Genomic DNA, 57,209 nt, shown 5'->3' with positions numbered 1-57,209 from the left:
CGGTTGACCTCCTCGCTCAGCGCGAGCGCGCGCTCGGCCGCGGCCTTGAACGCCTTGTCGCGCGGCTTCCCGCCGAGCAGCGCCACCTCGGCGAGCGGCTTCTTGGCGTCCTTGCCGTTGGCCGACGAGCGGTAGGCGTCGAACGAGTAGGCGCCGAGGAGCGCGCCCTCGGCGATCGCCTCGGCGTCCTCGACGGCCTCGACGGGCAGGGCGAAGGCGGCCTTCTTCGCGCCGTTGAGGGTCCGGGCGGCGACGCCGGCGGCGCGGCGCAGCGCCTCGGCGGCGTACCCCTCGTCTTCGGCCGGTGCGGCACCCAGGCCGACGGCCAGGATCACCGGCGTCTTCATGCCGGCGGGCGCGGGCAGCTTGGTGGCCTCACCTTCGGCACCGGAGGCGCCCAGGGTCTCCAGGACGGCGGCGAGCCTTCCGTCGAACGCCGAGTCGACGGCCTCGGCGCCCGGCGCTACGACGAGCCCCTTACCGCCCTTGGCGACGCCGACCACGAGGGCGTCGGCGCGCAGCGTCGCCGCGCCGGCAGTGCTGAGAGTGAGAGCAGTCACGGTGGTGAATTCTCGCTTCCGTTGAGTTTGTGGCGGTCTGTGCGGTCGGAGGGGTGGCCGACCGCGCCCCGCCGCATCGTAATTCGGCCCGAGTAGCGCCGAGAACGAGCCTACGCGCGGTCCAGGGGTTCGCTCACGCCGCCGGTGGTTCACTCATCCGTGGCGTCTCCTTCATGTTCACCCCGCAGGCTCCGAAGGCTCGGTCACACTCGCCTCATTCGCGCAAGGGCGGCGGTGGCCCCTTTGCATCATCTCCACAGGTCCTCCGTGTGCCGACGGCGTTCGGGGCCTGCCGAGGGGGGACATCAGGGATGTACGCACACCGGTTCAGTACGGCCAGGACGCTGGGGGCGTTCATGGCCGCCGCGCTCCTCGCGACCGGCACCCCGGCCTCGGACGCGACCGCGGCCACCACCCCGCCCCGCATCGACCTCACCGTCCTCGTCGTGGACGACGGCGGCAGTGCGATCGAGGCGATCACGTCGGAACTGAAGGGCTCGGGCGTGCCGTTCCGGACCGTCCGGCTCGGCCAACCCGACCGGCCCGTCATCGACGCCGCGTTCCTCAGCGACCCGGCCGACAGCGCGACCGGCCGGCCCCGCGCCAAGTACCAGGGCGTCGTCCTGCCCCACGAGGCCCCCTTCGGCACCGACTCGGCGGAGCAGGCCGCCCTCACCGCGTACGAGACGGCCTTCGGGATCCCGCAGGTCGACGCCTACACCTGGGCGCACCCGGGGGTCGGCCTCGACTACACCAGCGACGGCGGCCGGTCCGGGACCCTCGACGGGGTGACGGCCGCCGTCACCACGGCGGGGAAGTCGGGACCCTTCCGGTACCTCGACGGGCCCCTGACCTTCGAGGACAACGCCCCCGAGGTGTCCGAGAGCTACGGCTACGCGGGCCGGCCCCGGGCCGGCTACACCAGCTATCTCGACATTCCCGCCGACGGCGGCGGACGCGCCAGCCTGATCGGCGAGTATGCCCACGACGGTCGCCGGGAACTGGTCGTCACCTTCGCCTACAACGCCTACCAGCGGCAGTTCCGGGCGCTCTCCCGGGGCATCGTGGAGTGGCTCACCCAGGGCATCCACCTCGGCCAGAGCCGCAGCTACCTCTCCGTCCACGTCGACGACGTCCTCGCGCCCGACGCCCGCTGGGACGCCGCCCGCGACTGCACCCCGGGCGACTTCGACTGCGCGGGCGGCGACGGCGAGGGCGCCGCGCCGATCCGTATGACCGCCGCCGACGCCCAGTACGCGGCCGCCTGGCAGCGCTCCGCCGGATTCACCTTCGACATGGTCTACAACGCGGGCCAGGGCGAGGCGTGGAAGACCGAGAACGGCGGCACCGACCCGCTCGCCGCCCGGCTGCTCGCCGACCGGGCCGCCTACCGCTGGATCAACCACACGTACACGCACCCCTTCCTCGGCTGCGTCCAGGACACCTCCACCGTTCCGTGGCAGTGCGCCAAGAACACGACCGGCGCCACCCTGTGGATGAGCAGGGCCGAGATCGCCGCGCAGATCCGGGACAACCACGACTGGGCCGCGGCCAGGGGCATCCAGATCGACCGGAGCGAACTCGTCACCGGTGAGCACTCCGGCCTCAGGACCCTGCCGCAGCAGCCCGACGACAACCCCAACCTGGCCGGCGCACTCGCCGACAACGGCGTCAAGTGGGCGGGATCCGACAACTCCCGCGAGCCGCAGCAGCGTTCCGTCGGCGCCGCGCTCACCGTGCCGCGCCACCCGATGAACGTGTACTACAACGTCGGAACCGCCGCCGAGATGGCCGACGAGTACAACTGGATCTACACCTCGCGGGCCGACGGCGGCAGCGGAGCGTGCGAGTCGAACCCCGCCTCCACCTGCCTGGCGGCGCCGCTCGACACGACCACCGGGTACGCGTCCCACATCGTCCCGCAGGAAGCGCGCATCGCCCTGTCGCACGTCCTCGCGAACGACCCGCGCCCGCACTACGTCCACCAGTCCAACCTCGCCGAGGAGCGCATCCTCTACCCCGTCGTCGAGCGGATCCTCGCCGACTACCGCGCCCTCTTCGCCGACAACGCCCCCCTGGTCAACCCGCGCCAGCGCGAGGCCGGACTGGAGCTTCAGCGCCGGACGGCCTGGGACAGGGCGCTGGCCGACGGCAAGGTCACCGCATACCGCGTCGGCACCACCGTCACCGTCAAGGCCCCGGCGGGCGTGACCGCGCCGGTCACCGCCCCGGAGGGGACGCGCAAGCGGATGCTGCTCGGCGCCGCCGTGTTCGGCACGGCCTACGCGGGGTCGCGCTCGGCCTGGACCACGCCGGAGGCGTTCCAGTCCGCGATCACGCTCACGCTCCCGACCGCCTGAGGCCACGACCGTCCGGCGGCCCCACATGACGTGACGGCCGCCGGACCGCCCGAAGGCGACTCGCCCGCCTGCATGACTGACTGCTGACCGCCTGCCTGCCTGCCTGCCTGACTGCCTGACTGCCTGACCAGTTTCTTTCCGGGGGGAACATCGATGCCGAGCAGTGGCCGCCATGTCACCATGCTCACCGAAGGCACCTATCCACATGTCCACGGCGGCGTCAGCACCTGGTGCGACCAGCTGGTGCGCGGTATGCCGGAGGTCGACTTCCAGATCCTCGCCCTCACCGGCAGCGGCCGTGAGCCGGTCACCTGGGAGCTGCCGTCCAATGTGTACCGTCACACGTCGTTCCCGCTCTGGGGGCCGAGCGGGGGAACCGCCACCCGGCGGCCCCCGCTCGCCCGCGACCGCCGCCGGTTCACCGACATCTACGAGCGCTTCCTGCTCTCGGTACTGGACCCGCAGGCGGGCTGCGACTTCGGCGAGGGGCTCTACGCACTCGCCGCGCTCGCCCGCCGGGGCAAGCTCTCCGCGGCCCTGCGCTCCGAGTCGGTGCTGCGCTCCCTGATGTGGATCTGGACCATGCCGCACCTGCCGACGGCAGCCGCCCGCCCCACCGTCCATGACGCGCTCACCGCCACCGACCTGCTCGAACACGCGCTGCGCCCGCTCGCCGCCCGCATACCCGACGACTGTGTCGCACACGCCGTCAGCAGTGGCCTCGCGACCCTCCCCGCCCTGACCGCCCAGCACTTCGAGGGCGTGCCGTTCCTGCTGACCGAGCACGGCATCTATCTGCGCGAGCGCTACCTCGGCTACCGCACCGAGGCCCAGCGCTGGCCGGTCAAGGCCCTGATGCTCGGCTTCTACCGGGAGCTGAACTCTCTCGGCTACCGCAAGGCCGACCTCATCACCCCGTGCAACCAGTACAACCGCCGCTGGGAGGAGCGGGGCGGCGCGCCCGCCGAGCGGATCCGTACCGTCTACAACGGCGTCGACCCGCACGCCTTCCCGTACGCCGGACCCGAACCGGGCGTCCCCACCCTCAGCTGGGCCGGACGCATCGACCCCATCAAGGACCTGGAGACCCTCGTCCGGGCCTACGCCATCGCCCGCGCCGAACTGCCCGAGCTGCGGCTGCGCCTCTTCGGCGGGGTCCCCGACGGCGGCCAGGACTACAAGACCCGCCTGGAGAAACTCGCCGCCGAACTGGGTGTCACCGACGGCATCAGCTACGAGGGCCGCGTCGACGACGTGGCCCGCGCCTACGCCGCGGGGAACGTGGTGATGCTCTCCTCCATCAGCGAGGGGTTTCCCTTCTCCCTCATCGAAGCCATGTCCTGCGGCCGCGCCACCGTCTCCACCGATGTGGGCGGCGTCCGCGAGGCGGTCGGCGACACCGGGCTCGTGGTGCCGCCGCGCGAACCCGCCGTGATGGCCGAGGCGGCCCTGACACTGCTGCGCGACGACGAACGCCGCGCCGAACTGGGCCGACGGGCCCGCCAGCGGGTCGTCGACCGCTTCACCCTCCACCGTTCGGTCGACGGCTTCCGCCGCATCTACCGCGAGTTGGCCGGACTGCCCGACACCCCGGCGGCACCGGAGTCCCGCGACTGGACCGTCAGTGTCACCGATCCCTGGTACAGCGAACTCGCGGCGGACGGGAGCCTGTGGTGAGTGGCTCCCTCTGGCTCAAGAACGGCACCATGCGGGACACCCTCCCCTGCATTCCGCGCCAGCCGGCCGGCCCGGCCGCCGGCGCCTGCGCGGCCGACCCCCTCGACGAACTCACCGCCCGGCTGCGCGACCTGGTCGCCGCCGCCGTCCACCCCGACGAGATCGCGGCCATCCTCGAGTCCGACGGCATGACCGACGACCACATACGGCTCACCTACGGCCGCCGGGACTCCTTCGCCCTCGCCGAGGACCTCTACGCGCGGGTGGAGCGGTCCCATCCGGCGTCCGATGACGAGTCCGCCGCGCTCTGGCACAGCGGCCTCGCCGACTGCCTCCTGCGCGGTCTCGTCTTCGCCCTGCCCGGCCTCGCCTACGTCCTGGGCGCGCCGCTGCTCCCGGGACCGCCGGGGGCCTTCGGACTGCCCTCCGGTACCGTCCCCCTGCTGGCCGGCGCGGTCGTCGGCTGGGTGTGGGACCAGGCGCTGTCCCACCGGGCGTACTCGTGGCTGGGCCTCGGCGACCGGCAGGCGGCCGCCCGCACCCTGCTCACCGGCGCCCCGGCGGGCGCCCTGATCGGCACGGTCGTCGCGATCGCGGCGACCGGCCCCGGCGAGTGGGCCGGGACCGCCTTCGCCGTCGGCCAGTCGGTCTATCTGGCCGCCGCGACCGTCCTGCTCGTACTGAAACGCGAACGCGCCCTGCTGCTGGCCCTGTTGCCGCTGGCCGGCGGCGCGCTCCCCGCCCTCCGGTACGACCTGCCGAGCCCCGTCCGCACCACCCTGCTGTTGGGCTCCCTGGCGGCGGCGGTCGGCCTGGCGGTGCACGTACTGGTGCCGGGCACCGCGCCCGACGCGCCCGGCCGGGCAGCGCCCCGGCTCACCGCGTCGCTGCCGTACGGCCTCTTCGGTCTCGGCACCGGTCTGCTGGTGCTGTACGCGGCGATCGGCGACGCCGACGCGGCCGGCCCCGGCTCGGCCGTCGCGGCGCCGTCCGCGGTCGCGCTCACCCTGTCCATGGGACCGGCCGAGTGGCTGCTGCACCGCTTCCGCCGGGGGAGCCTCGCCGGGCTGCGGGCCAGCACCACCGCCCGCGCCTTCCGCCGCACCGCCGCGAGGACCCTCGTGCTCTGCCTCGCCGCCTATCTGGCGGCGCTGCTGCTCCTCGCCGAGGCGGGCACGCTGCTGTGGCCGGACGCCCCCGCGCTCGACGCGATGCGCCTGCTGTCGCTGCTGCTCATCGGGGTGGTGCTGTGGACGGCGCTGCTGCTCCAGTCGTTCGGCGCGGTCCTGAGCGCGGCGGTGGTCTGCGGGACGGCCGCCGTGGTCCAGACACTCGCCCTGCTGACCGGCGCGGGAGACCCCCGTGTCCTCGGGCCGGTGGTGACGGGCGCCGCGGCCGTCGTCCTCGCCGTCCTCGCCTGTGTTCTGCTGGGACGGCCGACCGCACACCGCGCATGATCCGAGGAACCGAACCTGTGAACTCCTCCCTCCTTGTGCCCTTCTACGACCATCCGGCCGAGCGCCCCGACGCCTGGGCGGCGGTGATCGAGGCGGCGCCCCGGCTGTACGGCGTCGTGCTCAACCCCGCGAGCGGCGCGGGCCCGGCCGCCGACCCGGCCTTCGCCGACGTCGCCGCCCGGCTGCGGAACGCGGGCGTACGCGTCCTCGGCTACACCGACACCGCCTACGGCCGGCGCCCGCACTCCGAGGTCGTCGCCGATCTGCTCCGCCACCGGGACTGGTACGGCACGGACGGCGCGTTCCTCGACCAGGTGCCGACCGAGTCCGAACCGCTCGCCCACTACCGGCGCCTCGCGGTCGCGGCCCGCGCGGCGGGCGCCCGCACGCTGGTCTTCAACCACGGGGCGCACCCCGACCCTTCCTACGCCGCCCTTGCCGACCTGCTGGTCACCTTCGAGGGTCCCTGGGACACCTACCGCCGCCTCGACCTGCCCGTCGCCGACCACTACTGCCACCTGGTCTACGCGGCCCCGCCGGACGCCCGGATCACCACACCGGTCCACTGCGCCGTCCCCGGTGCCGGAGCGCACCCCTGGGGCAGCCTCCCGCACCACCTGGAGCCCGCCCGATGAGACGTCCGCGGATCCTCGCGGCCCTCCTCGCCGCCCTGCTGCTGCTCGCCGGCTGCACCAGCGGCCCCGACGACCCGAAGGGACCGGCGGGGGAGCGCTGGCTGCCGAAGCCGGGGACCGCCTGGCAGTGGCAGCTCAGCGGACGCCTCGACACGGGCGTGGACGTCCCGGTCTACGACATCGACGCCTTCGACCACCCGGCCGCCACGGTCGCGGAGCTGCACCGCGACGGCCGCAAGGTGATCTGTTACGTGTCCACCGGGGCCTGGGAGGACTTCCGCCCGGACGCGGACCGCTTCCCCTCGTCCGTCCTCGGCCGGGGCAACGGCTGGAAGGGCGAACGCTGGCTCGACATCCGCCGCACGGACCTCCTCGAACCCCTGATGGCCGAGCGCCTCGACATGTGCCGGAAGAAGGGCTTCGACGCGGTGGAACCCGACAACATGGACGGCTACAAGAACGCCACCGGCTTCCCGCTGACCGCCGCCGACCAGCTCCGCTACAACCGCCTGATCGCCCGCCTGGCCCACGCCCGCGGCCTCTCGGTGGGCTTGAAGAACGACCTGGACCAGATCCCGCAGCTCGTCGGCGACTTCGACTTCGCGGTCAACGAACAGTGCGCGCAGTACAAGGAGTGCGTCACGCTCACCCCGTTCGTGACGGCGGGCAAGGCGGTCTTCCACGTGGAGTACGAACTGTCCACGCGCGCGTTCTGCCCGCAGTCACGGAAGCTGGGACTCAGTTCGATGCGGAAGAAGTACGAGTTGGGGGCGTGGCGGCAGGCCTGCTAGGAGCGCCCCGTCCCCTTCAGTCCGCCCGTCCCTCACCGGTGACGACGTAACAGGTGGCGCGGCCGCCGCCCGGCTCCGACCACTCGCGTGCGGACGACCACGTGAACCAGAACCGGTCGGTCGTCGCGGACCGGCCGCACGCCTTCTCCGCCTGCTTCAGCGCCTTCTCGGCCCCCGGGTAGTCCCCGTCGAGCCAGGCCTGTGCGAAGACCCGGCCGTCGTGCCGGCCGGCGCACGGGACACGGACGACCATCCGGGTGTGCCGCAGGCCGGTGTTGAAGTCCAGGCATTCGCCCGCCTTGGCGTCGAAGCTGGAGATCACCGCGGCGCCCGCGTCCAGGTTCCGCCCCGGCGGCGAGGCGGAGGCGGCGGGCTTCGACGCGCCGAAGTCGTCGAGGGAGAGCTCGACGCGCACCCCCGTCACCTCGGCCAGTGCGCTGGGGATCACCCTCGTGTCCCCCTTCTTCGCGAGGACGGACGACACGTCGGCCACGGCGTGGGTGATCCTGCCGTCGCCGTCGACGTCCAGGGTCACCGGGACGGTGGACCCGTCGTCGTAGAGGGGGATCGGGGCGAACTCCTGCCGCAGGTCGTACGGGAAGAGGTGCATGGCGACGGTGCGGGAGAAGTCGGCCCGGTAGGTCCGGCCCGCCGTCCCCTGCCGCGAGGTCGCCTCGGCGCCGCTCAGGGCCTCCAGGAGCGTGCCGCCGACGGGCGCCTCGGTGCCGCGCAGATGACTGATCGAGTCGATGCCCCAGAGCGGTTTCGCGTCGGCCGCCCCGTAGCTCAGCCAGTACGCCGAGGACGCGGCCCGGTAGTGGATGGTCTGGTTGTCGACGACGTACCGGCCGGACGCGTCGGCGGTCCCGCGCCCCTGCGTCGCGCCGAGGACCGCCTCCCTGGTCTCCGCGGGGAAGCCGCTCGGCACCTTCCAGGTGCTCGTCGCCTCGCCCCTGCCGCTCGCGAAGTCCAGCCTGCCCGTGAGCGTCTGGACCGCCGTGCCCTTCTTCGACGTGAACGTCACCGTCTGGGTGAATCCCGCGCTGCCCGTCTTCTGGGTCCGGCGCACCGCCAGGAAGACCTGGCGACCGAGGGGCTGCGAGAAGACGGGGTGCGAGGAGGGGGCGGCCTTCGGCTGATCGCCGCCGTCACAGGCGGAGAGGCACAGAGCGGTGGCGGCGAGAACGGCGACGAGCGCGGGCGAGCGTGTGATCACGGCTTCATGACCTGCGCGTCGAGCGGAAGGTTGCCCTCCACGACGTCACGGAACGATCACTTCAACGCATGATCACGTCAGCGCATGATCACCTCGGTGAACGACCACCTCGGCGACCGGTCACCCCAGGGTCAGTGCTACCAGCGCCATAGTCGCCGCCGTTTCCTCCACCGCGCCGAACACGTCCCCCGTCACCCCGCCGAACCGCCGCACGCAGCGCCGTAGCAGCAGCTCGGCCGCCAGCAGCGCGGCCGCCGCCGAGAGGAGTGCCCGCAGGGGCCCGTACGGGTCGAGGAGAGTGCCCGACACCGCGCACGCCGCAAGGACCAGGGCGGTCACGGCGGCGGCGGGGCCCGCGGGGACCGTTCCCGCGACCATCGCGCCCAGGCCCTCGGGGCGGGCGGCCGGGACGCCCGTCCGGGAGGCCAGGGTGAGGGCGAGGCGGGAGACGGTGGCCGCGAGGGCGGCGGCCACCAGGCCGTGGGCCCACCCCTCGCCGTACAGCTCGAACAGCGCCGCGACCTGAGCCAGTAGGAAGAAGAGCAGTGTGATCACACCGAACGGTCCGATGTCCGACTGCTTCATGATCCGCAGCGCGTCCTCGGCCGGCCGCGCGCTGCCCAGGCCGTCGGCCGTGTCCGCGAGGCCGTCCAGATGCAGCCCCCGGGTCATCGCCGCCGGGACGGCCGCGGAGAGGACGGCGGCGAGCAGCGGGCCTGCGCCGAGCAGCAGGGCGAGGCCGCCGGCCGCCGCGGCGGCCAGGCCCACCACGAGCCCCGCCACCGGCGCGCGGAGCATTCCGGCGCGCGCCGCGTCCCGGTCCCAGCGGGTCACACGGGCGGGAAGCACGGTGAGCGTGCCGAAGGCGAAGCGGATGCCGTCCATTCGGGGCAGAGTAGTCGCCGCACCGCCCGGTTAAATTACGCATAACGCGCACAAGGGAAGCGGGTGGCATGGGTCACTGGTTCTACCGCAACGTCGTCGAGCCCGGGAAGCTGCCGCTGCTGCTCGCGCTGGCCTCCTTCGTGCTGACGTTCCTGCTCACCCGGACCGTCACCCGGCTGATCCGGGCCGGGAAGGGGCCGTTCGGGAACGTGAGCTCCGGCGGGCTGCACATCCACCACGTGGTGCCCGGGGTGATCCTCGTCGTCATCGGCGGTTTCGGCGCGGTCGCCACCGGCCGGGAGGGATGGGCCGCCGGCTTCTTCGCCGTCGTCTTCGGGCTCGGGGCGGGCCTGGTCCTCGACGAGTTCGCCCTGATCCTGCACCTCGACGACGTGTACTGGAGCGATCAGGGCCGCAAGAGCGTCGAGGTCGTCGTGCTGACCGCCGCACTGGTGACGCTGGTGCTCGGTGGCTTCTCGCCGCTCGGCGTCAACGAGCTCAGCCCCGGTGAGCGGGAGAACCGGGGCAGCCTGATCCTCACCCTCGCGGTGAACTTCCTCTTCGTCCTCGCCGCCCTGTTCAAGGGCAAGTTCAAGCTGGCGATCATCGGCACCCTGGTGCCGTTCGTGGCCGTCTTCGGAGCCCTCCGCCTCGCCCGCCCCGGCTCCCTGTGGGCACGCCGGATCTACCGCCGGCGGCCGAAGGCGCGCGCCCGCGCCGGACTGCGCGCCTACCATCACGACCGCCGCTGGAACGGCGTCAGCCGCCGTCTCCAGGACCTGATCGGCGGGTTTCAGGAGCGCGTGCCGGGCCACGGCCCCCGCCGCCACTGACCCCGTCCGGCTTCCGCTCCCGCCACCCCGAGACCGCGCACACCACCAGGACCGCCGCGATGGCCGCCAGGTGTTCCTTGCCGGCGAGGTTGTTCTTGACCACCACCTCTATCACCATCGCGAGCACCACCAGCCCCCCGGTCAGCCACGCCCGGTAGCGCCAGGAGACGAAGACCGCGAGCCCGACGACCGCCGCCGACGGGCCGGTGTCGACGACCAGGGAGTCCGAGGAGGGCAGCCCCAGGGTGCTGTCCGGCCCGAGCGCGATGCCCACGCGGGCGTACATCGTTCCGGCGAGAGTCGCCAGATACGCCAGGGCCAGGGTCCGCCACCGGCCCAGACAGATCTCGGCGACACCGAACACCAGCAGCACCTGCCCGAGGGCCCCCCACACGGGCAGGTCCAGCGCGGGGACGCACAGCGACAGGGGGGTCCGCAGCAGCGCGAGCCACAGCGGGTCCTCGGCCCGTACGGAACCCGTGTTCTGGACGGGCTCGTAGCCCCAGTCCTGGTTCTGCACGAGCTGGAGCAGTGCCGTCAGACAGACCGCCGCGAGCGTCATCGGGATCGCGCGCCACCTCCTGACGACGAGCGCCGCGCGCACCGTCTCGTACAACGTCCCCCATTCGCGGCGCGCGAAGGCTCTCAACGCCCGCCCTCCAGATGCTTGCGGTACAGCCACTTGGGCAGGCCGGGGGCTTCGAGGAAGCCCTCCGCGCGGCCCGCGGCGACGCCGATGCGCAGCAGATCGGCGCTCTTCTCGAAGAGCATGAAGCGGGGCTCCCAGATCGGTCGGTACTTGGCGTTGGCGCGGTACAGCGACTCGATCTGCCACCAGCGGGAGAAGAAGCTGAGCAGCGAGCGCCACAGCCGGAGCACGGGACCGGCCCCGAGCTTCGCGCCACGTTCGAAGACCGATCGGAACATCGCGAAGTTGAGCGAGACCTGAGTGATCCCGATCTCCTTCGCCTGCTGGAGGAGTTCGATGACCATGAACTCCATCAGGCCGTTCTCGGAGTTCCGGTCACGCCGCATCAGGTCCAGCGACAGGCCCTCGGGGCCCCACGGGACGAACGACAGCACCGCCCTCAGGTCGCCCCGGGCGTCGGTGCACTCGAGCATCACGCACCGCCCGTCGGCCGGGTCGCCGAGCCGTCCGAGCGCCATCGAGAAACCGCGCTCGGTGGCGCCGTCGCGCCAGTCGTCGGCCTTGCGCAGCAACTCGGCCATCTCCTCGGCGGGAATCTCCTCATGACGGCGGATCCGCACCCGATACCCGGCCCGGCCCGCCCGGTTGTACGCCTGCCGGACCGTGCGCATCGCCCGCCCGTCCAGGGTGAACTCGTCGGTCTCCACGATCGCCTCGTCGCCCAGCTCCAGGGCGTCCAGGCCGTGCCGCGCGTAGATCGTCCCGGCCTCCTCGCTCGCGCCCATCACGGCCGGGATCCAGCCGTGCTCGCGCGCCTCGGCCAGCCAGGGCTCGATCGCCCCCGGCCAGGCCTCCGGGTCGCCGATCGGGTCACCCGACGCGAGCGAGACGCCACCGACGACGCGGTAGACGACGGCCGCCTTCTCGCTGGCCGACCACACCGCGCTCTTCTCGCGGCGCAGCGCGAAGTAGCCGAGGGAGTCGCGCTCGCCGTACTTGTCGAGGAGCGCGCGCAGCTTCTCCTCGTCCTCCTCGGTGAGCGGATCGACGGCCCGGCGCGAGCGGAACGCCGCGAACAGCACGGCGAACAGCAGCAGCGTGGACAGGACGTTGATGGCGACGTCGACCCAGCCGGGAGTGGAGATGCCCGCGATCCCGGCGTCGTCGGGCACGAGCGTCACCAGCCGCATCACGCCGTAGCGCCACCGGTCGAGGAAGCCCGCGGAGGAGGCCGCGGTGTTGGTGACGGTGACCAGGACGGCCGCGAGCAGCGAGGCCACGAGAAGCCCGGCGGCGGCCACGACGGCCGCGAGACGGGGGTTGGACCGGTCGCCCCGTGCGTAGAACTCCTTGCGGCCGAGCAGCAGCGCGAGGACGAAGGCGGCTGTGAGGACCAGGGAGAGCCAGTTCTGCGGGTGGCGCCGGATCTCGGGGAAGACCATCGCGAAGGCGAAGAGCGGCAGGAACAGCCCGCTGAGCACGGTGTTGAGGATCCACGCGGCACGCTTGCGGCGCCGCATGGTGATCGCCAGGAAGAGCGTGAAGGCGCCGGAGGCGAAGCCCGCCGTCAGCAGGTACGGGGTGAAGAAGTCGTCCGTGTTGTGCCGGCGCAGGTCCTGGCCGAGGGAGACCCAGACGGCGCTCAGGAAGTTGATGAACGTGACGACGCGCAGGTACCAGACGGCGAACGCGGCGGCGCGTCGCGAGCGACGGCTGCTCCGGGGCGCCCCTTCGGCGGACGTACGGTCGGTACGAACGGCACGGTCGGCAGACAAAAGGACCTCTCCCATGAAACGTGATCATATGGGGCATCACATGTCATGGCGGACGCCGGTACGGCCGTCGATGACGCGTGGCGGCCGTACCCGCGTTCGGTCCGCTACTCCTCCGCCTCGTCCCCCGTCTTGTCCTCCGCCTTCTGCTCCGCCGCCGGGGGCTCCGGCAGTTCGGGCAGCTCCGCGGCGAGCGCGGCGGAAGCCTGGACAAGGGGAAGGGCCAGCAGTGCCCCGGTTCCCTCTCCCACAGTGACGCCGTGGTCGAGCAGGGGGTTGAGTGCCATCCGGTCCAGCGCCTTCATCTGCGCCGGCTCACCGGTCACCTGACCCGCCAGCCACCAGTCCGGCGCCCGGAACGCGGCCCGCTGGGCCACCAGAGCGCAGGCCGCCGAGACCACACCGTCCAGAATCACCGGCATCCGCCGTACCGCGCTCTGCAGCAGGAAGCCGGTCGTCGCCGCCAGGTCCGCGCCGCCGACCGCCGCCAGCAGCTCCAGCTGGTCGCCGAGTACGGGACGGGCCCGCCGGAGCGCGTCACGGATCGCCGCGCACTTGCGCATCCAGGCCAGATCGTCGATGCCCGCGCCCCCGCGCCCGGTCACCACCGAGGCGTCCGTGCCGCACAGCGCCGCGATCAGCGCCGAGGCGGGCGTGGTGCCGCCCACGCTCAGATCGCCGAGCACCACCAGGTCGGTGCCCGAGTCGGCCTCCTCGTCGGCGATCGCCATGCCGAGGCGCACCGCCCGCTCGGCCTCCTCCGCCGTCAGGGCGTCCTCGATGTCGATGCGGCCGCTGCCGCGCCGCACCCGGTGGCGCACCACATCGGCGGGCAGCAGCTCCGGGTCGCAGTCCAGACCCGCGTCGACCACCCGCACCGGAACGTTCATGCGGCGGGCCAGGACCGCGACCGGGCTCGCGCCGTCCAGCACGGACCGTACTAGCTCATGGGCCGTCCCGGCCGGCCGGCCCGAGACACCGAGACCGGCCACCCCGTGGTCGCCGGCGAACAGCACCACCCGTGGCTGTTCGATCGCCTTGACCGGTACCGAGGCCTGCGCGGCCGAGAGCCACTCGCCAAGCTCGTCGAGACGGCCGAGCGTGCCGGGGGCCACGGCCAGGCGCGCACGGCGCTCCTCGGCGTCGCGGCGCATCCCGTTGTCGGGGCGTTCGATCAGGTCGGAGAAGTCGTCCAGGTTCACAGGGTTCCGCCTTGAGACGTCATCAACAGCCAGCACATTCGTCGAACAGTACCGGCAGCCCGCGTCCGCCCGCGGAGTCGGCGAAGTCAGCCGCGCAGCGGCAGCGCCTGGCCCGACACGACCAGCAGGACGTGCTCGCACTCGTCGCCGAAGGCGGCGTTCAACCGGCCCAGTTCGTCACGGAACCGGCGGCCCGACGCCGTGGCGGGCACGACCCCGGAACCGACCTCGTTCGTCACCGCGACGATCGTCCGGGGCGTCGCCCGCACCGCCGCCACCAGCTCGTCCACGCGCTCCCGCAGGGCGTCCTGGCCGCCCTTGAGCCAGGTGTCGTCGTCCCAGGCGCCCACCCGGTCCATCGCGTCCGTCAGCCACAGCGACAGACAGTCGATCAGCAGCGCGGGCCCCTCGCCGGTGAGCAGCGGCACCAGATCACAGGTCTCGACCGTGCGCCACGACGCCGGCCGGCGCTCCCGGTGCAGGCTCACCCGGGCCGCCCACTCGGCATCCCCGTACCGGGCGATGCCCGTCGCCACGTACACCACCTCGGGGAACGTCTCCAGGCGCCGCTCCGCCTCCAGCGACTTGCCCGACCTGGCCCCGCCGGTCACGAGCGTGCGCCGGGGCACGTCGGGCACGTCCTGGTACTCGCCGACGACCAGCGTGGTCCCGTCCGGGACGGCCCGCGCCCCGGCCGCCGCCAACCGCCTGGCCAGCTCGGGCCCCGGGGGCACGTCATGGTCCAGGTGCACGGCGACGACATCCGTCGCCGGACCGACGGCGCCCGTGGCCCGCAGCCGCGCCAGTCCGTCGGGCCGGCCGGTCACATCGGCGACGACCATGTCGTACGTGTTGGGGCCGTCCGGCAGACCCGCCGGGGCGCCGCCCGGCGGCAGATAGAGCAGCCGCTCGCCCTCCGGCGAGGTCACCTCGTACCCCGTGCCCGGCGAGTCCATCGCCACGGCCCTCACCCGGTGCCCGCTGATCAGCGTCAACTCCGCGCCGTCCGGCACCCGCCCGGCGGTCGGCAGCGCGGCGGGCAGCTCCATGGTGGGCCCCTCGTGCGGATGCGTCAGCAGGACCTGCCGTACGCCCACGAGCGAATGCCCCGCCCGGGCGGCGGCCAGCGCGGCGCCGGGCGTCAGATCGAGCAGCAGCGCGCCGTCCACGAGCAGGGCGGTGGCGGCTCGCGCGAACGCGCCACGGGCGGACGCGCACGCGGCGCAGGGGCAGTCGGGGCGGGGGAGCCCGCCGGGGGCTCCGGTGCCGAGCAGAGTCAGTTCCACGAGAACGATCCTCCCGCGTCACCGCGCCGGGTGCGCGCCCGGCTACGCTGCGGGCAGGAAACTGATCACCTGGCGGGACTCGGGAGGCGGACATGGCATGGACGTGGCGGTTCGAGAAGTCCGACGGGACGGAGGTCCAGCCGGCCGTGGAGCCGGAGGAGTTCACGACGCAGGGGGACGCGGAGTCGTGGATCGGTGAGACCTGGAAGGCCCTGCTGGACGGCGGGGCGACGCAGGTGACGCTGTTCGAGGACGCGACGAAGATCTACGGCCCGATGAGTCTGAACCCGGAGGCGTAGGCGGCGGCCCTGCTCGGGCCGGGGCCTCCTGCCGGAGGCCCCGGCACCCCGCCGGGCGCGTGCCGCCCGTCAGATCTCGCCGAGGACGACCACGGCCGTCTTCGAGGCTCCTTTGCGTGTGTAGGTCACGGTGATCTTCTGGCCCGGCTCGGCGGCGGCCAGCGCCTCCGACAGGGAGGTGATGGTCGTGATCGGCTCGGAGCCGAGCTTGGTGATGATGTCCCCGGGCCGCAGCCCTGCCTTCTCGGCCGCGCCGCCGGACGTCACTTCGACGATGGCCACCCCGGCCGGCTGGTAGGCGTCGTCGAGCACCGTACGGCCGGTGATGTTCAGGGCCGCCCGGCCCGAGTCCGTGACCTTGCCGTCCTTGACGATCTGGTCGGCGACGGTCCTGACCATCGACACCGGGATCGCGAAGCCGATGCCCGGCGCCGCGATGCCGCCCAGCTCCGGGTCGGTCGCCGCCAGCGTCGGAATGCCGATGATCTCGCCGTCCAGGTTCACCAGCGCGCCGCCGCTGTTCCCAGGGTTGATCGCGGCCGAGGTCTGCACCATGTTGGCGATGGTCGCGCCCGTGCCGCCGCCCGTCCGGCCCTCGCTGACCGTCCGGCCGGTGCCCGACACGATGCCCTGGGTGACGCTGCTGGACAGACCGAGCGGCGATCCCATCGCCAGGACGATCTGCCCGACCTCCACCTTGGAGGAGTCGCCGAACTTCGCCGGCTTGATCCCCTGCGGCACGTCGTCCAGCTTGATGACGGCGAGGTCCTGGTCGGGATAGCTGGAGACGAGTTTCGCGGTCAGCGCGGCCCCGCCCGTGGCGACGGTGACCTTGAAGGTCCGCTCCTCGCCCACCACATGCGCGTTGGTGACGATGTGTCCCTTGGCGTCGTAGATGATCCCGGACCCGAGACTGTTGGCCGCCTCGATCTGCACGACCGACGGCAGCACGTCCTTGATCACGGTCTGGTAGTCGGTCTCCAGCTCGTTGTCGGCCACCGGGGCGGCCGCCTGCGTCGAGGGTCGTCCCGCCACGTCGGGGGAGGAGCCGCCGGAGCAGCCCGCGACGAGGGCGACGGCGCATACTGCCGCCGTCAGGGGCGGCAGGGCGCGGGCACGGCGTCGGACGAGCACGGAGGAATCCATGCCTGAAGTGTCACTTCGGTCCCCCCGGCACGCCTGACTTAGACCGCCGATCAGGCGTCGGCCGTCCCCGCCGTCGTTTTCAGCCGCGCACGCCGCACAGATGCAACAGCGCCGCGATCCTGCGGTACGGCTCCGTGCGCCCCGCCCGGTCCTCGGCCGCAAGCAGCCGCTCCAGCTCCGCGGCGGCGGGCAGGCCCACGTCGTTCGGCACACCGTCGGTGAAGACCCGTACGCCGTACCAGGCGTGCAGGGGCGCCGCGATCCCGGCGAGCGTCGAGGTCAGCGCGTCCAACCGGTCGGCGCGGACTTTCTGGCCCAGCCGGTCGGCGTACGTGTCCGAGTCGAAGGCGGCGGTCGCGCCCGCCCAGTCCCCGGCCAGGCCCGGCCGCATGGCCAGCGCCTCCGCGTTCCGTACGACCAGGGACAGCAGGCCGCCGGGCGCCAGCATCCGGGCGAGGCCCGCCAGCAGCGCGTCCGGCTCGTTCACATACATCAGCACGCCGTGGCAGAGCACCACGTCGAAGCTGCCGGGCAGGAAGTGCACCCCGGTCTCGCGGCCGTCGCCCTCGACCAGCCGGACCCGCTCGCGGATGCCGGCGGGCTCGGAGGCGAGGGCCTCACGGGCCGCCTTCAGCAGTTCCGCGTCGGCCTCCAGGCCGGTCACGGTGTGTCCGCCCCTGGCCAGGCGCAGGGCCTGAGTGCCCTGGCCCATGCCGACGTCGAGTATCCGCAGCCGCTGCCCCACGGGGTAACGGGCGGCTATCTGCTCGTCGAGCTGGCGGGCGACGAGCTCCTGGCGGACGGTGTCGCGCAGCCCGCCGGAGCCGGCCGACCAGTGCGCCGGAGCGCCTCCCAAGCCGGAGAGCTCCCCGGGCGCACCGGACGTGCCGGGCCCACCGGAGTCGCAGAGGTGGGTGCTCAGGGCCGCTCTCCGCGCTTGACCTGCGGCTTCGGCAGCCGCAGTCGACGCATCTGGAGCGTACGCATCAGGCCGTAGGCGACAGCGCCGCGCTTCGGCTCGTTCGGGAAGCGCTCGTTCAGCTGCTTCCTGAGCCGGATCGTGATGCCGATCGAGTCGATGACGATCATCACGATCACACCGAGCCAGAGCAGCAGCGAGATGTTCTGCAGCTGACCGACCCTGATCATGGACAGGACCAGGATCACCACGGCCATCGGGAGGAAGAACTCCGCGATGCAGAAGCGCGAGTCGACGAAGTCGCGCACGAAGCGGCGGACCGGGCCCTTGTCGCGGGCCGGCAGATAGCGCTCGTCACCGCTGGCCAGCGCCTCGCGCTGCTTGGCGAGATCCACACGGCGGGCCTCGCGCTGGCGGCGCATGGCCTCCTTGCGGTCGGTCGGTGCCGTCGACGCACGGCGACGCTGGGTCTGGGCCTCACTCCGCTTCGGGGTCGGGCGGCCCTTGGGGGCCTCGGGGTCGCGGGGCTGCTTGGAGAGGTCCGCCGTCACCTTGTCGGTGGGGGCCTTCTCTTCCTTGGAACGGCTACGGAACACAAAACCCAAGGGTACGGGGTAGGACGCATGGACCCCACCCCGTCGGGGAACGATCCGGCAACGAGCTGCGTCCCTACCAGCGTCCGTACCGGGCCAGAACGGACGGCACCGCACGGGATCCCTGAGGGCCGCCTACTCCTCGCGCCGGAGCGGACCCCGTGCGCAGTCGTCCTTGGGGAGGAGCACATCCGTCCTCGAACAGTGCGGTAATGGATGCAGGGCCCGTACTGTGGGTTCTGTTGGAGTGCTTGAGCCGAGTCCGTCAGAAGGGGGCGCGCGAAGCCCATGAGCGGTGTCATGAAGCGTATGGGGATGATCTTCCGCGCGAAGGCAAACAAGGCCCTTGACCGGGCCGAGGATCCGCGCGAGACCCTCGATTACTCCTACCAGAAGCAGCTGGAGCTGCTCCAGAAGGTGCGCCGGGGCGTCGCCGACGTGGCGACCTCGCGCAAACGCCTGGAGCTGCAGCTGAACCAGCTCCAGGGCCAGTCCTCCAAGCTGGAGGACCAGGGCCGCAAGGCGCTGGCGCTCGGCCGTGAGGACCTGGCGCGAGAGGCGCTGTCCCGCAGGGCGGCGCTGCAGCAGCAGGTCACCGACCTCGAGGTGCAGCACCAGACGCTGCAGGGCGAGGAGGAGAAGCTGACGCTCGCGGCGCAGCGGCTCCAGGCCAAGGTCGACGCCTTCCGCACGAAGAAGGAGACCATCAAGGCGACCTACACGGCGGCGCAGGCGCAGACCCGGATCGCGGAGTCCTTCTCCGGCATCTCGGAGGAGATGAGCGACGTCGGCGTCGCGATCCAGCGCGCCGAGGACAAGACCGCGCAGCTCCAGGCGCGGGCCGGCGCGATCGACGAGCTGCTCGCCTCGGGCGCGCTCGACGACCAGTCCGGCCTCCAGAAGGACGACCTCCAGGCGGAGCTGGACCGGCTGTCCGGCGGTACGGACGTGGAGCTGGAGCTCCAGCGGATGAAGGCGGAGCTGGCCGGGGGCCCGACGTCGCAGCAGGCCATCGAAGGCGGCGCGGCCGGCGGGGCGACCCCGCAGGACCAGCCCCAGCAGTCCTCCCACCCGAAGTTCGACAAGCAGTAAGGACGGCGTCATGATCGTGAGGATCATGGGGGAGGGTCAGGTGAGGCTCGGCGACAGCCACCTCGCCGAACTGGACAAGCTCGACGACGAGCTGCTGCGGGAGATGCAGGGGGGCGACGACGACGGTTTCCGCCGCACGCTCCACGCACTCCTGCACCGGGTCCGCGAACTGGGCGACCCGCTCCCGGACGACGCCCTGGAGCCCTCCGAACTGATCCTCCCGTCCCCGGACGCGACCCTCGAAGAGGTGCGCGCAATGCTGGGCGACGAGGGCCTGATCCCCTCCTTCTGACCGGCCCCATCTCCAACACCCGCAGTGCCCCCGAGGCCCCAGGCCACGGGGGCGCCGCGGTTCGGGGGGAGGGGCGCCCACGGCCGCTCCGCATACGCCGTACCGTTGCTTGGCGTGACGACCTCGACCGCCCTCGGCAGTGGGCTCACGCGGACCCGGTGCTGGCTGCGGGCGCATCCGCTCGCTTTCGACGGGGGCCTCGCCCTCGCCGTGCTCGTGTGCATGGTCGCCGGGTCGTTCGCCGACCCGCACGGGCCGCACGGACCCACCTTCGGGACCCGGACGCCCGAGGTGCGCAGTCTGCTGCTGATGCTGCTCGGGGCCGGCGCACTCGTGCTGCGGCGGCGCAACCCGCTCGCCGTCCTCCTCTTCACCGGCGCCGTCAGCCTCGTCGAGCTGGTGGCCGGCGGCGATCCGCCCGCCCCGGTCGCGATGAGCGCCGTCATCGCGCTCTGCACGGTCGCCGCCCGCACCGACCGCCCCACCACCTGGCGCGTCGGTCTGCTCACGATGGCCGTGCTCACCGGCGCCGCGATGTTTTTCGGAACCACCCCCTGGTACACCCAGGAGAACCTCGGCATCTTCGCCTGGACCGGCATGGCCGCGGCCGCCGGGGACGCCGTCCGCAGCCGCCGTGCCTTCGTCGACGCGATACGCGAGCGCGCCGAGCGGGCCGAGCGCACCAGGGACGAGGAGGCCAAGCGCCGCGTCGCCGAAGAGCGCCTGCGGATCGCCCGCGACCTCCATGACGTCGTCGCCCACCACATCGCCCTGGTCAACGTCCAGGCCGGCGTCGCGGCCCACGTCATGGACAAGCGTCCCGACCAGGCCAAGGAAGCACTCGCGCACGTGCGGGACGCCAGCCGCTCCGCCCTGAACGAGCTGCGGGCCACCGTGGGCCTGCTGCGCCAGTCCGGCGACCCGGAGGCCCCCACCGAACCGGCCCCCGGCCTCGGCGTCCTCGACGAGCTGCTCGACACCTTCCGCCACGCCGGGCTCCCCGTCGATCTGGCCCGCACCGACCACGACACGCGGCTGCCCGCCGCCGTCGACCTCGCCGCCTACCGGATCATCCAGGAGGCGCTGACCAACGTACGCAAGCACGCCGGCCCGGACGCCAAGGCCGAGGTGAGCGTCCTGCGGGTCGGCAGGACCGTCGAGGTCACCGTCCTCGACAACGGCGCCTGCGAGACCCCCGCCCAGCAGGCTCCCGGCCGGGACACCGGCGGGCATGGACTCATCGGCATGCGCGAACGCGTCACCGCGCTCGGCGGCACCCTCACCGCGGCCCCCCGCTACGGCGGCGGCTTCCGCGTCCAGGCGATACTGCCCCTCAAGGCCCACCCGGAGGGGGACGCATGACGATCAGGGTGCTGCTCGCCGACGACCAGGCGCTGCTGCGCAGCGCGTTCAAGGTGCTCGTGAACTCCGAGCCCGACATGGAGGTCGTCGGGGAGGCGGCCGACGGTGCCGAGGCCGTCACCCTCGCCCGCTCCGAGAAGGCCGACGTCGTCCTCATGGACATCCGGATGCCCGGCACGGACGGCCTCGCCGCCACCCGTCTGATCAGCGCCGATCCGGAGCTGTCGGAGGTACGGGTGGTCATGCTGACCACCTTCGAGGTCGACGAGTACGTCGTGCAGTCGCTGCGCGCGGGCGCGTCCGGCTTCCTCGGAAAGGGCGCGGAGCCGGACGAACTCCTCAGCGCCATCCGGATCGCCGCCGCCGGTGAGGCACTGCTCTCGCCCGTGGCGACCAAGGGTCTGATCGCCAAGTTCCTCGCCCAGGGCGGAAGTTCGGAGCCCGGCCAGGAGGCCGGGGCCCACTCCGAGCGGCTCGCGGCGCTGACCGTACGGGAACGCGAGGTCCTCGTCCTCGTCGCCGGCGGGCACTCCAACGACGAGATCGCCGACCGCCTCGAAGTCAGCCCGCTCACCGTCAAGACCCATGTGAACCGTGCGATGGCGAAACTCGGCGCCCGTGACCGTGCCCAATTGGTGGTCATCGCGTACGAATCGGGCCTGGTACGTCCAAGGGTGGAGTAGGACGCGCCCACGGCGTACTCCAGGCGCGGTATGCGGGACGTGAGGAATCTGGACCTGCGGCCGACGGATCCCTCCGTGGAATGGCAGATCGTATAAGCGGGCCATTGGTGCCCACGGACGGGCCGCCTCAGGTGCCCACCTGCCGAGTACGCCACAGAAGAGAGACCCCATGTCCTGGCTGTCCAGATTCAGCCTCGCGCAACGGGCCCTGACAGGGCTGATCTCGATCGTCGCGATCGTCTTCGGAGCGATCGCCATCCCGCAGCTGAAGCAGCAGCTGCTGCCCTCCATCGAACTCCCGATGGTCTCGGTCCTCGCCCCCTACCAGGGCGCGTCCCCCGATGTGGTGGAGAAGCAGGTCGTCGAACCGCTCGAGAACACCATCAAGGCCGTCGACGGCATCAAGGGCATCACCTCCACGGCGTCCGAGGGCAACGCCGTGATCATGGCCACCTTCGACTACGGGGACGAGGGCACCAAGCAGCTCGTCGCCGATGTCCAGCAGGCCGTGAACCGCGCCCGGGTCCAGCTCCCGGACACCGTCGACCCCCAGGTCGTCGCCGGTTCGACGGACGACATCCCGACCGTCGTCCTCGCCGTCACCTCCGACAAGGACCAGCAGGCCCTCGCCGACCAGCTGGAGCGGACCGTCGTCCCCGCCCTGGAGGACATCGACGGTGTCGGCCAGGTCTCCGTCGACGGCGTCCAGGACCTCCAGGTCTCGGTCACCCCCGACGACACGAAGCTCGCGGCCGCGGGGATCACCTCCATGGCGCTCGGCGAGGCCCTGAAATCGGGCGGCGCGACGGTCCCGGCCGGATCCTTCTCGGAAGCGGGCAAGAGCCGTACGGTCCAGGTCGGCGGTGGCTTCACCTCCCTGAAGCAGATCGAGGACCTGCGGATCGCCCCGACGGCGCCCGGCAAGGGCACGCCGGTCCGCCTCGGTGACATCGCCACCGTGAAGCAGCAGGAGTCCCAGCGGGTCTCCCTCACCCGTACGAACGGCAGGCCCAGCCTCGCCGTCATGGCCACCATGGACAACGACGGCAGCGCCGTCGCCATCTCCGAAGCGGTCAAGGACAAGCTGCCCGTGCTCCGCAAGGACCTGGGCGCCGGCGCCGAGCTGACGGTCGTCTCCGACCAGGGCCCGGCCGTCTCCAAGTCCATCTCCGGCCTCACCACGGAGGGCGCGCTCGGCCTGGTCTTCGCCGTCCTCGTCATCCTGGTGTTCCTGGCCTCGCTCCGCTCCACCCTGGTCACCGCGGTCTCCATCCCGCTGTCGGTGGTCCTCGCCCTCATCGTGCTGTGGACGAGGGACCTCTCCCTCAACATGCTGACGCTGGGCGCCCTGACCATCGCGATCGGCCGGGTCGTCGACGACTCGATCGTGGTCCTGGAGAACATCAAGCGGCACCTCGGCTACGGCGAGGAGCGCCAGGCGGCGATCCTGACCGCCGTCCGCGAGGTCGCCGGCGCGGTCACCTCCTCCACGCTCACCACCGTGGCCGTGTTCCTGCCGATCGGCCTGGTCGGCGGCATGGTGGGCGAGCTGTTCGGCTCGTTCAGCCTGACGGTGACCGCGGCCCTGCTGGCGTCGCTGCTCGTCTCGCTGACGGTCGTCCCGGTGCTCTCGTTCTGGTTCCTGCGCGCCCCCAAGGGCACCTCCGAGGACCCCGACGAGGCGCGCCGCGCCGCCGAGGAGAAGGAGAGCCGCAGCAGGCTCCAGCGCATGTACGTCCCGGTGCTCCGGTTCGCCACCCGCCGCCGCCTCACCAGCGTCGCCCTCGCGATCGTGGTGCTCGTGGGCACCTTCGGCATGGCGCCGCTGCTGAAGACGAACTTCTTCGACCAGGGCGAGCAGGAGGTCCTCTCCATCAAGCAGGAGCTCGCGGCGGGCACCAGCCTGGAGGCGGCCGACGCGGCGTCGAAGAAGGTCGAGAAGGTCCTGGCCTCGGTCGACGGGGTGAAGGACTATCAGGTCACTGTCGGCTCCTCCGGCTTCATGGCGGCCTTCGGTGGCGGTACGGGCGCCAACCAGGCCTCTTACCAGGTGACCCTGGAGGACTCGGCGTCGTACGAGAAGACCCGCGACCGCATCGACGAGGAGCTGGGCAGGCTCGACGGCATCGGCGACACGACGATCGCGGCGGGCGACGGCTTCGGCAGCCAGGACCTGAGCGTCGTGGTGAAGGCGTCGGACGCGCAGACGCTGAAGAAGGCGTCCGAAGAGGTCCGTGCCGTGGTCTCCGAGCTCGACGACGTCACCGACGTGCAGAGTGATCTCTCGCAGTCGGTGCCGCGGATCTCGGTCAGGGCCACCGCGAAGGCGGCGGAGGCCGGCTTCAACGAGACGACCCTCGGCATGGCGGTGGCGCAGGCGGTCCGCGGCACCCCGTCGGGCAGGGCGATCCTCGACGACACCGAGCGGGACATCGTCATCACGTCGGCCCGCCCGGCGAAGACGCTGGACGAGCTGAAGGCGCTGCCCCTCGGCCCGGTGAAGCTGGGCGACATCGCCGAGGTGAAGCTGGTCCCGGGCCCGGTCTCGATGACCAGGATCGACGGCTCGCGGGCCGCGACGATCACCGCCAAGCCGACCGGTGACAACACCGGCGCGGTGAGCTCGGCCCTCCAGTCGAAGATCAGTTCGCTGGACCTGCCCGAGGGCGCCACCGCCTCCATCGGAGGCGTCTCCGAGGACCAGAGCGAGGCGTTCCTGAAGCTGGGCCTCGCGATGCTGGCGGCGATCGCGATCGTGTTCATGCTGCTGGTCGCGACCTTCAAGTCCCTGGTCCAGCCGCTGATCCTGCTGGTGTCCATCCCCTTCGCGGCGACGGGCGCGATCGGTCTGCTGATCCTGACCGGGACGGCGATGGGCGTCCCGGCGATGATCGGTCTGCTGATGCTCATCGGCATCGTGGTCACCAACGCGATCGTCCTGATCGACCTGATCAACCAGTACCGGGCGCAGGGTCTGGGCGTCGTCGAAGCGGTCGTCGAGGGCGGCCGCCACCGGCTCCGCCCGATCCTGATGACGGCACTGGCGACGATCTTCGCACTGCTGCCGATGGCCCTGGGCGTCACGGGCGAGGGCGGCTTCATCGCGCAGCCGCTGGCGGTGGTGGTGATCGGCGGTCTGATCACCTCGACGCTGCTGACCCTGCTGCTCGTCCCGACGCTCTACGCGATGGTCGAGCTCCGCAAGGAGCGCCGTGCGAAGAAGAAGGCGGCGAAGCGGGAGCGGAAGTCGGCCGCGCCGACCGCGTCGGAGACTCCGGAGCGGGTCAACGCCTGACCCCCCGGCGGCCACTCGGACACGCGTGAGGGGCGCCCCGCAACGGCGGGGCGCCCCTCATCAACGTACGACTGCTACCGGCTACGGAAGCGCCAGCATCCGCTCCAGGGCCAGCTTCGCGAAGCTCTCCGTCTCCCGGTCGACCTGGATCCGGTTGACCAGGTTGCCCTCGGCCAGCGACTCCAGCGTCCACACCAGGTGCGGCAGGTCGATGCGGTTCATCGTCGAGCAGAAGCAGACCGTCTTGTCGAGGAAGACGATCTCCTTGTCGGGGTGCGCGTTCGCCACCCGGCGGACCAGGTTCAGCTCGGTGCCGATGGCCCACTTGGAGCCGGACGGGGCCGCCTCCAGCGTCTTGATGATGTACTCCGTCGAGCCCACGTAGTCCGCGGCCGCCACGACCTCGTGCTTGCACTCGGGGTGCACCAGCACGTTGACGCCCGGGATCCGCTCCCGCACGTCGTTGACCGAGTCCAGGGAGAACCGGCCGTGCACCGAGCAGTGCCCGCGCCACAGGATCATCTTGGCGTTGCGCAGCTCCTCGACGGTCAGGCCGCCGTTGGGCTTGTGCGGGTTGTAGAGCACGCAGTCCTCGAGCGACATGCCCATGTCGCGCACCGCGGTGTTGCGGCCGAGGTGCTGGTCCGGCAGGAACAGCACCTTCTCTCCCTGCTCGAAGGCCCAGTCCAGGGCCCGCTTGGCGTTCGAGGACGTGCAGATCGTTCCGCCGTGCTTGCCGGTGAACGCCTTGATGTCGGCGGAGGAGTTCATGTACGAGACGGGCACGACCTGCTCGGCGATGCCGGCCTCGGTCAGCACGTCCCAGCACTCGGCGACCTGCTCGGCCGTGGCCATGTCGGCCATCGAGCAGCCCGCCGCCAGGTCGGGCAGCACGACCTTCTGGTCGTCGGACGTCAGGATGTCCGCCGACTCGGCCATGAAGTGCACACCGCAGAAGACGATGTACTCGGCCTCCGGCCGGGCCGCCGCGTCACGCGCGAGCTTGAAGGAGTCGCCGGTGACGTCCGCGAACTGGATGACCTCGTCGCGCTGGTAGTGGTGCCCCAGGACGAAGACCTTGTCCCCGAGCTTCTCCTTGGCCGCGCGGGCACGCTCCACCAGGTCCGGGTCGGACGGCGAGGGAAGGTCGCCGGGGCACTCCACGCCGCGCTCGCTCTTCGAGTCGGCCTCTCGGCCGAGAAGCAGCAGCGCGAGGGGCGACGGCTGGACATCCAGGGGCTGGGCGGTGGTCACGTCACGCACCTTTTCTTCTCTGCAGACAGGCCTTCTCGTCTATTTGACGCTATCTATCATAACTGCTTCACGTCACTTTGACGATGGCCATAGTGTCGATGTGACACATCACCTCTCCACGGACCGGTGCTTGCCCATGGCGGGGTGTGCGAGCATGAAAGGGACAAGCAAGCCTCGGCTTGGAATGAATCCGCGGCCCCGCCGGTTGCAACCGTCGGCAAGCAGTCTCCGTACAACCCGGGAGAGAAGCAGATGTCCGTATCGGACGAGAAGACCACTGTCAGCGACGGCATCCTCCTGTCTGACGCCGCCGCGGCCAAGGTCAAGGCCCTGCTCGACCAGGAAGGCCGCGACGACCTGGCACTGCGTGTCGCCGTTCAGCCCGGCGGCTGCTCCGGCCTTCGTTACCAGCTGTTCTTCGACGAGCGTTCGCTCGACGGTGACGTCGTGAAGGACTTCGACGGAGTCAAGGTCGTCACCGACCGCATGAGCGCCCCGTACCTGGGCGGCGCCTCGATCGACTTCGTCGACACGATCGAGAAGCAGGGCTTCACGATCGACAACCCGAACGCCACGGGCTCCTGCGCCTGCGGCGACTCGTTCAGCTAAACGGCGACGCGTCGGCGGCGGCCCCCGATTCCACCGGGGGCCGCCGCCTTCGTGCGTCCGGACAGACGGCGCGCGGGCTCAGCGCGCCTGCGGGACCGGCGAGCCGCTCGCCGCGTCCACGACCTGCCGGCCGCCCAGCGGCTCCTTGAGCGTGACCGTCTTCGTCACCTCCACCGCCATCGCGATACAGGCCCGGTCGTGCTTGAGGGGCGTCTCCGTGATGGTCAGCGAGACCCGCGCCGCGCTCTCGTCCGCCCGGACGGCGTAGTTGCTGCACACGCCGCCCCAGAAGGTGACCGAGAGCGTCCGGCCGTCCACGGAGTACGACTGGACCTGCCGCGGCGGCGCCGCGTCGTCGGACGGCACCGGAACCGGCGTCGGCGTGGGTGTGGGCCTCGGCGACAGGTACTGCGGCGCCACGGCGGTCTGCGCCACCGTGAACGGCCGGGCCCCGGCCTTCGGCTCCACCTCGAACAGCCAGGACGGCACGAGTGCCTGCCGGCCGTCCACCAGCTGCGCGGCCAGACCGAAGACCGCCTTGGTGACCGTCATCTCCTGGGAAGCGTCCCGGTCGGGCGCCACCCGGCACGGCTTCGCCGGCGCGGTCGGCCCCGCGAGATCGGCCGCTCCGGCCAGACCCGCGGGCTTCTCGCCCTTCGCCGCCGGGGGATCCGTGGCGCAGCCGCCGATGTCTTCCGGGCCCGCTCCCCGTGCCGCCTCGTTCAGCTGCTTCAGCGCCTCGGCAGCGCCGATCACCGGATAGACATCGCCCTTGACGGGCTTCTCCAGTTGTCCGCTTCCGCCCATCAGCCGGCCGTCGGGACCGACTTGGACGCCCGTCGACCAGCCGTAGGTCGGCAGCCCGCCGACGACCGGATCGGCGTTCACGACCCGGACCGCGCCCATCACCTGGCTCGCGTCCAGCTCGGCGTCCGGCTGGCCCACCGTCTTCAGCACCCCGGCCACGGCCTTCTTCGCCGCCTCCTCGCTCACCGGCGTACCGCCCGTGCCCGGGGTCGTACCGCCACCGCACGGCTTGCCCTTCAGGCAGTTGTCCTCGCGGGGCCCGCCGTCGTACTGCGTGAACGACCACGTCCCGGGCGCCTCCGCCCGGACCTCCAGCAGGGGCCCGAAACCGTCCTTCGGCGGGGCGATCTTCCACACCGGGCCCACCAGCCGCGGCGTGCCCGCCACCCCGAGGGCCTTCGCCAGGCGCGCCACCTCGTCCTGCGTGACCCGGCCCTTCGCCCGGTGGACGGGCGCCGACGCCGGGCCGGCCGGCAGCCTGCCCTTGGCCCGGTAGACCGTCCCGGACGGATCCGGCTCGCCCGGCGCGATACCGGGCCCCGGCCCGTCACCCGCCCCGGCGAGCCGCAGCGGCGGGGGAGTGCGCCCCGCGTCGGCCGCGCCGGGCCGGTCGTCCGTACGGCCGCCGTCGGACGCGGCCGTCGTGAAATACACCCCGCCGCCCCCGGCGAGCAGGACCGCCGCGGTCACCGAGGCGACCACGAGCGGCGACCACCTCCGCCGCGGCTTCTCCGGCGTGGACTGCGTGGGCTCCGTACCGCTCACCGCATCGCTCCTTCATCTGTCGTGTTCCCTTGACGGGAGACACCGATGGGACGGAACGCGGCAGCGCACGGTTCCCCGCGTGCGCCGTCAGGGGTTCATCAGGGGCTCGATCAGACGGGCCGACGCGGCGGGCACGACGACGCCGTGGATCAGCGAGGGAGGCACCGGCGCGGGGGAACCCACCGCCGGCACGGCCCAGTGGCGCACCATGCGCGCGCTGTCCCCGCACAGCTGCGCGAGAGTGATCTCGGTCTCCTGCTGCTCACGAAGAGCGGTGTGCTTCGGCATAGCCGCACCGTATGCACGCCGGGCCCCCGGAAAAAAGGCCTACTCTGGGGTAGTTTCCGCACTTCAGGCGGGCCTTTCGGCCAGGTAGCCTCAATTGTCAACTCCCGCCGTCACCCACCGCCTCCCTTGCGGGAGCGCCGCGCGCGCTCCCTTTTCAATTCCACAGGAGCGCCTCGCCGATGCGTATCGCAGTCACCGGCTCCATCGCCACCGATCACCTCATGACCTTCCCGGGCCGGTTCGCGGACCAGCTCGTGGCGGACCAGCTGCACACGGTCTCGCTCTCGTTCCTCGTCGACAACCTCGACGTGCGCAGGGGAGGCGTCGGCGCCAACATCTGCTTCGGCATGGGGCAGCTCGGCACCCGTCCGATCCTCGTCGGCGCGGCCGGCTCGGACTTCGACGAGTACCGCGCCTGGCTCGACCGCCACGGCGTCGACACCGGCTCGGTCCGGATCTCCGAGGTGCTGCACACCGCGCGCTTCGTCTGCACCACCGACGCCGACCACAACCAGATCGGCTCCTTCTACACCGGCGCCATGAGCGAGGCCCGGCAGATCGAGCTGAAGGCCGTCGCCGACCGCGTCGGCGGCCTCGACCTGGTCCTGATCGGCGCGGACGACCCCGAGGCGATGCTGCGCCACACCGAGGAGTGCAAGGCCCGCGCGATCCCCTTCGCGGCCGACTTCTCGCAGCAGATCGCCCGGATGAACGGCGACGAGATCCGCACCCTCCTGGAGGGCGCGACCTACCTCTTCTCCAACGAGTACGAGAAGGGCCTCATCGAGTCCAAGACCGGTTGGACCGACGAGGAGATCCTGGGGAAGGTCGGCCACCGGGTCACCACGCTGGGATCGCGCGGCGTCCGCATCGAGCGGCTCGGCGACGACCCGATCGAGGTCGGCTGCCCGGAGGAGGAGCGCAAGGTCGAGCCCACCGGCGTCGGTGACGCCTTCCGCGCCGGCTTCCTCTCCGGCCTCTCCTGGGGCGTGAGCCTGGAGCGCGCGGCCCAGGTCGGCTGCATGCTGGCCACGCTGGTGATCGAGACCCTCGGCACCCAGGAGTACACCCTGCGCCGCGCCCACTTCATGGAGCGGTTCACCAAGGCGTACGGCGACCTGGCCGCCGCCGACGTCCAGAAGCACATCCCGTAGTCCGGCGGCGCGCCCGCGCCGTCACGCGACCCGGCGGACCACGTACGCGACACCGCGGTCCGCCGGCCGCTCGCCGACGTACTCCTGCCCGCGCATCTCGCACCACGCGGGAATGTCCAGCCGGGCCGCCTCGTCGTCCGAGAGGACCGTGACGGTCCCGCCGACGGGTACGTCCCCGATCACCTTGGCCAGCTCGATCACCGGGATGGGGCAGCGCCTGCCGAGCGCGTCCACGACGAGGGTGCCGTCGTCGGGGGAGCCGCCCGGGGCGTCGGCCGTCCGGGATGCGCCGACGGTGGCCGGGGCGGACACGGCGGTGGCCGGCACCCCCAGGTTCTGCCGTACGCCCGCCACGACCCCCGGCAGGACCTCCAGGAAACGGTCCACGTCGCCGGCCGCCGTCCCCGGCGGCAGGGACACCCGGACGTTCCCCTCGGACAGCACACCCATCGCCCGCAGCACATGGCTCGGCGTCAGCGTGGAACTCGTACACGACGAACCGGATGAAACGGAGAAACCCTCCCGGTCCAGCTCGTGCAGCAGCGTCTCCCCGTCGACATAGAGACACGAGAAGGTGACCAGATGCGGGAGCCGGCGCCGGGCGTCGCCGACCACCTCGACATCCGGCACCAGCTCCGGCACCCGGGTACGGATCAGATCCACCAGCGCCCGCAGCCGGACGCCCTCCTCCACCGCCTCCGCGCGCACCGCCCGCAGCGACGCCGCCGCCGCCACGATCGCCGGGATGTTCTCGAAGCCGGCCGCCCGCCCCGACTCCCGCTCGTCCGCCGGGCCTTGGACGGCGAACCGCACACCCTTGCGCACCGCGAGCAGTCCGACCCCCGCAGGGCCTCCCCATTTGTGGGCACTTGCCGCCAGCAGCGACCAATCACCCTCCACCGGACCCCAGGCGAGCGACTGCGCCGCGTCCACGAGAAGCGGAACACCCGCCGCCCGGCACGCCTCGGCGACCCGTGCCACCGGCTGTTCGGTACCGACCTCGTGGTTGGCGGACTGGAGGCAGGCCAGGGCCGTGTCCTCGCGCAGCGCCGCCGCGTACCCGGCCGGATCCACCGCCCCCTCCCGGCCCACCGCCACCTCGGTCACCGTCCCGCCGGCCAGCTCGTGATCGGCGGCGGCATGCAGGACGGAGGAGTGCTCCACGGCGGACACCATCAGATGGCTCCCGACACGACGACGCCCCGCGAGCGCTCCGGAGATCCCCGAGTGAACAGCGCGCGTCCCCGAAGGAGTGAAGACGAGTTCGTCGGGACGGCACCCCACGGCCTCGGCGGCGGCCTCCCGGGCGGCGTCCAGCAGCAGCCGGGCGCGCCGCCCCTCGCGGTAGAGCCGGGCCGGGTCGGCCCAGCCCTCGTCGAGCGCGGCCTGCAGGGCCTGGCGGGCCACGGGGTGCAGCGGAGCGGCGGAAGCGGCATCGAAATAGGGCACGTGTCCACGCTAACCCCAGCCCTGGAGGGGCCGTCAGACGGGCGCGTCCGAGGGCCGGTCGGCTCCGCCCCGGCAGCCCGCGGAACCATGGAGTCCACCCCTTCGGGGAGTCGGGCGGCGCGTTGGGCACCCTCCCCGCGCGACCCCAAATAGCGTCCAGTAGGGTTTGGTCCGCATAAACATCCAAACCCCTGCCCGCGGCCAGGGCGGCGCCGACCAGCGAGACGGCCGTAGCCGACCAGCGCGGGCGAGACTCTCGGGAAGGCGCTACGTGAGTCCCAACGGCTCCGACCGCTCGTCGCGGCGCCCGATGCGGCGGAAGCTGCCGCAGGTGCTGACTGCGGGCCTGATCCTGGCTACCGCCTCCGGTTGCTCGTACAACTGGGAAGATTTCCCCCGCCTCGGAATGCCCACCCCAGTGACGGAAGAGGCTCCCCGGATCCTCTCCCTCTGGCAGGGCTCGTGGGCGGCTGCGCTCGCCACGGGCGTGCTGGTCTGGGGTCTCATCCTCTGGGCGGTCATCTTCCACCGGCGCAGCCGTACCAAGGTCGAGGTTCCGCCTCAGACCCGGTACAACATGCCCATCGAGGCGCTGTACACGGTGACGCCGCTCATCATCGTCTCGGTGCTCTTCTACTTCACCGCGCGTGATGAGTCGAAGCTCCTCACGCTCTCCGACAAGCCGGCCCACACCGTGAACGTGGTCGGCTACCAGTGGAGCTGGGGCTTCAACTACGTCGAGAACGTCCCCGGTTCCACCGGCGACGCGAAGACGGACAAGAACCTCAACATGATGCCGGACCGGGTCCTCGAGGACTTCCCGGCGAACGCCGGTGGCGTCTACGACGCCGGCATCCCGGGTACGCGGAACCCGCAGAACGGCAACCCGGGCCCGACCCTGTGGCTGCCGAAGGGTGAGAAGGTCCGGTTCGTCCTGACGTCCCGTGACGTGATCCACTCCTTCTGGGTGGTGCCGTTCCTGATGAAGCAGGACGTCTTCCCCGGCAGCAACGTCAACGTCTTCGAGGTGACCCCCACGCGTGAGGGCACCTTCAAGGGCAAGTGCGCCGAGCTCTGCGGTGTGGACCACTCCCGGATGCTCTTCAACGTCAAAATCGTCTCCCCGGAGCGCTACCAGCAGCACCTGAAGGAGCTGGCGGAGAAGGGGCAGACCGGCTACATCCCGTCGGGCATCGAGATCACGGACCCGGCCCGGAATGCGGAGAAGAACCAACTGTGAGCATCCTCAACGAACCCCAGGGTGCCGCGGCGGCTGAAGACTCGTACGAGAACGAGCTGCCGGTACGGCGCAAGCAGCCGGGCAATGTGGTGGTGAAGTGGCTGACCACCACCGACCACAAGACCATCGGCACGATGTACCTGGTCACGTCGTTCGTGTTCTTCTGCATCGGCGGTCTCATGGCGCTCTTCATGCGCGCCGAGCTGGCCCGTCCGGGTACGCAGATCATGTCGAACGAGCAGTTCAACCAGGCGTTCACGATGCACGGCACGATCATGCTGCTGATGTTCGCGACGCCGCTGTTCGCCGGATTCGCGAACTGGATCATGCCGCTGCAGATCGGCGCGCCCGACGTGGCGTTCCCGCGGCTGAACATGTTCGCGTACTGGCTGTACCTCTTCGGCTCGATCATCGCGGTGGCCGGCTTCCTCACCCCGCAGGGTGCGGCCGACTTCGGCTGGTTCGCCTACTCCCCGCTGTCGGACGCTGTCCGCTCGCCGGGCGTCGGCGCCGACATGTGGATCATGGGTCTGGCCTTCTCCGGCTTCGGCACGATCCTCGGCTCGGTCAACTTCATCACCACGATCATCTGCATGCGCGCTCCCGGCATGACGATGTTCCGGATGCCGATCTTCACCTGGAACGTGCTGCTGACCGGTGTGCTGGTCCTGCTCGCCTTCCCCGTGCTGGCGGCCGCGCTGTTCGCCCTGGAGGCGGACCGCAAGTTCGGTGCGCATGTCTTCGACGCCAGTAATGGCGGCGCCTTGCTGTGGCAACACCTCTTCTGGTTCTTCGGACACCCAGAGGTGTACATCATCGCCCTGCCGTTCTTCGGAATCGTCTCCGAAGTGATCCCGGTGTTCAGCCGCAAGCCGATGTTCGGTTACATCGGTCTGGTGGCCGCGACCATCGGTATCGCCGGCCTGTCCGTGACGGTGTGGGCCCACCACATGTACGTCACCGGCGGTGTGCTCCTGCCGTTCTTCTCCTTCATGACGTTCCTCATCGCCGTACCGACCGGCGTGAAGTTCTTCAACTGGATCGGCACGATGTGGAAGGGGTCGCTGTCCTTCGAGACACCGATGCTCTGGACCATCGGCTTCCTGGTCACCTTCACCTTCGGTGGACTGACCGGTGTCATCCTGGCCTCGCCCCCGATGGACTTCCACGTCTCCGACTCGTACTTCGTCGTCGCGCACTTCCACTACGTCGTCTTCGGCACCGTGGTCTTCGCGATGTTCGCCGGATTCCACTTCTGGTGGCCGAAGTTCACGGGCAAGATGCTGGACGAGCGCCTCGGCAAGATCACCTTCTGGACGCTGTTCATCGGCTTCCACGGCACGTTCCTGGTGCAGCACTGGCTGGGTGCGGAAGGTATGCCGCGCCGGTACGCGGACTACCTCGACGCCGACGGCTTCACCGCGCTGAACACCATCTCCACGATCAGCTCGTTCCTGCTGGGCCTGTCGATCCTGCCCTTCATGTACAACGTCTGGAAGACGGCGAAGTACGGCAAGAAGATCGAGGTCGACGACCCGTGGGGCTACGGCCGTTCGCTGGAGTGGGCGACGTCCTGCCCGCCGCCGCGGCACAACTTCCTCACGCTGCCGCGGATCCGTTCCGAATCCCCGGCGTTCGACCTGCACCACCCGGAGATCGCCGCTCTCGACCAGCTCGAGCACGCCGGCCACGGTGCCAGTGCCCTCGCTGGTGACAAGGAGGCCGGCAAGTGAAGATCCAGGGCAAGATGTTCATCTGGCTGAGCGTCTTCATCCTCGCCATGGCGATCCTCTATGGCGTGTGGTCGAAGGAGCCGGCCGGTACGACGGCGCTCTTCCTGGCCTTCGGCCTGAGCATCATGATCGGCTACTACCTGGCCTTCACGGCCCGGCGAGTGGACGCCATGGCTCAGGACAACAAGGAGGCCGATGTCGCGGACGAGGCCGGTGAGCTGGGCTTCTTCGCCCCGCACAGCTGGCAGCCGCTGTCGCTGGCCATCGGTGGCGCGCTCGCCTTCCTGGGCATCGCCATGGGCTGGTGGCTGCTGTACTTCTCCGCGCCGCTGATCCTCGTCGGCCTGTTCGGCTGGGTCTTCGAGTTCTACCGCGGTGAGAACCAGAACCAGTAGCACCTGCAGTACCGAGAAGGACCCGGACACTCCCCGCGAGGGAGTGCCCGGGTCCTTCGTTTGCAGTCACTCCGCGCGCTGGAACGGGCGAATCTTCATACCGTGAGCTCATGAACCACACGCCGTGCATCCGCACCGTTCTCAGCTGCACCCTGCTGGTCGTCGCCCTGGGCGCGAGTGCCACCGCGTGCGGTGATTCGGACAAGAACCCCCTCTCGGCCTCGCCGTACGACGCGGGCGGGCAGGTGGCCGTCAACACGCCCGCCGGCAGTGCCAAGGCGGACCCCGACAAGCCCCTGGAGGTGACCGCCAAGGGCAAGGAGGGCCGCATCACGGACGTGACGGCCGTGGACGAGGCGGGCCACCGGGTGGCCGGCGAACTTTCCGCCGACGGCAGCCGCTGGCGCTCCACCGCCCCGCTCGCGGCCGGCGCCCATTACACGCTGAAGGTCTCGACCGAGGACAACGACGGCGCTCCTGGCGCCCGTACGCTCACGTTCGCGACCTCCCCGGCCAAGCGGGTCCTCAAAGTCGCATTCGGCCCGCAGGCGGGCAAGTACGGCGTCGGGCAGCCCATCACGGCGGAGCTCAGCCTTCCGGTCAAGGACAAGGCGGCCCGCGCGGTGATCGAGCGCTCCCTGAAGGTGCGCTCCACGCCCAGCGTCGAGGGCGCCTGGCACTGGGCGGACGACAAGAAGCTGCACTTCCGCCCGAAGGAGTACTGGCCCACCGGAGCGACGGTCACCGCGACCAGCCGCCTCGCGGGCGTGAAGGTGGCGAACAAGCTCTACGGATCCGCCACCAAACCCCTGAAGCTCACGATCGGCGACCGCCTCGAAGCCATCACGGACGCGGCGAGTCACCAGATGACGGTCCTGCGCAACGGAGAAGTGATCAATACCATTCCGATCACTACCGGGAAGCCGGGCTTTTCCACCCGTAACGGCATCAAGGTGGTGCTCGGCAAGGAGTACTACGTCCGGATGCGCAGCACCACCGTCGGCATCGCCGCGGGCAGCTCGGACTCGTACGACCTGCCCGTCTACTACGCGACCCGCGTCACCTGGAGTGGTGAATACGTCCACGCCGCGCCCTGGTCCGTCGGCTCACAGGGCTACGCGAACGTCAGCCACGGCTGCACGGGCATGTCCACCAGCAACGCCGCCTGGTTCTACGAGACGTTCGGCGAGGGCGACATCGTCAAGGTCATCAACAGCTACGGCGCCGAGATGGACCCGTTCGGCAACGGCTACGGCGACTGGAACCTGAACTGGGACAAGTGGCGCAAGGGCAGCGCCCTGCTGGCCGGCACACGCGACGGCAGCAGCCCCACCGACCAGGCGAGGCTGCGGCCTGCGATCTAGCGTCAGGCCTGGACGGCCGGCCGGGAGCGCAGCAGGGCCGCCAGCGCGGCCGCGAACTCGACCGGCTCGACGGGGAGGGTCACCGCGGCGTCCGCACGGCTCCAGGTGGCCAGCCAGGCGTCCTGCGGGCGCCCCATCAGCAGAAGTACGGGGGGACAGTGGAAGATCTCGTCCTTGAGCTGCCGGCACACGCCCATGCCGCCCGCCGGCACGGCCTCGCCGTCCAGCACGCAGACATCGATCCCGCCGCCGTCCAGCCGCTCCAGTACCGCCGGGAGTGTCGCGCACTCGATGAACTCGACCGGGGGAACGTCGGCAGCGGGCCTGCGCCCGGCGGCCAGCCGCACCTGCGCACGGGTGTTCGCGTCGTCGCTGTAGACCAGAACCGTGGCGCTCGACTGCATCGTTCCTCCGTGAAGGTCATCAACCGATGCGCCGGATGCTACTCCGTCCCAGGGCGTGTCAACACCGGTTCGGACACCGCTTCGATGGGCCGTTCGGGCTGGACACACGCCCCTGACACTCCGAACGGCACCCCCCGGAGTGAGGGCGGGATAAGCGACCGACATAATGTCGGTCGTGGCGACAGCAACGACAGTAGAAACCGGGCACGCGCACCCGTCGGTCAATCGACCGAACCTCACCAGCGTCGGAACCATCATCTGGCTGAGTTCCGAGCTGATGTTCTTCGCGGCCCTCTTCGCGATGTACTTCACCCTGCGATCGGTGACGGGTGCCGAGTTCTGGGCAGAAAAGGCCTCGGCCTTGAACTTCCCGTTCTCGGCTACCAACACCACGATCCTGGTGCTCTCCTCACTCACCTGCCAGCTCGGCGTCTTCGCCGCGGAGCGGGGCGACGTGAAGAAGCTCAGGGCGTGGTTCGTGATCACATTCGTGATGGGTGCGATCTTCATCGGCGGCCAGGTCTTCGAGTACACCGAGCTGGTCAAGCACGAGGGCCTTTCGCTCTCGTCGGACCCGTACGGCTCGGTGTTCTACCTGACGACCGGCTTCCACGGCCTCCACGTGACGGGCGGTCTCATCGCCTTCCTGCTGGTCCTCGGCAGGACGTACGCGGCCAAGAGATTCACTCATGAGCAGGCAACCGCCGCCATCGTCGTGTCCTACTACTGGCACTTCGTCGATGTCGTCTGGATCGGCCTCTTCGCCACGATCTACATGATCAAGTAGTCGGACCCGAAGTCCGGCACATCCAGCAAGCATCGACGCAGAAGATCCTGACACCGGGGTAATCCGTGAAAAAGCTCTCCGCACGACGACGCCATCCGCTGGCGGCGGTCGTCGTCCTACTCCTCGCGCTGGCGGCCACCGGGGGGCTGTACGCCGCGTTCGCACCTGCGGGCACGGCGAAGGCCGACGAGACCGCCCAGTCCCTCGCCATCGAGGAGGGCAAGAAGCTCTACTCCGTCGGCTGCGCCAGCTGCCACGGAACCGGCGGTCAGGGAACCACTGACGGCCCGAGCCTGGTCGGCGTCGGCTCCGCAGCCGTGGACTTCCAGGTCGGCACCGGCCGTATGCCGGCGCAGCAGCCGGGCGCCCAGGTGCCGAAGAAGAAGGTCATCTACACGCAGGCCGAGATCGATCAGCTCGCCGCGTACGTCGCCTCTCTCGGCGCCGGCCCGATCACGCCGACCGAGGGGCAGTACAGCCCCGACGGCGCGGACATCGCCAAGGGTGGCGACCTGTTCCGCTCCAACTGCGCCCAGTGCCACAACTTCACCGGTGAGGGCGGCGCGCTGACGCACGGCAAGTACGCCCCGAACCTCGAAGGCGTGAGCCCGAAGCACCTCTACGAGGCCATGCAGACCGGCCCGCAGAACATGCCTTCCTTCCCGGACACGACCATGCCGGAGAAGGAAAAGAAGGACATCATCGCGTACGTCAAGGCCGTCAACGGTGAGCAGTCCAAGAACCCCGGCGGTCTGACGCTGGGTGGTCTCGGTCCGGTCCCCGAGGGCCTGTTCGCCTGGATCTTCGGGCTGGGCGCACTGATCGCAGTTGCCATTTGGGTCGCGGCCCACACCGCTAAGGCCAAGAAGTCATGAGTACCCAAGAGATTCCAGAAGAGAACCTGCCCGCTGAGCAGGAGACCGCGCACGGCGCGGTGAAGGTCGCGGACGACCCGTTCGCGGACCCGGGCCTCCCGGCCCACAAGCCGCGCATACAGGACATCGACGAGCGGGCCGCCAAGCGGTCCGAGCGAGCGGTCGCCTTCATGTTCACGCTGTCGATGCTGGCCACCGTCGGCTTCATCGCCTCGTACGTGATCTTCCCGGTCGACCAGATCGTGTACATCTGGCCGTTCGGCCGGGTGAGCGCGCTCAACTTCGCGCTGGGATGGACCCTCGGACTCGCGCTCTTCTTCATCGGCGCGGGCGCGGTCCACTGGGCCCGCACCCTGATGTCCGACGTGGAGATGTCCGACGAGCGTCACCCGATCGCCGCGTCGCCCGAGGTCAAGGCCAAGGTCATGGCCGACTTCGCGGCCGGCGCCACCGAGTCCGCGCTGGGTCGGCGCAAGCTGATCCGCAACACGATGTTCGGTGCGCTGGCGCTGGTGCCGCTCTCCGGTGTGGTGCTGCTGCGCGACATGGGTCCCCTGCCGGAGGAGAAGCTCCGCAAGACCCTGTGGGCCAAGGGCAAGCAGCTCATCAACATGAACACGCATGAGCCGCTGCGTCCCGAGGACGTCGCCGTCGGTTCGCTGACCTTCGCGATGCCCGAGGGCCTCTCGGAGCACGACCACAGCTTCCAGAACGAGATCGCAAAGGCCGCCCTGATGATCGTCCGGCTTCAGCCGGAGGACATCAAGGACAAGCGCGAGCTCGACTGGTCGCACCAGGGCATCGTCGCCTTCTCGAAGATCTGCACCCACGTGGGCTGCCCGATCTCGCTGTACGAGCAGCAGACGCACCACGTGCTCTGCCCGTGCCACCAGTCCACCTTCGACCTGTCCGACGGCGCCCGCGTCATCTTCGGCCCGGCCGGCCACGCCCTGCCGCAGCTGCGGATCGGCGTGAACGACAAGGGCTTCCTCGAGGCGCTCGGCGACTTCGAAGAGCCCGTCGGCCCTGCCTTCTGGGAGCGCGGATGAGCACCGTGAACGAATCAAGCAACAAGAAGGCACCCGCGGGCGAGCGGGTCGCCGACTGGGCCGACGGACGGCTGGGCATCTACAGCCTCGCCAAGGCCAACATGCGCAAGATCTTCCCGGACCACTGGTCCTTCATGCTCGGTGAGATCGCGCTGTACAGCTTCCTCGTCATCATCCTCACGGGTGTGTACCTGACGCTGTTCTTCCACCCGTCGATGAACGAGGTGGAGTACCACGGCAGCTACATCCCGCTGCAGGGTCAGCTGATGTCCGAGGCGTTCAACTCGACGATGCACATCAGCTTCGACGTCCGCGGTGGTCTGCTCATCCGGCAGATCCACCACTGGGCGGCGCTGATCTTCCTCGCCGCGATGTTCGTGCACATGATGCGCGTCTTCTTCACGGGCGCGTTCCGCAAGCCGCGTGAGATCAACTGGCTGTTCGGCTTCCTGCTGTTCTTCCTGGGCATGTTCACCGGCTTCACCGGTTACTCGCTCCCGGACGACCTGCTCTCCGGCACCGGTGTCCGCTTCACGCAGGGCGCGATCCTGTCCATGCCCATCGTGGGCACCTACATCTCGATGTTCCTCTTCGGGGGAGAGTTCCCCGGTGGCGACTTCGTGGGCCGGTTCTACTCGGCGCACATCCTGCTGCTGCCCGGCCTCATGCTCGGTCTCGTGGTCGCCCACCTCATCCTGGTGTTCGTCCACAAGCACACGCACTTCCAGGGTCCGGGCCGTACGAACAAGAACGTCGTCGGCATGCCGCTGATGCCGGTCTACATGGCCAAGGCGGGAGGCTTCTTCTTCCTGGTCTTCGGTGTCATCGCGGTCATCGCCGCCATCGCACAGATCAACCCGATCTGGGCCATGGGCCCGTACCGTCCGGACCAGGTGTCCACCGGCGCCCAGCCCGACTGGTACATGGGCTTCGCCGAGGGTCTGATCCGCTTCATGCCGGGCTGGGAGATCAACCTCTGGGGCCACACGCTCGTCCTGGGCGTGATGATCCCGCTGGTGCTCTTCCCGCTGGTGCTGGGCGCGATGGGGGTCTACCCCTTCATCGAGTCCTGGATCACGGGTGACAAGCGCGAGCACCACATCGCCCAGCGCCCGCGCAACGCGCCGACGCGCACCGCGTTCGGTGTCGCGTGGATCGCGGCGTACATGATCATGCTGATCGGTGGTGGAAACGACCTCTGGGCCACCCACCTCCATCTGTCGATCAACTCGATCACCTGGTTCGTCCGGATCTTCTTCATCGCCGGGCCGGTCATCGCGTTCATCGTCACGAAGCGGATCTGCCTGGGTCTGCAGCGGCGTGACCACGAGAAGGTGTTGCACGGACGCGAGTCCGGCATCATCAAGCGGCTGCCGCACGGCGAGTTCGTGGAGGTCCACGAGCCGCTCAGCGAGGGAGACCGGTTCAAGCTCACCGCGCACGAGCAGTACGCGCCCGCCGAGCTCGGCCCGACGGTCGACGAGAACGGCGTGGAGCGCAAGATCTCGCGCACGGAGAAGCTGCGGGTCAAGCTCAACAAGAGCTACTACGGCGAGGGCAGCCAGATCGCCAAGCCCACCGCCGAGGAGTACCGGGAGATCACCAGCGGCCACGGCCACCACTGATCACCTTCCCCCTGGGGCTTCGCCCTGGGGGGACCCCAGAAGGTCGCCACGGCAGGAGCCCCGTCCATTCGCTGGACGGGGCTCTTTGCCGTCCCCCGCGCTCGATAGGGTGGAGACACCCTTATCCGTATGGACCCAGGAGCGACCATGAGCGCTGTGACCCCCGCTGGAGGACCTACCACGGCGGGCCGCTCCTGGCCGGCCGTACTGGAGGGACTGCTCACCGGACGCGACCAGAGCGCCGAGGACACCGCCTGGGCCATGGACCGCATCCTGCGCGGCGAGGCCACCGATGCCCAGATCGCCGGCTTCGCGGTGGCGCTGCGGGCCAAGGGCGAGACCGTCGAGGAGATCTCCGGGCTCGTACGCACCATGTACCAGCACGCCCGCACCATCGAGGTGCCCGGGCCCAGCGTCGACATCGTCGGCACCGGCGGCGACGGCGCCAAGACCGTCAACATCTCCACGATGTCCGCGATCGTCGTCGCGGGCACCGGCGCCAAGGTCGTCAAGCACGGCAACCGTGCCGCCTCCTCGGCCTCCGGCGCCTCGGACGTCCTGGAGAAGCTCGGCGTCAATCTGGAGCTGACGCCGGCGCGGGTCGCCGAGGTCGCCGAGGAAGCCGGGATCACCTTCTGCTTCGCCGTGAAGTTCCACCCGGCGCTGCGCCATGTCGCGGCGGCCCGCAAGGAACTCGGCATCCGGACCACCTTCAACTTCCTCGGGCCCCTCACCAACCCGGCCCGGGTCAAGGCGCAGGCCACCGGTGTCGCCGACGAGCGGATGGCGCCGATCATGGCCGGAGTGCTCGCCGAGCGCGGCTCCAGCGCGCTGGTCTTCCGTGGCGACGACGGCCTGGACGAGTTGACCACGACGGCCACGTCACGCGTGTGGGTGGTGCGGGACGGGGCGGTGCGCGAGGAGGCCTTCGACCCGAGGGACGTCGGCATAGAGCTGGTGCCGGTGGAGGCGCTGCGCGGCGCCGACGCCTCGTACAACGCGGATGTGGCCCGCCGGCTGCTCTCCGGGGAAACCGGGCCCGTACGGGACGCGGTCCTGCTCAACTCGGCGGCGGCGCTGGTCGCGCTCGCCCCGACGGAGGCGCCGCTGGCGGAGCAGATCAGGGCGGGGATGGCGAAGGCCGCGGAGTCGATCGACTCGGGAGCGGCCCGCGCGGCGCTGGAGCGCTGGGTGGCCGCGAGCAACGCCTGAGGACGCGCGGTTCGCGCGGTGCGCGGTGCCGATCGGCGGCGCGTGCGGGGGCGCGGTCCCAGATTCTGGACCGCGCCTTGCGCGTTTCCTCTCGTATGGCAAGATGCTCCCCAAGGTCATGAGTGACAGCGATTACGGCCCCGGCTCGCTGTCCGGCAACCCTCCGTCCGTGGCGGGGTGCCCCGGGTGAAGACCAGGCCGTAGGCAGCAAGGTCTACGGCAAGCGCGGGCCCCTGGACATCGTTCGATGTCACAGCCCCTGGGGTCCTGGTCCTCAAGGGAGCAGTCTCGTGAGCAAGCGAATGCGATAGGGCTTCGAAAGCCCCTCCTTCAGCACACCCTCCATGCGGCGACTCGGCCGTGTGTTGAGGCAACCCCCGTATGCGGCACGGCCGTTGATCTGCCGCGCGGGTTCCTGAAGCCGTTCACCATTCCTGCCGGGAGATACCGCCATGTCCGCGTACCCGAACGCCGCCACCTCCACGTCCTCCTCTTCCTCCGCCGACGCCGGTGACCCCTGCTGCGCCGCGCCGCTGCCGGTCCTCGGCCGCGATGTCACCGTGCCGCTCGTGACGGGTGGCGAGGTCACCTACGCCGCGCTCGACTACGCCGCCAGCGCCCCGGCCCTCCAGCGGGTGTGGGACGACGTCGCCGCGTACGCCCCGTACTACGGCAGCGTGCACCGGGGCGCCGGGTACCTCTCACAGCTCTCCACCGACCTCTTCGAGAACAGCCGTGTCACGGTCGCCGAGTTCCTCGGCTGCCGCCCGGGCGACCAGGTCGTCTTCACCCGGTCGACGACCGACTCCCTGAACCTGCTGGCCGCCGCCCTCCCGGCCGACTGCCAGGTCTTCGTCTTCGAGACCGAGCACCACGCCTCGCTGCTGCCGTGGGGGTCCCCCCACGCCGCAGGGCGTAGGGGGAAGGACGCGCGGGTGACGTACCTCAGCGCCCCCCGTACGCCGGTCCAAGCGGTCGAGACGCTGGAGCGGGCGCTCGCCGACCGTGACCCGTACGGCCCCGCGCTGGTCTGTGTCACCGGAGCGTCCAATGTCACCGGTGAACTGTGGCCGGTGCGGGAACTGGCCGCCGCCGCGCACGCGCACGGCGCCCGGATCGTCCTCGACGCGGCGCAGCTCGCGCCTCACCACCCCGTGGACATCGCCGAGTTGGACGTCGACTGGGTCGCCTTCTCCGGGCACAAGCTGTACGCGCCGTTCGGGTCGGGCGTCCTCGCGGGCCGTGCGGACTGGCTGCAGAGTGCCGAGCCGTACCTCGCGGGCGGCGGTGCGTCGCGCAAGGTCGCGCGGCGGACGGACGGGGGCGTCGACGTCGAGTGGCACACGACGGCGGCCCGGCACGAAGCCGGTTCGCCGAACGTCATCGGTGTGTACGCCCTCGCCTCCGCCTGCAAGACGCTGACCGAGGCCGGCTTCGACGGGCTCGTGGAGCGTGAGCAGCACCTGATCGCGAAGGTCCGCGAGGGGCTCGCCGAGGTCCCGGAGGTCAGGGTCCTCTCGCTCTTCGGCGACGACGCGCCGCGCGTGGGGGTCATCTCGTTCGTCGTCGACGGGTGGAACAGCTCGCACTTCGCCGCGGCGCTCTCGGCGGAGTACGGAATCGGCGTCCGTGACGGTCTCTTCTGCGCGCACCCGCTGGTCCGCACGCTGCTGGGCAGCGACCCGCAGGACATCGGCGAGTGCGGGGCGCCGGAGGCTGAGCCGGGTGGCGCCCCCGCGCTGAACGCGCTCCGCGTGAGCTTCGGGGCGGGCACGCCGGACGAGCACGTGGAGCGGTTCGTGGGCGCGGTCAAGGAGCTGGTGCGGGAGGGTGCGAAGTGGAACTACCGCACGGAGGACGGCCGTTGCGTCCCGGCCCGCGGCTGACCCCCACGACGCCGGGTCCCCCGTCCGAGTGAACGCACCCGGCGGGTGCGCGGAGTGAGCAGAGGTACGGGTCCTCCCGTGGGGCGTCCCGCCGCCCGGCGGGTCCGCCCGCACACCGTCCGAGGATGCGGCCGGCGCCGCGCCGCCCGGTTTTCCCACCGCGCCGCCCGTGCGGGAGATGGGGCAGAGGTACGGGTTTTCCCGTGGGGCGTCCGCCGTCGGCGGCCGGCCGCCGGTGGGCTCCCGCACGACGTGCGGGGATGTGGCCGGCACGACGCCGCCTGCGGCTGCGATCGGGCTGCCGCCCGCCCGGGGTTGGCACTGAGCTGAGGCGGTCTCCCCGCGGGGGTGTCCTGGCGGCCGGCCGCCGGTGGGCTCCCGCACGACGTGCGGGGATGTGGCCGGCACGACGCCGCCTGCGGCTGCGATCGGGCTGCCGCCCGCCGTGGGATGGCACTGAGCTGAGGCGGTCTCCCCGCGGGGGAGTCCTGGCGGCCGGCCGCCCGGTGGGTCTGCCCGCACGATGTCCGGGGATGCGGCCGGCGGCCCGCCGCCCGGTGTTTCCCGCCCGCGCCCGCCCGTGCGGCAGAACCCGAGGCCGGGGCCCCCGGCGCGATCCGGTCTGCCGCCCGCCCCAGGGCTACGCGTCGAGGCCGATCGCGAACGCCGCCTCCAGGTCGTGCTGCGAGTACGTGCGGAACGCGACATGCGTGTCCGTCGCCTCGACGCCCGGGATTTTGCTGATCATGCCCGGGATGACGTCCGCCAGGTCGTCGTGCTTGGCCACCCGCACCATGGCGATCAGGTCGTACGTGCCGGTGACGGAGAACACCTCGCTGACACTGTCCAGCGCGGCGATGGACTCGGCGATCTCGGGGATCCGGTCCACGCTGGTCTTGATGAGCACGATCGCGGTGATCACGGCTGGCTTTCTCCCTCGGTCGCCGCGGCTTGGGCCTTCACTCTAGCCCCACCCCGGAGGCGTCCCCAGGCGTAGAGGAAGCCCAGCCCGAAGCCCACCAGATGCGCCAGATAGGCCACACCCGGGCCCGTCCCCGCGCTGCGGGCCGCCAGCCACTGGAGGACGAACCAGAAGATCAGCACGATCCACGCGGGGAAGCGCAGCGGCAGGAAGAAGAGGAACGGGAAGAGGCTGGTCACCCGGGCCTTCGGGAAGAGGCGCAGGAAGGCGCCGAGGACGCCCGAGATCGCGCCGGACGCCCCGACGAGGGTCTGCTCGGAGGAGGCGTGGGCCACCGCGTACGCCAGGAGCGCGAGATATCCGCAGCCCAGGCAGAAGAGCGCGAACCGCGCCGGACCCATCCGTTCCTCGACCATCGCTCCGAAGACATGGAGGAAGAGCATGTTGCCGAGCAGGTGCAGCCAGTTGCCGTGGACGAAGAGCGCGGTGAAGGGTGTCAGAAGCGCCCTCGGGTCACCGCCCAGCAGCTCCGCCGGCACCACGCCCCAGCGCCGGAAGTAGTCGTCCTGAGCCGCCAGCAGCGCGTCGCCGGTGCCGTACCCCGGATTGAGGCCGGACGCCGGGCTCACCAGGAAGATCAGACAGCACGCGCCGATGAGGCCGTAGGTCACGGTGGGCCCGTTCACCACGTTCCGGGCCAGGCGCCGCCAGTCGATTCCCCGATGATCGATCATGAACAGATCATGGCGTAACCGGACCGAGCCGGACAGAGTGCCTCGCCGTGCCAACGGGTACCCTCCCCCGAGCTCCGCTCCGTGCGAGCAGGGGGGACCCCCATGCCCGTAGGGTGACGGGCAGTACATCCGCAGTTCGACGGCGCACCGCGGCTCCCGCACCTGGCACGAGCGCACCATGAAAGAGGACGGACCGATGACGACGGTTCCACAGCCGACCGCCGAGACCCGCTGGCGCTGCACGCTCTGCGGCAATCTGACCCGCTTCGACGTGACCCGCTCGTCCAAGGTCGTCGAGTACGTCCATCTGGACCTGGCCGGTGAGCCGACAGTGGAGGAGCGCGAGGTGGTCAGTGAGACCATCGAGTCGGTCCGCTGCCGCTGGTGCAACGGGGTGGACCAGATCGAACTGGTGGACAGGCCGGGCTCCGCCTCCTGAGGGGGTTCCTGCGGGAATCCCGGGGAAGCGGCCCGGTAGGACGAGGACGGGTAGTGGGGTGACGGATCGTGGAGCAGCCGGAAAGCGGCGGTGAGCCGGCCGGACGGGCCGACGACGCCGCCGAGGCGCTCGACCGCCCGCTGCCGGAAGGCGTACGGCGGCGGGTCGTCGCGCTGGTCTCGGACGCCTTCGGCGGTCTGACCGTCGCCGAACTGCCGCCCCCGCTGCGACAGTACGCCCGTTTCACCCCGACCCGCCGGGCCAAGTTCGCGGGAAACGCGATGGCGGCCGCGCTGGAGAGCGATCCGCTGTTCCGTCAGCGGATCGGCGAGCGGCTCAAGGAGGCGCAGCCGGAGCTGGTGGGGGCCGTCGAGGCCGGTTCCCCGCCCGCGGCCGCCGACCCCGTCGATGTGGCCGCGACCGCGTATGTGCTGCGTCCGGCCGGCTGGGTCAAGCTGGTCGCCGCGGCGGGCGAGGAAGCCCTGCGGGCGGACGCCGAGCGCGCCGACGAGGCGGGCCGGCGTGAGCTGGAGCGGCTGCGCGAGGAGCTCGCCGAGGCCCGGACGCAGACCCGCACCGAGACCGAGCAGCTGCGTACGGAACTGGAGGCGGCCCGCAAGGAGGCCGAATCGCTTCAGCGCAAGCTGCGCAGCGCCCTGAGCGACGTGAAGCGCGGTGAGGCCGCCCTGCGCCGCACTCACGCCGACATCGACGCCATCAAGGCGGAGGCCGCGTCGCACGTGTCCGCCGCGGAGAGTGAGACGCGCCGCCTCAAGGCCCGTCTGGGCGAGGTCGAGGCCGCCCTGGAAACCAGCCGCCGGGCCGCCCGTGAGGGGCGCTCGGTGGAGGACATGCGCCTGCGACTGCTCCTGGACACCGTCCTGGACGCGGCCCAGGGGCTGCGCCGGGAGCTGGCCCTGCCGCCCGTCTCCGTCCATCCCGCCGACACGGTCGACGCGGTCGAACCGGGCCGGATGTCGCCCAAGGACATCGCCGCGCGCGCCCTGTCCGAGACGGACCCCGCCCTGCTCGACCAGCTGCTGGCGCTGCCCCAGGCCCATCTGGTCGTGGACGGCTACAACGTCACCAAGACCGGCTATCCGACGATGCCCCTGGAGAAGCAGCGGCTGCGGCTGCTCGGTGGCCTCTCCGCGCTGGCGGCCCGCTCGGGCGCCGAGGTCACCTGTGTCTTCGACGGGGCCGAACTGGCCGCTCCCGTCCTGCTCGCGCCGCCGCGCGGGGTGCGGGTGCTGTTCTCCAAGCCCGGTGTGACGGCGGACGAGCTGATCCGCCAGCTGGTACGGGCGGAGCCGCCGGGCCGGCCCGTGGTGGTCGTCTCCACCGACCGCGAGGTCGCCGACGGTGTGGCCAAGGCCGGTGCCCGACCTGTGGCGTCCGCCTTGTTGCTGAAGCGGCTTTCGCGCGCATCCTGATATTCGTAACTCATGGGCTCAATGCCCGAATTGAGGAAACGTAACGTCAAGTGCTCATTACTACGCGTGTGATCTGCGGAAATAATGTGTCGCGTGGGCAAGATTTTTCGCGTGAGGATTTGAACTGATCACAAGATGGTCACTAGGGTCAGGGCTCAAACCTTCGCGCGGTTGATCATCCATCCGGGATGGCAGCGAAGGAACCGCCTGATTCGTGCAGTTCGGCCCGATTACGGGGGGAGCCGGACACCTTGCACGGAGCCGGGGTATCGACCCCAACGGCCCGGTAGGCGGCTGAGGAAGAAGGAGCTCGCCTTCGTGGCGTCCCACCGTCGTCCCAAACAGCCGAGCCGCACCCGTGTGACCGTGCTCGGCGTGACCGCCGCCGCGGCTGTCGCCCTGACCGCCCAGACCGGAGCTCAGGCCGCCCCCAAGCCGAGCAAGGACGAGGTCAAGTCCAAGGTCGACAAGCTCAACCACGAGGCGGAAGAGGCCACCGAGCAGTACAACCTGGCCGACGAACGACGCGAGAAGCTGCAGAAGGAAGTCAGCGCCCTCCAGGACAAGGTCGCCCGCGGGCAGGCCGAGCTCAACACCATGCGCGACAGCATCGGTTCGGTGGCCAGCGCGCAGTACCGCTCCGGCGGCATCGACCCGGCGATCCAGCTCTTCCTCTCCTCCGACCCGGACACCTACCTCGACAAGGCGTCCGCGATCGACCAGCTCGGTGCCAAGCAGACCGAGGTGCTCCAGTCCATCCAGGCCAAGCAGCGGACGCTCGCCCAGCAGCGCGCCGAGGCGACCGCCAAGCTCGCCGACCTCGAGGACGTCCGCAAGACGCTCGGCGAGAAGAAGAAGGCCTTCCAGGGCAAGCTCGCCGAGGCCCAGAAGCTCCTCAACACCCTGACCGCCGCCGAGCGCGCGAAGATGCGCGACGCCGAGCAGCGCGCCAGCCGTGACGCCGGTGACCGGGTCGAACTCGGCAACGAGGTCCCGGCCTCGCAGCGCGGCGGCGCCGCGCTCTCGGCCGCCGCCACCCAGATCGGCAAGCCGTACGTCTCCGGCGCCGAGGGCCCCAACTCGTACGACTGCTCGGGTCTGACGCAGTGGGCGTACCGCCAGGCCGGTGTGGGCATCTCCCGGACCACCTACACCCAGCAGAACGACGGCGTGAAGATAGGCCGCAGCCAGCTCAAGCCCGGCGACCTGGTCTTCTTCAACAGCCTGTCGCACGTGGGTCTCTACGCGGGCAACAACACGATCCTGCACGCGCCCCACCCGGGTGCTTCGGTGCGCTACGAGAAGATGGACTACATGGGTACGTTCCAGTTCGGCGTACGCATCTGACCCGTCCGGCCGTCCCGACACCTGCGGACCCGACGCCCAATCGGGCGAATTACCGCACCCTTCGCTGACGTGACGCCCCGCTGGTGACCTGTGGTCTCCGGTGGGGCGTCACTGTGCGTGCCCGCGACCCTCGTTGGTGAGGCCCTGGTCAACGGCTACTGTCTGCGGCGCACCAGCCTGCGTACAGCTGAAGGGAGCGCGGTCAGTGGCGTCCCACCGTCGGCCCTCGCCGGCTTCGGGTCTTTCCCGGAGCGCGAAGGTCACCGTTCTGTCCGCCGCCGCGGCCACGGCCGCCGCGGCCCTCGGCGCCGTACCGGCGACCGCGGACCCCCGCGACACGGCCGAGGCCACCAAGGCCGGTGTCGACCGGCTCTTCGAGGAGGCCGAGAAGGCCACCGAGAACTTCAACAAGGCCGACGAGCGCGCCGACATGCTGCGCGAGCGGGTCGCCCAGGCGCAGGACGGCCTGGCACGCGGACAGGAGCGGATCAACCGGATGCGGGGCGCGCTCGGTTCGCTCGCGGGCGCGCAGTACCGCTCGGGCGGCATCGACCCGGCGCTCGCGCTGTTGCTCTCCTCCGAGCCGGACGACTACCTCGAGCGCGCCTCGGTCCTCGACCGGATCACCGCCCGGCAGGCCGGCGCGCTGCAGGAGCTCCGCGCGGAGCAGCGGCGCCTGGGCCAGCAGCGGACGGAGGCCGGGCGCACCCTCGCCGAACTGGAGCGCAGCCGGGCCGAAGTCGCCCGCCACAAGCGGACCGTCGAGGCCAAGCTCACCGAGGCGCGGCGGCTGCTCGACGCGCTCCCCACTCCCGAGCGCGAGGCCTTCGACCGGGCGTCCCGGTCCGGGCGGGACGGCTTCCTGCCCCCGCTCTCCGACTCGCCCGCGGCCTCGGCCCGGGGCGCCGCCGCCGTGATGGCCGCCCGGCAGGCCCTCGGCAAGCCCTATGTGTGGGGCGCCACCGGCCCGTCCGGCTTCGACTGCTCCGGCCTGATGGTGTGGTCCTACCGGCAGGCGGGGGTCGGGCTGCCCCGGACCTCGCAGGCCCAGCGGTACGCGGGGCGGCAGGTGCCGCTGTCCGAGGCGCGGCCGGGCGACCTGGTGACGTACCGCAGCGACGCGAGCCATGTGGGCATGTACGCGGGCAACGGGCAGGTGATCCACGCGCCCTACCCCGGCGCGGCCGTGCGCTACGACCCCGTGGGGATGATGCCGGGCGCCACGGTGACCCGCGTCTGACCGTACGATCGGAGGCGTGGCAGGCCAGGGGCGTGGAGTGGTGCGGCGGTGCGCGGGTGTGTGCCTGTCGCTCCTCCTCGTCGGCGTGGCCGGCTGCGCGGCCCCCCCGGTGCCGCAGGACACCGGCACCCGCGAGATCCAGGCACTGCTCGACCGGCGCGCCGCCGCCGTCCTCTCCCACGACCCGGACCGCTACCTGGCCGCCCTCGACCCGGCGGCGCCGGCACTGCGGGCGTCCGGCGCGAGGGAGCTGTCGAACCTCGCGGACGTGCCGCTGAGTTCCTGGTCCTACCGGCTCACCGAGGTGGAGCGGACCGGTGACCGCGTCACCGCCCGGGCCGACCTGAGTTACCGCCTCCAGGGCTACGACACCGGTCCGGTGACCGTCGGACGCGTGCTCGACCTGGCCCGGCGGGACGGCCGCTGGTACGTGACCGCCGACCGGCCCGGCGACAACTCCCCGCAGCAGCTCTGGCAGCAGGGCGACATCGAGGTCGTACGGGGACGGCACAGCCTGGTCCTCGGCGTCGGCCAGAGCACCGAACGGCTGCGCGGGATCGCGGCGGTGGCGGACGAGGCGGTCCCCGCGGTGTCGGCGGGGTGGCCGCGGACGTGGGCGGGACGCGTGGTCGTCCTGGTGCCGGCCTCGCTCGCGGCGATGGGCGGGCTGCTCGGGGCGCCGGCGGCCGGGTATCGCGGCATCGCCGCCGTCACGACCGGCGAGACCGGCGGGGCGCCGGACGCGCCCGCGGACCGGGTGATCGTCAACCCCGAGGCGTACGCGGTCCTCGGGGGCTTCGGACAGCGCGTGGTGCTCACCCACGAGACGGTCCACGTGGCCACCCGCGCCTCCACCTCGGGCGCGACTCCCATGTGGCTGTCGGAGGGGTTCGCGGACTGGGTCGCCTACCGGGGCAGTGGCCGCAGCGCGGTCCAGACCGCCCCCGAGCTGCGGGCCGCCGTCCGCTCGGGCGAGACCCCGGCTGCGCTGCCCACGGACGAGGACTTCGCCTTCGGCGGTGACGCGGACGCCCTGGCTCGCGCGTACGAGAGCGGCTGGATGGCGTGCGAGCTGATCGCCGAGCAGTGGGGGGAGGCGCGACTGACGGCGTTCTACCGGGAGGTGGGAACGCACCGGGGTCGCGCGGGCGCGGTGGAGAAGGCGCTGCACACCGTGCTGTCGACGACACCGGAGGCGTTCACGGCGAAGTGGCGGGAGTATCTGCGGGAGCGCCTGGGCTGAGGGGGTCTCGGGACCCCTCGGGCCTCGGCGACTCCTCGGGCCGCCGGCGAGTCCTCGGGCTCGTGGAACCGCCCCGGCCCGGCCTCGGGGAGCTGGCTCGGCCGGGCCCGCTCACGCCTCCAGGGACGCAATCGCCTCCGTCAGCCACTTCTTCTCCGCCGTGCCCGTCGCGCGGGCGATGCGGAGCATGCCCTGGCGGAACGGATCGCCTTCGTCCTCGGCGCGGACCGGCGTGCCGTCGCGGTAGAAGAAGCTCGCCGGAGTGTGCAGGAACTCCTGGCGGCGGCGCAGGACGGCCGCCTGCTCCGCCCGGTCCGGAAGGTGGCCGAGGAAAGCCAGCAGGGTGAAGAAGCGCTGGCCGTCGGTGATCTCGGCGTCCTTGGGGGCGCGCAGCCGGTTCAGCAGCTCCTCGCGGCCCGCGTCCGTGAGGGAGAGCGTGCGTCGGGGGGCCGCACCCCGGCCCGGCTCGGTGTGCTGGGTCAGCAGGCCGGCCTTCACGAGACGGGTGATCGCGGGGTAGAGCGCCCCGTCGCTCACGGGGCGCACATGGCCGCTCAGCCCCTGGATGCGCTCCTTCAACTCGTAGCCGTGCAGCGGGCCTTCGTACAGGAAGCCCAGGATCGTCAGCTCCAGCAACCGTCTCTCCTTGTCTCGACCGTCGTCGCCATGCTACCTCTTTTAGAGATATCTCGAATCGAGGTAATGGGGGATCGTGGTGTCTCACCGCAAACGGCTCGTCTCGCTTGCGTTTCCGGTCTACTTCGAACTGCTCGCCGGCGTCGCCGCCGGCGTCATCAACATGGTCTGGGTCGCCCGCCTCGGCGGGGCCGCCCTGGCCGCCGTCGCCGTCGCGACCAATGTGGAGAACCTGCTGCTCGGCGTGATCCTGATGGCAGGGTCCGGTACCACCGTGCTCGTCGCCCGCGCCCGGGGCGCCGCGAGCCCCGGAGCCGTACGGGCAGCCGTGGGCGGTGGCTGGGCGCTCTGCGCGCTCCTCGTGCCGCCCGTCGCGATCGGGGGCCTCCTGCTGAGAGAACCCCTCGCCCGTCTGGTCCTCGGCGGCGCCGACCCGACCGCCGTCGGACTCGCCGCCGGCTACTTCGCCGTGTCACTCCCCGGTACGGCCGTCTTCTTCGCCACGAACGTCCTCGACGGCATCCTCAAGGGTGCGGGCGACACCCGCACCCCCATGCGTCTCGCCTTCCTCGCCAACGGCCTGATCCTTGTGCTCGACCCGCTGCTGATCCAGCAGTACGGCGTCCGGGGCGCCGCCGTCGCCACCGTGGCCGGCCGCTGTGCCGCGCTCGCGGCCGGACTGGTCGTCCTGCGCCGCAACCCGCTGCTGCGCGCCGCCGCCCAGGCGCCGCCCACCGAGAGGACGGCCGCCGCCCTGCGCCGTACCGCCGTCACCGGACTGCCCATGTCCGTCGACTTCGTCGTCCGGATGGCGGGGGCCCTCACCCTGGTCGCGATCGTCGCGCGGCTCGGCACCACCCCTGTCGCCGCCTACGGCGTCGCCACCAAGGCCATGTACGTGGCCACCATGGCCTTCTACTCCGTCCGCCAGGCCGCCGCCATCCACACCGCCCATCTGCTGGGATCCGGACGCGACGAGCGGCGTGCCGTCGGCCGCGAGGCCCTGCGCGTCTCGGGCACGCTGGGCGTGGCGGCCGCAGGACTGCTGCTGACCGGCGCCCCCTGGGTGATGCGCGCCTTCGGCGCCGGGCCCGAAGTGGCCGCGGCGGGCGCCCTGTTCCTGCGCTGCCTCGGCCCCTACCTCGTCCTGCTCGCCTGCTTCATCGGACTCGCCGGCGTCTTCGAGGGCACCGGCGGCAGCTCGGTGCCGGCCAGAATCACCGTCGCCGGAGTGCTCGTCCAACTCCCGCTCGCGTACGCACTCGCGGGACTCGGCCTGCCCGGGATCTGTCTTGCGACGGGCCTGGCCATGGCGGCGCAGTGCGCGGCCCTCGGCGTGCTGTACCGGCGTACTGGACGTCAGGAGCCGAGCAGGGTCCTGTCGCGGGTCGGCTGAGCCGGCACCCGCTCCTGGATCCGGGCCCGGGGTTCGGCGACGGTCTGCTGCCACAGCACCCGGCAGGCCGACAGCGAGGCGGCGACGAGGAGTCCGTTGCGCAGCAGCAGAAGCGCCAGACCCAGCGGGTCGCTGTCCACCACATGGGAGAACCAGACCGGGAACTCGAACTGGGTCACCGCCGTCGCGGCCACCACCAGATGTGCGGGCCGCCGCATCCTGCTCGACCGGTGGATCAGGCACACGGCGGCCAGGCCGACGAGCCAGATCATGTACTGGGGGCTGATCACCCGGCTCGTGGTGGTGAACAGCAGCACGGCCACGAACGCCGCGTCGCACACCGTCGTCGGCCCGAACGCCCGCGCCCTGACCCGCCACAGCAGCAGCCAGCCGAAGGCGGCCACGGTCAGCGCCAGAGCGGCCGTACTGACCAGCGGGACGTACGGCCCGAGGAACTCGACCGAGCCGTAGTTGAGCAGCACCCGCCCCTCCCAGCCGAGATGGCGCGCCACATGGAAGACCAGCGAGCCGAGCGACTCCACCTCGGTGCCCCGGTCGCGCTGGAAGGTCAGGAACGCCAGCGCGCCCGGCATGGCCGCCGTGCACAGCAGCAGCAGTCCGGCGGCCGTACCCGCCGCCGTGGACCAGGAGCGGAAGGTCGCGCGGCCGCGCGGGGTGCCCGCGAGCAGGAGCACCGGCCAGACCTTCAGCATCGCGCCCACGCCGGTGAGAAAGCCCAGCACGCGCGGGCTGCGCCCCGCGGCGAGCAGCGCCGCCACGGCGAGCGCGGTGACCATCAGGTCGTAGCGGGCGTACGAGGTCGGTCCGAGCAGCGGGACGCCCACGATCCAGACCCAGGCGCCCCGCATGGACCGGCCGGGACGTTTCGCCGTGTACATCAGCAGCCCGAAGACGAGCACGTCGCAGAGGAAGGCCAGGACGAAGAACGCGGAAGCGTAGTCGAGGAACGGCAGCAGCGCGGGGGAGAGCACGGCGGCCGCGGCGGCCGGCGGGTACTGCCAGGTGACGTCGTTCAACGGATAGGTGCCGGTCTTCAGCACCTCGTACCAGCCCTGGTAGATCACCGAGATGTCACTGGTCACATCCGGGCCCGGCACGACGAGGACCTTGAAGACACACAGGAGCAGTACGGCCCTGGTGAGGCCCCACACCAACAGCGGTCTTATGCCCGTTGCGCCGGTCATGCCTACCTCGTCCTCTTCATCCGTGGTCCCGGGTGTCGCGATGTCGGGCGGGTTGTGCCCGGGCCATCGTGTGGGGTCGTTCGGTACTGTCGGCGGTGCGATGCACAAGACCTTGATCGTAACCAACGACTTCCCGCCGCGTCCCGGTGGCATCCAGGCTTTTCTGCACAACATGGCGCTGCGCCTGGACCCCGAGCAGCTCGTCGTCTACGCCTCGACGTGGAAGCACAGCCGTGAGGGTATCGAGGCGACCGCGGCCTTCGATGCCGAACAGCCGTTCACGGTGGTCCGGGACCGGACGACGATGCTGCTGCCGACCCCCAGGGTCACCCGCCGTGCGGCCGCGCTGCTGCGCGAGCACGGCTGTGAGTCCGTCTGGTTCGGGGCGGCAGCGCCGCTCGGACTGATGGCGCCGGCCCTGCGCAGGGCCGGTGCGCGCCGGCTGGTGGCCACCACCCACGGCCACGAGGCCGGGTGGGCCCAGCTGCCCGCGTCCCGGCAGCTGCTGCGGCGGATCGGCGAGGGCACGGACACGCTCACCTACCTCGGTGAGTACACACGCTCGCGGATCGCCGCCGCGCTCACGCCCGAGGCGGCCGCCCGCATGGTGCAGCTGCCGCCGGGCGTCGACGAGAAGACCTTCCACCCGGCCTCGGGCGGCGACGTCGTCCGCGAACGGCTCGGCCTGGCGGACCGTCCCGTCGTCGTCTGCGTCTCCCGCCTGGTGCCGCGCAAGGGCCAGGACACCCTGATCCGGGCGATGCCCGCGATCCTGCGGCGGGTGCCGGACGCGGTCCTGCTGATCGTCGGGGGCGGACCGTACGAGAAGGACCTGCGCGCCCTCGCCCGGACCACCGGCGTGGCCGCGTCCGTGCGCTTCACCGGCGCGGTCCCCTGGGAGGAACTGCCCGCGCACTACGGCGCCGGTGACGTCTTCGCCATGCCCTGCCGCACCCGTCGCGGCGGTCTGGACGTCGAAGGGCTCGGCATCGTCTATCTGGAGGCCTCGGCGACCGGACTCCCGGTGGTCGCGGGCGACTCGGGAGGCGCCCCCGACGCCGTGCTGGACGGGGAGACCGGCTGGGTCGTGAGCGGCGGGTCGCCCGAGGAGTCGGCGGACCGCGTGGCCACCCTGCTCCTCGACCCGGAGCTGCGGCGGCGTATGGGGGAGCGGGGCCGGGAGTGGGTCGAGGAGAAGTGGCGCTGGGACCTCCTGGCGGAACGCCTGAAGGCGCTGCTCTGACACCGACCGGCCTGATGCCGAACGCCTCGAATCCGGTCGCCTGGACGCGGGTCGCCTGACGCCGATCGTCCCAAGGTCGGCCGCCTCCGAGCCGGGCGCCGGGACGCGGGCTGCCGCGACTGCGGTCGCCTCCGAGCCGGTCGCCTCGACGCCGGTCGCCTGACGCCGACCGGCCTGATGCCGGTCGCCTCGACGCCGGTCGCCTGGACGCGGGTCGCCTGTTGTCGAACGCCTCGAATCCGGTCGCCTGGACGCGGGTCGCCTGTTGTCGAACGCCTCGAATCCGGTCGCCTGGACGCGGGTCGCCTGACGCCGACCGGCCTGATGCCGAACGCCTCGACGCCGGTCGCCTGGACGCCGGTTGCCGCGACTGCGGTCGCCTCGGAGCCAGTCGCCTCGATGCGGACCGGCCCGAGGCGTCTCGGCCCGGCGCCGATCGCCCCGGTGCCGACCGCCTCGACGCGTGTCGGCCCGACGCAGCCTGTTCCGGCACCGTCTGCCGTGGCACCGGTGACGGGACCCCGGTCGGCGGGACGCACAGGGGGCCGGGGCATCCGCCCCGGCCCCCTGGACCAGCCATGCACCCGGCCACGGCCCGAGGGCCGGCCGAGGTCCGCGCCTACGCGCGGTAGAGACCCTCGATCTCGTCCGCGAAGTCCTTCGCCACCACATTCCGCTTCAGCTTCAGAGACGGAGTGATGTGGCCGGCCTCCTCGGTGAACTGGGAGGTCAGGATGCGGAACTTGCGCACCGACTCCGCCTTGGAGACCGCCGCGTTGCCGTCGTCCACGGCCCGCTGGACCTCCGCCAGCAGATCGTCGTCGTCGCGCAGCGACGCCGCCGTCGAACCGGACGGCTTGCCGTGCTCCGCCGCCCACCGGCCGAGGAACTCCTCGTCCAGCGTGACCAGAGCGCCGACGAACGGACGGCCGTCGCCCACGACCATGCACTCCGCGACCAGCGCGTGCCCGCGGATACGGTCCTCGATCACCGCGGGGGCGACGTTCTTGCCGCCCGCGGTCACCAGGATCTCCTTCTTCCGGCCCGTGATGGCGAGGTACCCGTCCTCGTCCAGCGTGCCGATGTCACCCGTGTGGAACCAGCCGTCGGCCAGCGCCTCGGCGGTCGCCGTCTCGTTCTTCCAGTAACCGCTGAAGACGTGCTCGCCGTGCAGCAGCACCTCGCCGTCGTCCGCGATCCGCACGACCGAGCCGGGCAGCGGCTGGCCGACCGTACCGATCTTCTGGCGGTCCCACGGGTTGAAGGCGGTCGCGGCGCACGACTCGGTCAGGCCGTAGCCCTCGAGCACGGTGAACCCGATGCCGCGGAAGAAGTGCCCCAGCCGCTCGCCGAGCGGCGCTCCGCCAGAGATCGCGAACTCGCCGCGACCGCCGAGGACGGCCCGCAGCTTGCTGTAGACCAGCTTGTCGAAGACCTTGTGCTTGAGCTTCAGGCCCAGCGGCGCGCCCTG

The 57,209-nt window shown here is 71.2% G+C and carries 51 protein-coding genes and 1 riboswitch (2 of these 52 running past the window's edge); of the genes, 31 read left to right on the top strand and 20 right to left on the bottom strand.

Annotated elements, in window-relative coordinates:
- A protein-coding gene (locus ACZ5VC_RS02140) for a leucyl aminopeptidase (RefSeq protein WP_469118208.1) crosses the window boundary here: on the bottom strand, positions 1–560 show its 5' portion. The gene continues 958 nt to the left of window position 1, outside the view; 560 of the gene's 1,518 nt are visible here — the first part of the coding sequence; the start codon lies at positions 558–560; its stop codon lies off the left edge, out of view.
- A 311-nt stretch (positions 561–871) separates the two neighbouring features.
- Between ACZ5VC_RS02140 and ACZ5VC_RS02135 the strand changes: the two genes are divergently transcribed.
- From ACZ5VC_RS02135 to ACZ5VC_RS02115, 5 genes are all read left to right on the top strand, one after another.
- Positions 872–2,920: a hypothetical protein gene (locus tag ACZ5VC_RS02135; RefSeq protein WP_469118207.1), complete on the top strand. Its 2,049-nt coding sequence runs from the start codon at positions 872–874 to the stop codon at positions 2,918–2,920.
- A gap of 153 nt (positions 2,921–3,073) precedes the next feature.
- Positions 3,074–4,597 carry a GT4 family glycosyltransferase PelF gene (pelF, locus tag ACZ5VC_RS02130; protein WP_469118206.1) on the top strand — a complete coding sequence of 508 codons (1,524 nt, stop codon included), beginning with the start codon at positions 3,074–3,076 and terminating at the stop codon, positions 4,595–4,597.
- Positions 4,594–6,054 (top strand): hypothetical protein, encoded by a 1,461-nt coding sequence (locus ACZ5VC_RS02125; protein ID WP_469118205.1) that lies wholly within the window; start codon positions 4,594–4,596, stop codon positions 6,052–6,054. Before pelF ends, ACZ5VC_RS02125 begins: the two co-directional genes overlap by 4 nt.
- The gene (locus ACZ5VC_RS02120) at positions 6,051–6,689 is read left to right on the top strand and encodes a spherulation-specific family 4 protein (RefSeq protein WP_469118204.1); all 639 of its coding nucleotides are present in this window, start codon (positions 6,051–6,053) and stop codon (positions 6,687–6,689) included. The genes ACZ5VC_RS02125 and ACZ5VC_RS02120 overlap by 4 nt, the downstream gene beginning before the upstream one ends.
- Entirely contained in the window at positions 6,686–7,480 is a 795-nt protein-coding gene (locus tag ACZ5VC_RS02115; protein WP_469118203.1) for an endo alpha-1,4 polygalactosaminidase, read from the top strand. The genes ACZ5VC_RS02120 and ACZ5VC_RS02115 overlap by 4 nt, the downstream gene beginning before the upstream one ends.
- A gap of 16 nt (positions 7,481–7,496) precedes the next feature.
- Here ACZ5VC_RS02115 and ACZ5VC_RS02110 read toward each other — a convergent pair whose 3' ends face one another.
- The gene (locus ACZ5VC_RS02110; RefSeq protein WP_469118202.1) at positions 7,497–8,696 is read right to left on the bottom strand and encodes a hypothetical protein; all 1,200 of its coding nucleotides are present in this window, start codon (positions 8,694–8,696) and stop codon (positions 7,497–7,499) included.
- Positions 8,697–8,816: 120 nt separating this feature from the next.
- Positions 8,817–9,581, bottom strand: a complete 765-nt coding sequence (gene cobS / locus ACZ5VC_RS02105; protein ID WP_469118201.1) for an adenosylcobinamide-GDP ribazoletransferase — start codon at positions 9,579–9,581, stop codon at positions 8,817–8,819.
- Positions 9,582–9,649: 68 nt separating this feature from the next.
- Between cobS and ACZ5VC_RS02100 the strand changes: the two genes are divergently transcribed.
- Entirely contained in the window at positions 9,650–10,414 is a 765-nt protein-coding gene (locus tag ACZ5VC_RS02100; protein WP_469118200.1) for a hypothetical protein, read from the top strand.
- Here the strand turns inward: ACZ5VC_RS02100 and ACZ5VC_RS02095 are convergent.
- The 4 genes from ACZ5VC_RS02095 to ACZ5VC_RS02080 all read right to left on the bottom strand — a co-directional run bounded on the left by ACZ5VC_RS02095 (position 10,341) and on the right by ACZ5VC_RS02080 (position 15,323).
- On the bottom strand, positions 10,341–11,063 hold the full coding sequence (locus ACZ5VC_RS02095) for a hypothetical protein (protein ID WP_469118199.1): 723 nt from the start codon (positions 11,061–11,063) through the stop codon (positions 10,341–10,343). The two genes, ACZ5VC_RS02100 and ACZ5VC_RS02095, sit on opposite strands and share 74 nt — an antisense overlap.
- Positions 11,060–12,853, bottom strand: a complete 1,794-nt coding sequence (locus ACZ5VC_RS02090) for a phosphatidylglycerol lysyltransferase domain-containing protein (protein WP_469118198.1) — start codon at positions 12,851–12,853, stop codon at positions 11,060–11,062. The genes ACZ5VC_RS02095 and ACZ5VC_RS02090 overlap by 4 nt, the downstream gene beginning before the upstream one ends.
- An 89-nt stretch (positions 12,854–12,942) precedes the next feature.
- Positions 12,943–14,037 carry a nicotinate-nucleotide--dimethylbenzimidazole phosphoribosyltransferase gene (gene cobT / locus ACZ5VC_RS02085; RefSeq protein ID WP_469118197.1) on the bottom strand — a complete coding sequence of 365 codons (1,095 nt, stop codon included), beginning with the start codon at positions 14,035–14,037 and terminating at the stop codon, positions 12,943–12,945.
- Positions 14,038–14,123: 86 nt separating this feature from the next.
- Positions 14,124–15,323, bottom strand: a complete 1,200-nt coding sequence (locus ACZ5VC_RS02080; protein WP_469118196.1) for a bifunctional adenosylcobinamide kinase/adenosylcobinamide-phosphate guanylyltransferase — start codon at positions 15,321–15,323, stop codon at positions 14,124–14,126.
- A gap of 92 nt (positions 15,324–15,415) precedes the next feature.
- Between ACZ5VC_RS02080 and ACZ5VC_RS02075 the strand changes: the two genes are divergently transcribed.
- On the top strand, positions 15,416–15,622 hold the full coding sequence (locus ACZ5VC_RS02075; RefSeq protein WP_469118195.1) for a hypothetical protein: 207 nt from the start codon (positions 15,416–15,418) through the stop codon (positions 15,620–15,622).
- A gap of 69 nt (positions 15,623–15,691) precedes the next feature.
- Here the strand turns inward: ACZ5VC_RS02075 and ACZ5VC_RS02070 are convergent, their stop codons facing one another.
- From ACZ5VC_RS02070 to ACZ5VC_RS02060, 3 genes are all read right to left on the bottom strand, one after another.
- Complete coding sequence (locus tag ACZ5VC_RS02070; protein WP_469118194.1) at positions 15,692–16,768, bottom strand: S1C family serine protease; 1,077 nt, start codon at positions 16,766–16,768, stop codon at positions 15,692–15,694.
- A gap of 79 nt (positions 16,769–16,847) precedes the next feature.
- A complete protein-coding gene (locus tag ACZ5VC_RS02065) occupies positions 16,848–17,624 on the bottom strand; it encodes a class I SAM-dependent methyltransferase (protein WP_469118193.1) in 777 nt (258 codons plus the stop codon).
- A gap of 62 nt (positions 17,625–17,686) precedes the next feature.
- Positions 17,687–18,283 carry a DUF3043 domain-containing protein gene (locus ACZ5VC_RS02060; RefSeq protein WP_469118192.1) on the bottom strand — a complete coding sequence of 199 codons (597 nt, stop codon included), beginning with the start codon at positions 18,281–18,283 and terminating at the stop codon, positions 17,687–17,689.
- A 285-nt stretch (positions 18,284–18,568) separates the two neighbouring features.
- Between ACZ5VC_RS02060 and ACZ5VC_RS02055 the strand changes: the two genes are divergently transcribed.
- The 5 genes from ACZ5VC_RS02055 (at position 18,569) to ACZ5VC_RS02035 (ending at position 25,004) form a co-directional block, all read left to right on the top strand.
- Complete coding sequence (locus tag ACZ5VC_RS02055; RefSeq protein ID WP_469118191.1) at positions 18,569–19,372, top strand: PspA/IM30 family protein; 804 nt, start codon at positions 18,569–18,571, stop codon at positions 19,370–19,372.
- A 10-nt stretch (positions 19,373–19,382) separates the two neighbouring features.
- A complete protein-coding gene (gene pspAA / locus ACZ5VC_RS02050; RefSeq protein ID WP_469118190.1) occupies positions 19,383–19,664 on the top strand; it encodes a PspA-associated protein PspAA in 282 nt (93 codons plus the stop codon).
- A 105-nt stretch (positions 19,665–19,769) separates the two neighbouring features.
- Positions 19,770–21,026, top strand: a complete 1,257-nt coding sequence (locus ACZ5VC_RS02045; protein ID WP_469118189.1) for a sensor histidine kinase — start codon at positions 19,770–19,772, stop codon at positions 21,024–21,026.
- Entirely contained in the window at positions 21,023–21,709 is a 687-nt protein-coding gene (locus tag ACZ5VC_RS02040; protein ID WP_469118188.1) for a response regulator, read from the top strand. The genes ACZ5VC_RS02045 and ACZ5VC_RS02040 overlap by 4 nt, the downstream gene beginning before the upstream one ends.
- A 169-nt stretch (positions 21,710–21,878) precedes the next feature.
- Positions 21,879–25,004 (top strand): efflux RND transporter permease subunit, encoded by a 3,126-nt coding sequence (locus ACZ5VC_RS02035; RefSeq protein WP_469118187.1) that lies wholly within the window; start codon positions 21,879–21,881, stop codon positions 25,002–25,004.
- Between the two features lie 81 nt (positions 25,005–25,085).
- On the opposite strand, the gene nadA is transcribed toward ACZ5VC_RS02035, so the two are convergent.
- The gene (gene nadA, locus ACZ5VC_RS02030) at positions 25,086–26,267 is read right to left on the bottom strand and encodes a quinolinate synthase NadA (RefSeq protein WP_469118186.1); all 1,182 of its coding nucleotides are present in this window, start codon (positions 26,265–26,267) and stop codon (positions 25,086–25,088) included.
- Between the two features lie 243 nt (positions 26,268–26,510).
- Here nadA and ACZ5VC_RS02025 point away from each other — a divergent pair, with 243 nt between their 5' ends.
- Entirely contained in the window at positions 26,511–26,867 is a 357-nt protein-coding gene (locus ACZ5VC_RS02025) for a HesB/IscA family protein (RefSeq protein WP_018848827.1), read from the top strand.
- Positions 26,868–26,945: 78 nt separating this feature from the next.
- Here the strand turns inward: ACZ5VC_RS02025 and ACZ5VC_RS02020 are convergent, their stop codons facing one another.
- A complete protein-coding gene (locus ACZ5VC_RS02020) occupies positions 26,946–28,439 on the bottom strand; it encodes a hypothetical protein (protein ID WP_469118185.1) in 1,494 nt (497 codons plus the stop codon).
- Positions 28,440–28,526: 87 nt separating this feature from the next.
- Positions 28,527–28,727, bottom strand: coding sequence for a hypothetical protein (locus ACZ5VC_RS02015; RefSeq protein ID WP_468705084.1), 201 nt, complete (start codon positions 28,725–28,727; stop codon positions 28,527–28,529).
- Positions 28,728–28,906: 179 nt separating this feature from the next.
- On the opposite strand from ACZ5VC_RS02015, the gene ACZ5VC_RS02010 reads away from it, so the two are divergent.
- Positions 28,907–29,881 (top strand): carbohydrate kinase family protein, encoded by a 975-nt coding sequence (locus tag ACZ5VC_RS02010; protein WP_469118184.1) that lies wholly within the window; start codon positions 28,907–28,909, stop codon positions 29,879–29,881.
- Between the two features lie 21 nt (positions 29,882–29,902).
- On the opposite strand, the gene ACZ5VC_RS02005 is transcribed toward ACZ5VC_RS02010, so the two are convergent.
- The gene (locus ACZ5VC_RS02005) at positions 29,903–31,330 is read right to left on the bottom strand and encodes an aminotransferase class V-fold PLP-dependent enzyme (RefSeq protein WP_469118183.1); all 1,428 of its coding nucleotides are present in this window, start codon (positions 31,328–31,330) and stop codon (positions 29,903–29,905) included.
- A 271-nt stretch (positions 31,331–31,601) separates the two neighbouring features.
- On the opposite strand from ACZ5VC_RS02005, the gene ctaC reads away from it, so the two are divergent.
- From ctaC to ACZ5VC_RS01985, 4 genes are all read left to right on the top strand, one after another.
- Positions 31,602–32,570 (top strand): aa3-type cytochrome oxidase subunit II, encoded by a 969-nt coding sequence (gene ctaC, locus ACZ5VC_RS02000; RefSeq protein ID WP_469118182.1) that lies wholly within the window; start codon positions 31,602–31,604, stop codon positions 32,568–32,570.
- Positions 32,567–34,303, top strand: coding sequence for an aa3-type cytochrome oxidase subunit I (gene ctaD / locus ACZ5VC_RS01995; RefSeq protein WP_469118181.1), 1,737 nt, complete (start codon positions 32,567–32,569; stop codon positions 34,301–34,303). Before ctaC ends, ctaD begins: the two co-directional genes overlap by 4 nt.
- Positions 34,300–34,698 carry a cytochrome c oxidase subunit 4 gene (locus ACZ5VC_RS01990; RefSeq protein WP_469118180.1) on the top strand — a complete coding sequence of 133 codons (399 nt, stop codon included), beginning with the start codon at positions 34,300–34,302 and terminating at the stop codon, positions 34,696–34,698. The genes ctaD and ACZ5VC_RS01990 overlap by 4 nt, the downstream gene beginning before the upstream one ends.
- A gap of 110 nt (positions 34,699–34,808) precedes the next feature.
- Positions 34,809–36,062, top strand: coding sequence for a L,D-transpeptidase (locus ACZ5VC_RS01985; protein ID WP_469118179.1), 1,254 nt, complete (start codon positions 34,809–34,811; stop codon positions 36,060–36,062).
- Positions 36,063–36,064: 2 nt separating this feature from the next.
- Here ACZ5VC_RS01985 and ACZ5VC_RS01980 read toward each other — a convergent pair whose 3' ends face one another.
- A complete protein-coding gene (locus ACZ5VC_RS01980) occupies positions 36,065–36,466 on the bottom strand; it encodes a hypothetical protein (protein WP_469118178.1) in 402 nt (133 codons plus the stop codon).
- A gap of 166 nt (positions 36,467–36,632) precedes the next feature.
- On the opposite strand from ACZ5VC_RS01980, the gene ctaE reads away from it, so the two are divergent.
- From ctaE to ACZ5VC_RS01950, 6 genes are all read left to right on the top strand, one after another.
- Positions 36,633–37,253, top strand: coding sequence for an aa3-type cytochrome oxidase subunit III (gene ctaE, locus ACZ5VC_RS01975; protein ID WP_468705068.1), 621 nt, complete (start codon positions 36,633–36,635; stop codon positions 37,251–37,253).
- Positions 37,254–37,318: 65 nt separating this feature from the next.
- Positions 37,319–38,128 carry a cytochrome bc1 complex diheme cytochrome c subunit gene (qcrC, locus tag ACZ5VC_RS01970; RefSeq protein WP_469118177.1) on the top strand — a complete coding sequence of 270 codons (810 nt, stop codon included), beginning with the start codon at positions 37,319–37,321 and terminating at the stop codon, positions 38,126–38,128.
- Positions 38,125–39,177, top strand: coding sequence for a cytochrome bc1 complex Rieske iron-sulfur subunit (gene qcrA, locus ACZ5VC_RS01965; protein WP_468705064.1), 1,053 nt, complete (start codon positions 38,125–38,127; stop codon positions 39,175–39,177). Before qcrC ends, qcrA begins: the two co-directional genes overlap by 4 nt.
- A complete protein-coding gene (gene qcrB, locus ACZ5VC_RS01960; RefSeq protein ID WP_469118176.1) occupies positions 39,174–40,802 on the top strand; it encodes a cytochrome bc1 complex cytochrome b subunit in 1,629 nt (542 codons plus the stop codon). Before qcrA ends, qcrB begins: the two co-directional genes overlap by 4 nt.
- 147 nt (positions 40,803–40,949) lie before the next feature.
- Positions 40,950–42,014 (top strand): anthranilate phosphoribosyltransferase, encoded by a 1,065-nt coding sequence (gene trpD / locus ACZ5VC_RS01955; protein WP_469118175.1) that lies wholly within the window; start codon positions 40,950–40,952, stop codon positions 42,012–42,014.
- 114 nt (positions 42,015–42,128) lie between these two features.
- Positions 42,129–42,246, top strand: a riboswitch (SAM riboswitch).
- A 220-nt stretch (positions 42,247–42,466) separates the two neighbouring features.
- A complete protein-coding gene (locus tag ACZ5VC_RS01950; RefSeq protein WP_469118174.1) occupies positions 42,467–43,900 on the top strand; it encodes an aminotransferase class V-fold PLP-dependent enzyme in 1,434 nt (477 codons plus the stop codon).
- A 640-nt stretch (positions 43,901–44,540) separates the two neighbouring features.
- Here the strand turns inward: ACZ5VC_RS01950 and ACZ5VC_RS01945 are convergent.
- Complete coding sequence (locus ACZ5VC_RS01945) at positions 44,541–44,822, bottom strand: Lrp/AsnC family transcriptional regulator (protein ID WP_468705055.1); 282 nt, start codon at positions 44,820–44,822, stop codon at positions 44,541–44,543.
- Positions 44,819–45,556 (bottom strand): rhomboid family intramembrane serine protease, encoded by a 738-nt coding sequence (locus tag ACZ5VC_RS01940; protein ID WP_469118173.1) that lies wholly within the window; start codon positions 45,554–45,556, stop codon positions 44,819–44,821. The genes ACZ5VC_RS01945 and ACZ5VC_RS01940 overlap by 4 nt, the downstream gene beginning before the upstream one ends.
- A 196-nt stretch (positions 45,557–45,752) precedes the next feature.
- Between ACZ5VC_RS01940 and ACZ5VC_RS01935 the strand changes: the two genes are divergently transcribed.
- The 5 genes from ACZ5VC_RS01935 to ACZ5VC_RS01915 all read left to right on the top strand — a co-directional run bounded on the left by ACZ5VC_RS01935 (position 45,753) and on the right by ACZ5VC_RS01915 (position 51,258).
- Positions 45,753–45,995 (top strand): hypothetical protein, encoded by a 243-nt coding sequence (locus ACZ5VC_RS01935; RefSeq protein WP_469118172.1) that lies wholly within the window; start codon positions 45,753–45,755, stop codon positions 45,993–45,995.
- A 68-nt stretch (positions 45,996–46,063) separates the two neighbouring features.
- Entirely contained in the window at positions 46,064–47,428 is a 1,365-nt protein-coding gene (locus ACZ5VC_RS01930; protein WP_469118171.1) for an NYN domain-containing protein, read from the top strand.
- A 318-nt stretch (positions 47,429–47,746) separates the two neighbouring features.
- On the top strand, positions 47,747–48,775 hold the full coding sequence (locus ACZ5VC_RS01925) for a C40 family peptidase (protein ID WP_468705047.1): 1,029 nt from the start codon (positions 47,747–47,749) through the stop codon (positions 48,773–48,775).
- Between the two features lie 205 nt (positions 48,776–48,980).
- Entirely contained in the window at positions 48,981–50,015 is a 1,035-nt protein-coding gene (locus ACZ5VC_RS01920) for a C40 family peptidase (RefSeq protein ID WP_469118170.1), read from the top strand.
- A 16-nt stretch (positions 50,016–50,031) separates the two neighbouring features.
- Entirely contained in the window at positions 50,032–51,258 is a 1,227-nt protein-coding gene (locus ACZ5VC_RS01915; protein WP_469118169.1) for a hypothetical protein, read from the top strand.
- 111 nt (positions 51,259–51,369) lie between these two features.
- On the opposite strand, the gene ACZ5VC_RS01910 is transcribed toward ACZ5VC_RS01915, so the two are convergent.
- Complete coding sequence (locus ACZ5VC_RS01910; protein ID WP_469118168.1) at positions 51,370–51,894, bottom strand: PadR family transcriptional regulator; 525 nt, start codon at positions 51,892–51,894, stop codon at positions 51,370–51,372.
- Positions 51,895–51,970: 76 nt separating this feature from the next.
- On the opposite strand from ACZ5VC_RS01910, the gene ACZ5VC_RS01905 reads away from it, so the two are divergent.
- Positions 51,971–53,290 (top strand): MATE family efflux transporter, encoded by a 1,320-nt coding sequence (locus ACZ5VC_RS01905; RefSeq protein ID WP_469118167.1) that lies wholly within the window; start codon positions 51,971–51,973, stop codon positions 53,288–53,290.
- On the opposite strand, the gene ACZ5VC_RS01900 is transcribed toward ACZ5VC_RS01905, so the two are convergent.
- Positions 53,254–54,495: a glycosyltransferase 87 family protein gene (locus tag ACZ5VC_RS01900; RefSeq protein ID WP_469118166.1), complete on the bottom strand. Its 1,242-nt coding sequence runs from the start codon at positions 54,493–54,495 to the stop codon at positions 53,254–53,256. The genes ACZ5VC_RS01905 and ACZ5VC_RS01900 overlap by 37 nt on opposite strands.
- Positions 54,496–54,595: 100 nt before the next feature.
- On the opposite strand from ACZ5VC_RS01900, the gene ACZ5VC_RS01895 reads away from it, so the two are divergent.
- Entirely contained in the window at positions 54,596–55,738 is a 1,143-nt protein-coding gene (locus ACZ5VC_RS01895) for a glycosyltransferase family 4 protein (protein WP_469118165.1), read from the top strand.
- A 619-nt stretch (positions 55,739–56,357) separates the two neighbouring features.
- On the opposite strand, the gene ACZ5VC_RS01890 is transcribed toward ACZ5VC_RS01895, so the two are convergent.
- Positions 56,358–57,209 carry the 3' portion of an AMP-dependent synthetase/ligase gene (locus ACZ5VC_RS01890; protein WP_469118164.1) on the bottom strand. It continues 945 nt past the right edge of the window, so 852 of the gene's 1,797 nt are visible here — the last part of the coding sequence; its start codon lies off the right edge, out of view — the gene reads right to left on this strand; the stop codon is at positions 56,358–56,360.

Source organism: Streptomyces sp. NPDC033174, from assembly GCF_055577795.1.
Note: the sequence above shows the minus strand (reverse complement) of the source record. Positions and strands in the feature narration are given on the sequence as shown.

Excerpts from the sequence above, each read along its gene's own strand:
- trpD (WP_469118175.1), top strand. The coding sequence starts at position 40,950 with ATGAGCGCTGTGACCCCCGCTGGAGGACCTACCACGGCGGGCCGCTCC.
- ACZ5VC_RS01950 (WP_469118174.1), top strand. The coding sequence starts at position 42,467 with ATGTCCGCGTACCCGAACGCCGCCACCTCCACGTCCTCCTCTTCCTCC.
- ACZ5VC_RS02120 (WP_469118204.1), top strand. The coding sequence starts at position 6,051 with ATGATCCGAGGAACCGAACCTGTGAACTCCTCCCTCCTTGTGCCCTTC.
- ACZ5VC_RS02055 (WP_469118191.1), top strand. The coding sequence starts at position 18,569 with ATGAGCGGTGTCATGAAGCGTATGGGGATGATCTTCCGCGCGAAGGCA.
- cobS (WP_469118201.1), bottom strand. The coding sequence starts at position 9,581 with ATGGACGGCATCCGCTTCGCCTTCGGCACGCTCACCGTGCTTCCCGCC.
- ACZ5VC_RS02070 (WP_469118194.1), bottom strand. The coding sequence starts at position 16,768 with ATGGATTCCTCCGTGCTCGTCCGACGCCGTGCCCGCGCCCTGCCGCCC.
- ACZ5VC_RS01935 (WP_469118172.1), top strand. The coding sequence starts at position 45,753 with ATGACGACGGTTCCACAGCCGACCGCCGAGACCCGCTGGCGCTGCACG.
- pspAA (WP_469118190.1), top strand. The coding sequence starts at position 19,383 with ATGATCGTGAGGATCATGGGGGAGGGTCAGGTGAGGCTCGGCGACAGC.
- ACZ5VC_RS02135 (WP_469118207.1), top strand. The coding sequence starts at position 872 with ATGTACGCACACCGGTTCAGTACGGCCAGGACGCTGGGGGCGTTCATG.
- ACZ5VC_RS02100 (WP_469118200.1), top strand. The coding sequence starts at position 9,650 with ATGGGTCACTGGTTCTACCGCAACGTCGTCGAGCCCGGGAAGCTGCCG.
- ACZ5VC_RS01980 (WP_469118178.1), bottom strand. The coding sequence starts at position 36,466 with ATGCAGTCGAGCGCCACGGTTCTGGTCTACAGCGACGACGCGAACACC.
- qcrA (WP_468705064.1), top strand. The coding sequence starts at position 38,125 with ATGAGTACCCAAGAGATTCCAGAAGAGAACCTGCCCGCTGAGCAGGAG.
- ACZ5VC_RS01985 (WP_469118179.1), top strand. The coding sequence starts at position 34,809 with ATGAACCACACGCCGTGCATCCGCACCGTTCTCAGCTGCACCCTGCTG.
- ACZ5VC_RS02040 (WP_469118188.1), top strand. The coding sequence starts at position 21,023 with ATGACGATCAGGGTGCTGCTCGCCGACGACCAGGCGCTGCTGCGCAGC.
- ACZ5VC_RS01940 (WP_469118173.1), bottom strand. The coding sequence starts at position 45,556 with ATGATCGATCATCGGGGAATCGACTGGCGGCGCCTGGCCCGGAACGTG.
- ACZ5VC_RS02015 (WP_468705084.1), bottom strand. The coding sequence starts at position 28,727 with ATGCCGAAGCACACCGCTCTTCGTGAGCAGCAGGAGACCGAGATCACT.
- qcrB (WP_469118176.1), top strand. The coding sequence starts at position 39,174 with ATGAGCACCGTGAACGAATCAAGCAACAAGAAGGCACCCGCGGGCGAG.
- pelF (WP_469118206.1), top strand. The coding sequence starts at position 3,074 with ATGCCGAGCAGTGGCCGCCATGTCACCATGCTCACCGAAGGCACCTAT.
- ACZ5VC_RS02090 (WP_469118198.1), bottom strand. The coding sequence starts at position 12,853 with ATGGGAGAGGTCCTTTTGTCTGCCGACCGTGCCGTTCGTACCGACCGT.
- ACZ5VC_RS02075 (WP_469118195.1), top strand. The coding sequence starts at position 15,416 with ATGGCATGGACGTGGCGGTTCGAGAAGTCCGACGGGACGGAGGTCCAG.
- ACZ5VC_RS02035 (WP_469118187.1), top strand. The coding sequence starts at position 21,879 with ATGTCCTGGCTGTCCAGATTCAGCCTCGCGCAACGGGCCCTGACAGGG.
- ctaE (WP_468705068.1), top strand. The coding sequence starts at position 36,633 with ATGTCGGTCGTGGCGACAGCAACGACAGTAGAAACCGGGCACGCGCAC.
- ACZ5VC_RS01900 (WP_469118166.1), bottom strand. The coding sequence starts at position 54,495 with ATGACCGGCGCAACGGGCATAAGACCGCTGTTGGTGTGGGGCCTCACC.
- ACZ5VC_RS02010 (WP_469118184.1), top strand. The coding sequence starts at position 28,907 with ATGCGTATCGCAGTCACCGGCTCCATCGCCACCGATCACCTCATGACC.
- ACZ5VC_RS02115 (WP_469118203.1), top strand. The coding sequence starts at position 6,686 with ATGAGACGTCCGCGGATCCTCGCGGCCCTCCTCGCCGCCCTGCTGCTG.
- ACZ5VC_RS02025 (WP_018848827.1), top strand. The coding sequence starts at position 26,511 with ATGTCCGTATCGGACGAGAAGACCACTGTCAGCGACGGCATCCTCCTG.
- ACZ5VC_RS01895 (WP_469118165.1), top strand. The coding sequence starts at position 54,596 with ATGCACAAGACCTTGATCGTAACCAACGACTTCCCGCCGCGTCCCGGT.